We start from the raw sequence: 42,409 nt of genomic DNA on the forward strand, positions 1-42,409 counted from the left end.
GAGCGACGCTCATCGCCGCCCGATGCGCGATCGCCGCGCGGAGCCGGACGGCCTTCGAACGACTTGCGCGGTCCACGTTCACCGAATCCCGGACGCGAATCCTCACCACGCGGTTTGAAAGCACGACGCTCAGCGCCGCCCGAATCGCGCTCGCCGCGTCCGGGCGCGCGGCCTTCCGCGCTCTTTCTCGGACCGGAGCCCGGACGCGAATCGTCGCCACGCGGTTTGAACGAGCGCGACTCACGCGGCGCATCGCTGCGCTTGTCGGCGGCGGGCTGGCTCGCGCGCTTCGGACGCGCATCATCCGGCGCCGGAGCGCGAACAGGCTTGCGCCCGGTGGAGGTGCCGGAGCGAACCGGCGATCGCGTCGCCGACGTGGGACGCGGATGTTTGGCTGTCAGTTTGACGCGCATAAAGTCTCAGGCTGCGATCGCGCGCAGCAGTTCGGTTTCCACCTGGATCTGGGTGCGGTTGTTCGACAGGCTTTTGCCATCGAGCAGGAACACGTCCTCGACGCGTTCGCCGAGCGTGTTGATCCGCGCCGCCTGCACGCCGATCCGGTGTTGCGCGAGCACGCGCGCGATCGAATAAAGAAGGCCCTGCCGGTCGTTGGCCGACACGGACAGGATGTAGTACTGGCCGCGGTCATCGGGACGCAGGTCCACGCGCGGCGTGATCGGAAACGTCCGCACGAGCCGCGATACGCGGCCCTTCGACGGCTCCGGCAGAATGCGCTCGTCCGCGAGCAGTCCGGCCAGTTGCTGCTCGACGAGATTGGCGATGTCGCGATAACTTCCGTCGTGATCCGGATGCGCGACGAGAAAGTTGTCGAGCGCGTAGCCGTGGCGCGTCGTCGTCACGCGCGCATCGAGCACGGAGAGGCCGTTCTTGTCGAAATACGCGCAGATGCCGGCGAAGAGATCCGGCCGGTCCTTCACGTAGACGAGCACCTGCAACGCCGCGCCGATGGGCGAGGGCCGCGCGCGCACGATCGGCTCCTCGCTCTCGACGTGCCGGTACAGCACACGCGTCTGCCACGCGATATCGGCCGGATCGTGACGCAGGAAATAGCCGACGTCGAGCTGATCCCACAGGCGCTTTTGCGCATGCTCCGGCACGGTTTCCAGCCGCAGGAGCGCGAGCGCCGCTTCCTGCCGCGACTTGAGCTCCGAGTGCGCGTCGGGTTGCGCGCCGCCGAGCACGGCCTGCGTCGCGCGGAAGAGGTCTTCGAGAAGCTTGCCTTTCCAGTTGTTCCAGACCTTCGGGCTCGTGCCGCGGATATCGGCCACCGTCAGAAGGTAGAGCGCCGCGAGCCGCCGCTCCGTCTTCACCACCGACGCGAACTGCTTGATGACTTCGGGATCGCTCGTGTCCTGCTTCTGCGCGACCTGGCTCATCGTCAGATGCTGCTGCACGAGCCAGACGATCAGTTCCGTGTCTTCCTGCCCGATCTCATGCTCGCGGCAGAAGCGCCGGGCGTCGGCCATGCCGAGCGTCGAATGATCGCCGCCGCGGCCCTTCGCGATATCGTGAAACAGCGCCGCCACGTAGAGCACCCACGGACGCTCGAAGTTGCCCATCAACTGGCTGCAGAACGGATACTCGTGCGCGTGCTCCGCGATCGCGAAGCGCCGCAGATTGCGCAACACCATCAGGATGTGCTGATCGACGGTGTAGACGTGATAGAGATCGTGCTGCATCTGCCCGACGATGCGCCGGAAATTCAGCAGGTAACGCCCGAGCACGCTCGTCTGGTTCATGAGGCGCAGCGCGTGCGTGATGCCTTCGGGCTGCTTCAGGATCTCCATGAAAAGATGTCGGTTCTGCGGATCGCGCCGCCAGTCGCGGTCCATCAGGTCGCGCGCGTTGTAAATCGCCCGCAGCGTGCGCGCCGAGAGGCCCTTCACGCCGCGCGTCTGCTCGTAGAGCAGGAAGGCTTCGAGGATCGCATGCGGCTCGCGCTCGAAGACATCGTCGCGGGCGATTTCCAGCATGCCCTGCTTCTCGACGAAACGCCCGGAAATGACGCGCGTGATGCCGCTCGTCGATGGAAAAAGCTGCGCCTCGACGTTCTGGATCAGGATGGTCGCGAGCTGCGTGACCGCCTTCGCCGCCCAGTAATAGCGGCGCATCAGCTGCTCGCTCGCGCGCTTGGCGGTGGTCGCCTCGAAGCCGAAGCTCTCCGCGAGCGGCGTCTGCAGATCGAAGACGAGAATGTCCTGGCGGCGCTTCGCGATCACGTGCAGTCGCGCGCGCAGCGCCTTCAGGAAGCCCTCGTTGCGGCGCAGCTCGCGCGCCTCGCGCTCCGTGATGAGACCGCGCGTATCGAGTTCGCGCCAACTGCTGCCGAAGCCCGCCCCGCGTGCGATCCACAGGATGAGCTGCAGATCGCGCAGCCCGCCGGGGCTTTCCTTGATGTTCGGCTCGAGGCTGTACGGCGTGTCCTGAAACTTCGCATGACGCTGGCGCATCTCCAGGACTTTGGCCTGAAAGAAGGCGCGCGGATCGAGCGTCTCGCGATAGCGCGTGGAAAAGCGCTGGAACAGCTGCGTGTCGCCGCAGATGCGCCGCGCTTCCAGCAGCGACGTCTGCACGGTGATGTCGTTGCCCGCCTCGGCGATGCATTGCTCGACCGAGCGCACACTGCTGCCGATATCGAGCCCGAGATCCCACGCCATGCCGATGAAGCGCTCGACGCGGCCGTTGAGCTCGGCATCTTCCGTCTGCGGCGAGACATCGGGCAGCAGCACGAGAATGTCGACGTCGGAATAGGGCGCGAGCTCGCCGCGCCCGTAGCCGCCGACCGCGACGAGCGCGGCGTCGTCGGGCATGTCGCAGGCGGACCAGGCGCCTTTGAGGGCATCGTCGGTGGCGCGCGCGAGGGCGTGCATCAACGGCTCGACGTTCGATGCCGCCTGAAAGCGTTCGATGAGCGCCGCCTTCGCCGCCTTGTAGGCGGCGCGCAACGTTTCACAGGGCGTGGCGACGGCGGCGGTGACGCTCATGGATGGAGAGGGGCGAGGGACGACACAAGGATGCGCCCGCGTGCGGACACGCCGGGCGCCGGAAAACGCGCAATCAGGCGGTGGCCGCGATCAGCTGCGACGGCGCCTGCGTGCCCGCCGAGACGGTCAGCACTTCGTAGCCGGTCGGCGTGACGAGCACCGTGTGTTCCCATTGTGCGGACAGGCTCCGGTCGCGCGTCTTGACGGTCCACTGGTCGGGCATCGTGCGGATTTCGCGGCGGCCGGCGTTGATCATCGGCTCGACGGTGAAGATCATGCCCGCCTGCAGCTCGATGCCCGTGGCCGGGCGGCCGTAGTGCAGCACTTGCGGCTCTTCGTGGAACACCTGACCGATGCCGTGGCCGCAATATTCGCGCACCACGCTGTAGCCTTGCGCCTCGGCATGCTTCTGGATGGCGGCGCCGATATCGCCGAGATGCGCGCCGGGGCGCACCTGATCGATGCCGAGCCACATGCAGTCGAAGGTGGTCTGCACGAGGCGCTTCGCCAGAATCGACCCTTCACCGACGATGAACATCCGGCTCGTATCGCCGAAATAGCCATTCTTGATGACGGTGATGTCGATATTGAGCGCATCGCCGTTCTTGAGCACCTTCTCGCCGGGGATGCCGTGACAGATCACGTCGTTCACCGAGATGCACGTGGCCTTCGGATACGGCGGATAACCGGGCGGCTGATAATTCAGCGGTGCGGGAACGGTGCCCTGTTCCTTCACCATGTATTCGTGACAGAGGCGGTCGAGCTCTTCGGTCGTCACACCGGGCGCGATATGCGGCGTGATGAAATCGAGCACTTCGCTGGCGAGCCGGCAGGCGACGCGCATCTGCGCGATATCGTGTTCGTTTTTCAGCGTAATGGACATGACTTGGCTCGGAAATGCGGGTATGCGGCCGTGAGCCGCGAAAGCGGCATTATCGCACCATAAGAAATGCGCCGCACCCGGATAGTTAGGGACGGGCAGGGCGGCGGCAAGCGAGCGCACGGTGAGACGCGGGAATTTCAGTTCGGTCGTGCGGCTTGAGCCGACCTATCCTCACATGCTATACTCGCAGGCTAAGTCGCAATCCATATTGCCGTCATGATTTTGCAAGACAATCACGACGCAGGCGCAAATCAACGAATGCGCGGATCGCGGCTTGGAAATTGTTTGTTCAAGTCGATACGCAAGCCGGCGCACCCAGGGTGTTCCACGTCAGCAAAAGGCGCGGGATGCGGCAGCCGGCTTAAGACCCAACCCTCGCGGAGAATTTCATGGCAGTCACGATGCGTCAAATGCTGGAAGCCGGTGTCCACTTCGGTCACCAAACGCGCTTCTGGAACCCCAAGATGGCCCCGTACATCTTCGGTCATCGCAACAAGATTCACATCATCAACCTCGAAAAGACGCTGCCGCTCTACAACGACGCGCTGAAGTACGTGCGCCAGTTGGCAGCGAACCGCGGCACGATTCTTTTCGTCGGCACGAAGCGCCAGTCGCGCGACACCATCGCGCAGGAAGCAGCGCGCGCCGGTATGCCTTTCGTCAACGCCCGCTGGCTCGGCGGCATGATGACCAACTTCAAGACGTTGAAGGTTTCGATCAAGCGCCTGAAGGACATGGAAGCGGCGCTGGAATCGGGTGAAACCGAGCGCATGAGCAAGAAGGAAGCGCTTCTGTTCGAACGTGAAATGGTCAAGCTGCAAAAGTCGATCGGCGGCGTGAAGGACATGGGCGGCATTCCTGACGCGATGTTCGTCATCGACGTCGGCTATCACAAGATTGCTGTGACGGAAGCCAAGAAGCTCGGTATTCCGGTCATCGCCGTGGTCGATACGAACCACTCGCCGGAAGGCATCGACTACGTGATCCCGGGTAACGACGACGCCTCGAAGGCCGTGTCGCTGTACGCCCAGGGCGTCGCCGACGCGATCCTCGAAGGTCGCGCGAACGCGGTGAACGACGTGGTCCAGGCCGTGCGCAACGGCGAAGGCGACGAGTTCGTCGAGGTCAACGCAGAGGCGTAATCGAGCCCTGTGGCCGACAAAAAAGGGGGCTTTGCGAAAGGCCCCTTTTTTTTAGTCAGCGCGATGGAAGTGCATATTTCTCTGCCGTGGGCGTGATTCAAGAGAGCCGGCGGCACGTATCAAACAGACTCAAGGAGCGAATGATGGCGGCAATTACCGCAAGCATGGTGGCAGAACTGCGCGCGAAGACCGACGCGCCGATGATGGAATGCAAGAAGGCGCTGACGGAAGCCGACGGCGACATGGCGCGCGCCGAAGAGCTGCTGCGCGTGAAGCTCGGCAACAAGGCGAGCAAGGCGGCATCGCGCGTGACGGCTGAAGGCATCGTCACGGCGCACGTCGAAGGCGGCGTGGGCGCGCTCGTCGAACTGAACTGCGAAACCGACTTCGTCGCGAAGAACGACGACTTCCTGGCCTTTGGCAAGACGATTGCTGAACTGGTCGCCAAGCAGAACCCGGCTGACGTGGCCGCGCTGTCGGCGCTGCCGCTGGAAAGCTCGACGGTCGATGCAGTGCGTCTCGCGCTCGTCGGCAAGATCGGTGAAAACCTGTCGATCCGCCGTTTCGTGCGTTTCGAATCCGCAAACAAGGTCGCGTCGTACCTGCACGGCACGCGCATCGGCGTGCTGGTCGAGTTCACGGGCGCGGACGAGCAAGTCGGCAAGGACGTGGCGATGCACGTCGCTGCGATGAAGCCGGTCTCGCTGTCGTCGGACGAAGTGCCGGCCGACCTGATCGCCAAGGAGCGCAGCATCGCCGAGCAGAAGGCGGCTGAATCGGGCAAGCCGGCCGAGATCGTCGCGAAGATGGTCGACGGCTCGATCCAGAAGTACCTGAAGGAAGTGTCGCTGCTGAACCAGCCGTTCGTGAAGAACGACAAGCAGACGATCGAACAGTATCTGAAGGCAGCCAGCGCGTCGGTGCAGAAGTTCGCGCTGTTCGTGGTCGGCGAGGGCATCGAGAAGCGTCAGGACGACTTCGCGGCGGAAGTGGCGGCGCAAGTCGCAGCCGCCAAGCAGTCTTAAAGCGCGCTTTTAAGGCTCGCTTCAGACGCGTGTGTTGAGATGGCGCGACCGCGCGTCGAGCCTGCGGTACCTGCGGCGGGAACGTTCCGCCGCAAGAATTCAGCGATCCGGTTCGCATCAGCAGCGGGCGCGGCAGACTAGGGGTAAACCCTGATCTTCCGCGCCCGCCGCCCGATCCGGCCCGCTTGCGGTAAGTAATGTTTCACCCCTACAGTTCTACGTTGTTGCAACCCTCCTCGGCGCGATCGGAACCTCATATGCCCACAACCTACAAACGCGTACTCCTCAAACTCTCCGGCGAAGCCCTGATGGGCGACGATGCTTTCGGCATCAATCGCGCAACGATCGAAAGGATGGTGGCGGATGTCGCGGAGGTCGTGAGGATGGGGACGCAGCTGGCCGTCGTGATCGGCGGCGGCAACATCTTCCGCGGCGTGGCCGGGGGCGCGGCCGGGATGGATCGCGCAACGGCTGACTATATGGGCATGCTCGCCACGATGATGAACGCGCTGGCGCTCCAGGACGCGATGCGCCACGCGGGCATCGAAGCGCGCGTGCAATCGGCGCTGCGCATGGATCAGGTGGTCGAGCCGTACATCCGTCCGCGCGCCATTCGTCAGCTGGAAGAGGGCAAGGTCGTGATCTTCGCCGCTGGCACGGGCAACCCGTTCTTCACGACGGACACGGCGGCCGCGCTGCGCGGCTCGGAAGTCGGCGCCGAAGTAGTGTTGAAGGCGACGAAAGTCGATGGCGTATACTCCGCCGACCCGAAGAAGGATCCGCACGCGACGCGCTACAGCACGATCAGCTTCGACGAGGCGATCGGCAAGAATCTGCAAGTGATGGACGCCACGGCGTTCGCGCTGTGCCGCGACCAGAAGCTGCCGATTCGCGTGTTCTCCATCACGAAGCCGGGCGCATTGAAGCGCATCGTGCAGGGCGACGACGAAGGGACGCTCGTCCACGTGTAAACTCTCGCAATATCAGGCGCCGCGCCGCACGGCAGGAAGTGCGCGCGGAATGCGCCGTTATTGCCAGTAAAACCAGGTTTGGAGGTTCAAATGAGTGTGGCTGACATTAAGAAGGGCGTCGACCAGAAGATGCAGCGGTCGATCGAAGCGTTCAAGGCCGATCTCGCGAAGATTCGCACGGGGCGTGCGCACACCGGCCTGCTCGACCATATCCAGGTCGACTATTACGGCTCGAACGTGCCCATTTCGCAAGTGGCGAACATGACGCTCGTCGACGCGCGCACGATCGGCGTGCAGCCGTGGGAAAAGAAGATGGTCGCCGTGATCGAGAAGGCGATCCGCGAATCGGATCTCGGCCTGAATCCGGCGACGCAAGGCGACCTGATTCGCGTGCCGATGCCCGCGCTCACCGAAGAGCGCCGCCGCGAGCTCACGAAGGTCGTGAAGAGCGAAGGCGAGACCGCGAAGGTCGCCGTGCGCAATCTGCGCCGCGACGCGAACGATACGTTGAAGAAGCTCGTGAAGGACAAGGAAATCTCCGAAGACGACGAGCGCCGCGCAAGCGACGAAGTCCAGAAGCTCACGGACAAGTTCGTGGCCGAGATCGACAAGCTCGTTCAAACCAAAGAATCGGAAATCATGACGGTGTGAGACCGTAGCAACGGTTTCGCCGGCCTCGGGCCTTTATATACGAGGCTGGCTTTCACTCCTTCAGATTCCAAGATTCAGCGGCCATGACCTATACCAGCTCTACCGTTACCGTGCCCGATGTCGCAGCTGTCCCGCGTCACGTCGCGATCATCATGGACGGCAATGGCCGATGGGCGACTGAGCGGCGCCTGCCGCGCGTCGCCGGTCATACACGCGGCGTCGATGCGGTCCGCGCGACCGTCGAAAGCTGCGCGCGTCGCGGTGTCGAATTCGTCACGCTCTTCGCCTTCAGTTCCGAAAACTGGCGCCGTCCGACCGACGAAGTGTCCTTCCTGATGCGCCTCTTCGTGACCGCGCTCGAGCGCGAGATCGGCAAGCTGCACGCGAACGGCATACGCCTGCGCGTCGTCGGCGACATCTCCATGTTCGACGATAAAATCCGCGCGCTCATTCAGCGCGCCGAAACAAAGACGGCCCGCAATACCCGCCTCACGCTGACCATCGCCGCCAATTACGGCGGACGCTGGGACATCATGCAGGCGACGAAAAAGCTGATCGCGCAATCGCTCGAGACGGGCACGCCCGCCCGCGTGGACGACGAATCGTTCGCCGAGCATCTCGCGATGGCCTACGCGCCGGAGCCGGATCTTTTCATCCGCACGGGCGGCGAGCAACGCATCAGCAACTTCCTGCTGTGGCAGCTCGCGTACACCGAGTTCTATTTCACCGACACCTACTGGCCCGACTTCGACGCCGACGCGCTCGACCGCGCGATCGCGTCCTATGGTGACCGTGAGCGCCGTTTCGGGCGCACGAGCGCGCAGCTCGCTTCCCAATCGCAGAAGGTCGACACCCTTTCATGCTAAGAACCCGTGTCATCACGGCAATCGTCCTGCTCGCTGTTCTCGTGCCGATCACGCTGTTCGCGCCGATCGGCGCGTTCGGGGCGCTGATCGGGTTCGTCGTCGTGTTCGCGGCGTGGGAGTGGGGCCGTCTGCTCAAGCTGAACGGGGCGGGGCCGGTGGCTTACGCGCTCGTCGCGGGGCTCGCGCTCATTCTCAGCACGTTTTTAGGCATCAAATCGACGCCGCTATACCAGATGGCCGCGATCTTCTGGGTGCTCGCCGGTCCCTACGCCTTGCTGCGCAAGCCCACGCTGGCTGCCCACGCATGGCGCGCGTTCCTGCTGTTCGCGGGAATCGTCGTGTTTCTTGCGTGCTGGCACGCGGTCGTCGACGCGCGCACGCGTGGCGTGGCGTTCGTGCTATCGCTTCTGCTAGTAGTCTGGCTGGCTGATATAGGCGCATACTTCGCCGGAAAAGCGCTCGGCCGCCACAAACTCGCCCCGTCGATCAGCCCGGGCAAGACCTGGGAAGGCGCCATCGGCGGGTGGCTCGCCGTCATCGTCATCGGCGCGATCGCAGCCGCTACCGGCTTTTATGCGCCTACCGTGTTCACGGCTTTCGTCGGGCATCTCGGCTGGGATCGTTCCTTCGTCGCGCTTTCCGTGCTGGTCGCGTTCAGCGTGGTCGGCGACCTCTTCGAGTCATTGCTGAAGCGCCAGGCGGGCGTCAAGGATTCGAGCGGTCTCTTGCCGGGTCACGGCGGCGTCCTCGACCGCATCGACGCACTGTTGCCTGTATTGCCGATTGCATTGCTCATGCTTGGCTAATCGGCTAGAGAAGAATTTATGCAAAAACGTCTCACACTGCTCGGCTCCACGGGCTCGATCGGCGACAGTACGCTCGACGTCGTGGCGCGGCACCCGGACCGCTTCTCGGTCTATGCGCTCAGCGCCCATCGCAACGGCGACAAGCTCGTCGCCCAATGCCTGAAGTTCCAGCCCGAAGTCGCGGTCGTCGGCGACGCCGATACGGCTGCGCGCGTCGCGGCTGCGTTGCGCGCGCAAGGTTGCAAGACCGAAGTGACGCACGGCCCGGACGCGCTGGTCGAAGTGGCCCGTGCCGCGCAGTGCGATACGGTGGTGGCCGCCATCGTCGGCGCGGCGGGCCTCGCGCCGACGCTTGCCGCCGCGCGCGCCGGCAAGCGCATCCTGCTCGCGAACAAGGAAGCCCTCGTGATGTCCGGGCAGATCTTCATGGACGCGGTGCGCGACAACGGCGCGATCCTGCTGCCGGTCGACAGCGAGCACAACGCCGTATTCCAGTGCCTGCCGCCCTGCGCGGACAAGGAAGCGAAGCTGCACGGCGGCGTGTCGAAGATCATCCTGACGGCATCCGGCGGCCCGTTCCGCACGCGCGAGCCCGCGACGCTCGTCAACGTGACGCCCGAAGAAGCGGTGAAGCACCCGAACTGGGCGATGGGCCGCAAGATCTCCGTCGATTCCGCGACGATGATGAACAAGGGCCTCGAAGTCATCGAGGCGCACTGGCTCTTCGATCTGCCCGGCTCGCGCATCGAGGTGCTGATCCATCCGCAGAGTGTGATCCATTCGATGGTCGCCTACGCCGACGGCTCGGTGCTCGCGCAGCTCGGCAATCCCGATATGCGCACGCCGATCGCCCACGCACTGGCGTATCCTGATCGTGTCGATTCGGGTGTCGCGCCGCTCGATCTCGCACAGATCGCCTCGCTCACGTTCGAAAAGCCCGATTTCGCGCGCTTCCCGTGCCTCGCGCTGGCCATCCAGGCGCTCGAAGCGGGCGGCATCGCGAGCGCCGCGCTGAATGCGGCGAACGAAATCGCGGTGGAAGCGTTCCTCGAGCGCCGCATCGGCTTCATGGCGATCGGTGGTGTGGTCGAGCGCGTGCTGTCCGCGTTGCCGAACACGAGCGCCGCCTCGCTCGACGACGTCCTCGCCGCCGACGCGAACGCGCGCCGTCTCGCCTCCCGTTTCGTCGCAGAGCTCACCGCGAGCGCGCCAGGCGCCGAACCCATCGCCCATTGAGGCCGTCATGAACTTTCTGACCGAAATCGTCGCCTTCGTCGTTGCGATAGGCGTGCTCGTCGTCGTCCACGAATTCGGTCACTACAGCGTCGCGCGTCTGTGCGGCGTGAAAGTGCTGCGTTTCTCGGTCGGCTTCGGCAAGCCGCTCGTGCAGTGGGTCAGCAAGAAGACCGGCGTCGAGTGGACCATCGCCGCGCTGCCGCTCGGCGGGTACGTGAAGATGCTCGACGAGCGCGAGGTCGACCCGGACAGCGGCCCCAAGATTCCGCCCGAAGATTTGCCGCGCGCGTTCAACCGGCAGAGCGTCGGCAAGCGCATCGCGATCGTCGCGGCGGGGCCCATCGCGAACTTCCTGCTCGCGATCGCGCTCTTCTCCGCGGTGTTCGCGGGCGGCGTGACCGAACCCGCGGCGATCGTGTCGCAGCCTGCGCCCGACACCGCGGCCGCGCGCGCGGGCTTCGAGGGCGGCGAAGCCATTTTGTCGATGCGCGACGCGCAAGGCGGCGAAACCGAGCCGATCCGCTCCTGGTCCGACTTGCGCTGGAAGCTGCTCGACGCATCGTTCGATCACCGCCGCATCGTGCTGACGGCGAAGACGCACGAAGGCACCTTCGATTTCCCGGTGAGCGTCGCCGGCATCACCGACGCGGACGCCGATCAGGACTTCATGGACAAGCTCGGCTTCGCGCCGGGCGGCGGCACGCTGACGGTCGCGGGCGTCGAGGCGGGCAGCGCCGCGCAGAAGAGCGGGCTGAAGGCGGGCGATACGCTGCGCGCGATCGACGGCCGTTCGGTCGACAACGCGACAAGCTTCATCGACTACGTGAAGGCGCACGGCGGCAAGCCGGTGACGCTCGTGATCGAGCGCGGCGCGGGCAACGGCGCCACGCGCGAGTCCGTGCAGATCGTGCCGGACCTGAAGCGCGATGCGTCGACGGGCAAGGAAGTCGGCCGTATCGGCGCCGCGCTCGCGAATCAGCTGCCGACCGTGGACGTGCGTTACGGGCCGCTCGAAAGCCTGCGACTCGGCGTGAACCGCACGTGGGACATCAGCGTCTATTCGCTGCGCATGTTCGGGCGGATGATCGTCGGCGAGGCGTCGCTCAAGAATCTCTCCGGGCCGGTCACGATTGCCGACTACGCGGGGAAGAGCGCAAGGCTCGGTTTGGCGGCCTTCGTGTCGTTTCTCGCGCTCGTCAGCATCAGCCTCGGTGTGTTGAACTTGTTACCGATTCCGGTATTGGACGGTGGGCATCTGTTATATTATTTGGTTGAGGCTGTTACCGGCAAGGCCGTATCCGATCGCTGGCAGCTGGTTCTGCAAAGGGCGGGCCTGGTCTGCATCGTCGCGCTGTCGATGATCGCCCTGTTCAACGACCTCGCTCGTCTGATTCGTTTTTGATCCACTTTCACAATTTCTGGCGGCGTCTTTCGAGCGACCGCCGGAACGAATGCAGCTTTAAATACTGGGGAAGCACGTTGTTCAAACCTCATCGCTTTGTTCCTAAGACGGCTGTGGCCGCGGCATTGGCCGCAACGGGTATGGCAGCGCACGCCACCACGCCGTTCGTCGTGCAGGATATTCGGATCGACGGTCTCCAACGCATCGAACCGGGCTCCGTGTTCGCTTATCTGCCGATCAAGCAAGGCGACACGTTCACCGACGACAAGGCCTCCGAAGCGATTCGCGCGCTCTACGCGACGGGCTTCTTCAACGACGTTCAGATTGCCACCGAAGGCAACGTGGTGATCGTCCAGGTGCAGGAGCGCCCGGCCATCTCCGCCATCGATTTCGCCGGCCTGCACGAGTTCGACAAGGAAAACCTTACGAAGGCGCTGCGCTCGGTCGGTCTGTCGCAAGGCCGCTCGTACGACAAGGCGCTCGTCGACAAGGCGGAGCAGGAGCTCAAGCGCCAGTACCTCACGCGCGGCTACTACGCGGCGGAGGTGACCACCACCGTGACGCCGGTCGACCGCAACCGCGTCGCCATTCTGTTCTCGGTGGCCGAAGGTCCGAGCGCTAAGATCCGCCAGATCAACTTCGTCGGCAACAAGGCCGTGAGTTCGGGCACGCTGCTCGGCGAAATGCAGCTGTCCACGCCGAACTGGTTCTCGTGGTACACGAAGAGCGACCTCTACGCGAAGGAAAAGCTGACGGGCGACCTCGAGAACGTGCGCTCGTACTACCTGAACCGCGGCTACCTCGAGTTCAGCATCGATTCCACGCAGGTGTCGATCTCGCCGGACAAGAAGGACATGTATCTGACGATCGCCGTGCACGAAGGCGAGCCGTACAAGATCAGCAGCGTCAAGCTGTCGGGCAATCTGCTCGACCGCGAGGCCGAGCTCAACAAGCTCATCAAGATCAAACCGGGCGAGCGTTTCTCGGCCGAGAAGCTGCAGTCCACGACCAAGGCGATCGTCGACAAGCTCGGCGAGTACGGCTATGCGTTCGCGCAGGTCAACGCGCAGCCGGAAATCGATCAGGCGAACCACACCGTGGCGCTCACGCTGCAGGTCGATCCGAGCCGCCGCGTGTATGTGCGGCGCGTGAACATCGTCGGCAATACGCGCACGCGCGACGAAGTGGTGCGCCGTGAAATGCGTCAGCTGGAGAGCTCGTGGTTCGATTCGAGCCGCCTCGGGCTGTCGAAGGACCGCATCAACCGTCTCGGCTACTTTACCGACGTCGACGTCACCACGACGCCTGTCGAAGGCACGAACGACCAGGTCGATGTCGACGTCAAGGTCGCGGAAAAGCCGACCGGCGCCATCACGCTGGGCGCGGGCTTCTCGTCGACGGACAAGGTGGTGCTGTCCGCGGGTGTATCGCAGGACAACGTGTTCGGCTCGGGCACGAGTCTCGCGGTCAACATCAACACCGCGAAGACCTACCGCACGCTGACCGTGACGCAGGTCGATCCGTACTTCACGATCGACGGCATCAAGCGCATCACCGACGCGTACTACCGCACGTATCAGCCGCTGTACTACTCGACCGATTCGAGCTTCAAGATCATCACGATGGGTGCGGACACCAAGTTCGGCATCCCGTTCTCGGAGCAGGACACGGTGTTCTTCGGCGTGGGCGCCGAGCAGAACACCATGGACACGGACAGCAACACGCCGCAGTCCTACATCAACTACGTGAACGAGTTCGGCCGCGTGGTGAACAACTATCCGCTGACGGTGGGCTGGTCGCGCGACAATCGAGACAGCGCGCTGGTGCCGAGCCGCGGCTACTACATCCAGTCGAACGCGGAATACGGCACGCCGATCGGCAACACGACATACGCGAAGTTCGACGCGCAGTTCCAGTATTACTACTCGTTCGCGCGCGGCTTCGTGCTCGGCTTCAACCTGCAGGGCGGCTACGGCAAGGGCCTGCAAGGTCAGACGTACCCGATCTTCAAGAACTACTACGCGGGTGGTATCGGTTCGGTGCGCGGCTACTCGCCGAGCTCGCTGGGTCCGCGTGACGCGAAGACGGGCGATCCGATCGGTGGCTCGCGCATGGCGGTCGGCAATATCGAGCTGACGTTCCCGCTGCCGGGCACGGGCTACGACCGCACGCTGCGCGTCTTCACCTTCCTCGATGCCGGTAACGTCTGGGGCGACCCGAACCAGGGCGGCACGAGCGGCGGCGCGAACGGCTTGCGCTACGGCTACGGTGTGGGTCTCGCGTGGATCTCGCCGATCGGCCCGCTCAAGCTGAGCCTTGGCTTCCCGCTGCAGAAGCACGATGGCGACCAGTACCAGAAGTTCCAGTTCCAGATCGGTACGGCGTTCTAAGCGGCCCGCCGATGAACGCGAACTTCATTCATTCAGACGTAACGTGAGGAACACTTTGGGAACCGGTAAGCATTCGAAACATATGGCGCTGGCGCTTGCGTTGTCGATGGTTCTCGGCCTGGGCACGGCGATGTCCGCCCGTGCTCAGGAGGCGCGCATCGCGGCGGTCAATTCCGACCGCATCCTGCGCGAATCGTCCGCGGCGAAGGCCGCGCAATCGAAGCTCGAGCAGGAATTCTCCAAGCGCGACAAGGCGTTGCAGGACATGGCGCAGCGCCTGAAGGCCATGTCGGACAACATCGACAAGAACGGTTCCTCGATGTCGCCGACCGACCGCGCGGCCCGCCAGCGCGATCTCTCGCAGCTCGACGCGGACTTCCAGCGCAAGCAGCGCGAGTTCCGCGAAGACCTGAACCAGCGCCGCAACGAAGAGCTCGCGGCGGTGCTGGACCGGGCCAACAAGGTCATCAAGCAGATCGCGGAGCAGCAGCACTATGACCTCATCGTGCAGGAAGCGGTGTACGTGAGCCCGCGCATCGACATCACGGACCAGGTGCTGAAGGCGCTGGCCGCGGGTGCGACCGGCACCGGCTCGAGCTCGAACTGACGAGGACTGAAACGAGATGGCATCAGGCATGGCGATCACGCTCGACGAACTGGTAAAGCGCTTCGGCGGCGAGGTGGTCGGCGATGGCGCGCACGCAGTCGGGAGTCTTGCGCCCCTCGACAAGGCAGGCCCCGCGCAGCTCGCGTTTCTCGCGAATCAGAAATATTTGCCGCAGGTGGAAACGACGCGCGCGGGCGCGGTGCTGATTTCCCCCGCCGATCTCGAGAAGCTGACGAATCGCGCGGGCAGTAATTTCATCGTCACGCCGAATCCCTACGCTTATTTCGCGCGTGTCGCGCAGGCGTTCATCGATCTCGCCACGCCCAAGGCCACGCCGGGCGTGCATCCCACCGCTTATATCGATCCTGCAGCGAAGGTCGCGGCGAGCGCCGTGATCGGGCCGCACGTGACGGTGGAGGCGGGCGCGGTCATCGGCGAGCGCGTGAAGCTCGATGCGGGCGTGGTCGTCGGGCGCGGCGTGAAGCTCGGCGATGACGTGCATCTGTATCCCAACGTCACCATCTATCACGGCTGCAAGCTCGGCGCGCGGGTGATCGTGCACGCGGGCTCGGTGATCGGCGCGGACGGCTTCGGCTTCGCGCCGGACTTCGTGGGCGAGGGCGATGCGCGCACCGGAAGCTGGGTGAAGATTCCGCAGGTCGGCGCGGTCGATATCGCCGACGACGTGGAAATCGGGGCGAACACCACGATCGACCGCGGCGCGATGGCCGACACCGTCATCGAGGAATGCGTGAAAATCGACAATCTCGTGCAGATCGGCCATAACTGCCGCATCGGCGCGTACACGGTGATCGCCGGCTGCGCGGGCGTCGCGGGCAGCACGAGTATCGGCAAGCATTGCATGATCGGCGGTGCGGTCGGCATCGCGGGCCACGTGACGCTCGCGGATTACGTGATCGTCACGGCGCAGTCGGGCGTTTCGAAGTCGCTGCTGAAGCCCGGCATGTACACGAGCGCGTTTCCGGCCGTGCCGCACGCTGACTGGAACAAAAGCGCGGCGATCATGCGCAATCTCGACAAGATGCGCGAGCGTATCAAGGCGCTGGAAACGGCGCTTGCCGATGCGGGCAAGCGCGACGATCAGAGCGGCGGCGCATGAGTGCCGCGCCTCGTCGGACGAAGAACAGAACCACAAGCAAGAGCGGGCCGCGTCGCACCGCCTGAGCGACCCAGCAATCCCGGGCGGGCGTCCGGTATGGCCCGCCATCCTATATCCGCGCCCGACGCGCGCGTGAGCAGAACGACCATGAGCACAGAAAAAATCAATCTCGACATCCACAAGATCCTCACGCTGCTGCCGCATCGCTATCCGATCCTGCTCGTGGATCGCGTGCTCGAACTCGAGCCGCACAAGAGCATCAAAGCGTTGAAGAACGTGTCGATCAACGAGCCGTATTTCCAGGGCCACTTCCCGACGCGGCCGGTCATGCCGGGCGTGCTGATTCTCGAAGCGCTCGCGCAGACCGCGGCGCTCCTGACCTTCGCGGAAGAGCCGCACGATCCGACCAACACGCTCTACTACTTCGTCGGCATCGACGGCGCGCGCTTCAAGCGCGTGGTGGAGCCGGGCGATCAACTGATTCTCAACGTCAACTTCGAGCGGTACATGCGGGGCATCTGGAAGTTCAAGGCGCGCGCCGAAGTCGACGGCGTGACCGCCGCCGAAGCCGAGCTCATGTGTACCGTGAAGAACGCGGACGCCTAAGCGCACTTGCGTGCATCCGCGTTCACCGCAACAAGCAGCACGAACAGTACAGGCGAAAAACGCATGAGCAAGATTCACCCCACCGCGATCATCGAGCCGGGCGCTCAACTCGACGAGTCCGTCGAGATCGGACCTTACGCGATCGTCGGTTCGCACGTCGTGATCGGCGCGGGCACGACCGTCGGTTCGCACAGCGTGATCGAAGGCCACACGACGATCGGCCGCGACAACCGCATCGGCCATTACGCGTCGGTCGGCGGCCGTCCGCAGGACATGAAGTACAAGGGCGAGCCGACGCGCCTCGAAATCGGCGACCGCAACACCATCCGCGAATTCACGACGCTGCATACCGGCACGTCGCAGGATCAGGGCCTCACGTCCATCGGCAGCGACTGCTGGATCATGGCGTACGTGCACGTCGGTCATGATTGCCGTCTCGGCGACAACGTCATCATGTCGAGCAACGCGCAACTGGCGGGGCACGTGATCGTCGGCGATCACGCGATCATCGGCGGGATGTCGGGCGTGCATCAGTTCGTGCGCATCGGCGCGCATTCGATGCTCGGCGGCGCCTCGGCGCTCGTGCAGGACGTGCCGCCGTTCGTCATCGCGGCGGGCAACAAGGCGGAGCCGCACGGCATCAACGTCGAAGGCCTGCGCCGGCGCGGCTTCACGCCCGAGGCCATCTCGGCCCTGCGCTCGGCGTATCGCATCGTCTACAAGAGCGGTCTGTCGCTCGAAGAGGCGAAGGCGCAGCTCAAGGAACTGAGCACGGCAGGCGGCGAGGGCGACGAGCCCGTCAAGGCATTCTCGGACTTCATCGCGGCGTCGCAGCGCGGCATCATCCGCTAGCACGCTGCCCGATGACCCTGATCACCAACCCGCCACGCATCGCGATGGTCGCGGGCGAGCCTTCCGGCGACCTGCTCGCGGCCTCGATGCTCAAGGGCCTCAGGCAGACGCTGCCGGAAGGCACGCGTTATAGCGGTATCGGCGGCCCGCGCATGATCGCCGAAGGCTTCGAAGCGCACTGGCCGATGGACAAGCTGACCGTGCGCGGCTATGTCGAAGCGCTGAAGCACATCCCCGAGATTCTCGGCATCCGCAACGAGATCAAGCGGCAACTGCTGGCGGAGCCACCCTCGGTGTTCATCGGCGTGGACGCGCCCGATTTCAATTTCGGCCTCGAACAGCCGCTGCGCGAAGCGGGCATTCCGACGGTGCATTTCGTGTGTCCGTCGATCTGGGCGTGGCGCGGCGGCCGCATCAAGAAGATCGTGAAAGCGGTCGATCACATGCTGTGCGTGTTTCCGTTCGAGATCGCGCTGCTGGAAAAGTCGGGCGTGGCGGCGAGCTACGTCGGCCATCCGCTCGCGGACGAGATTCCGCTCGAGCCCGACGTGACGGGCGCGCGCCGCGAGTTGGGCATCGCGGAGGGCGGCCCGGTAATCGCCGTGCTGCCGGGCAGCCGCCGCTCGGAAATCTCGCTGATCGGCCCGACCTTCTTCGACGCGATGGAGCTCATGCAGCTTCGTGAGCCGGGCGTGCGCTTTTTGATGCCGGCCGCGAATCCCGCGCTGCGCGAGTTGCTGCAGCCGCTCGTGGACGCGCATCCGCATCTGTCGCTGACGATCACCGACGGCCGCGCGCAAACCGCGATGACCGCCGCCGACGCGATTCTCGTGAAGAGCGGCACCGTGACGCTCGAAGCGGCGCTCCTCAAGAAGCCGATGGTCATCTCGTACAAGGTGCCCTGGCTGACGGGTCAGATCATGAAGCGGCAGGGTTACCTGCCGTATGTGGGCTTGCCGAATATTCTGGCGGGCCGTTTCGTCGTACCGGAAATCCTCCAGCATTTCGCGACGCCCGAGGCGCTCGCCGACGCGACGCTGAAACAGTTGAACGACGACGCCAACCGCCGTACTCTGACGGAAATCTTCACCGAAATGCACATCGCGCTGCGGCAGAACACGTCGCAAAAGGCGGCGGAAGCCGTCGCGCGGGTGCTCGACACGCGGAGGCCGCGATAATGGCGGCAAAACGATCGGCTCAGGCAGGACTCGATTTCAGCTCACCGCTCGACATCATCTGCGGCGTCGATGAAGCCGGGCGCGGGCCTTTGGCCGGTCCGGTCGTCGCGGCGGCCGTGATTTTCGATCCCGCCAGGCCGCGCATCAACGGCCTCGACGATTCCAAGGCGCTGACCGCCAAAAAGCGCGAAGAGCTCTACGAGAAGATCGTCGATCGCGCGCTCGCCTATTGCATCGCGTCGGCGAGCGTCGAGGAAATCGACACCATCAACATCCTGCACGCGAGCATGCTGGCGATGAAGCGCGCGGTCGAAGGACTTTCTGTCGCGCCCACGCTCGTGAAAGTCGATGGCAACCGCTGCCCGGTGCTCTCGATCCGCGCGGAAGCGGTGATCGGCGGCGATGCGCTCATCAAGCAGATCTCGGCGGCGTCGATTCTCGCGAAGGTCACGCGCGACCGCATGCTCGTGGAACTGCACGAAATCTATCCGATGTACGGCTTCGACGCGCACTCGGGTTACGGCACGCCTCAGCATTTGAAGGCGCTGCGCGTGCATGGCCCTTGCGAGCATCATCGGCGTTCGTTCGCGCCGGTGCGCGAGGCGCATGCGCTCGTCTTCGGCTCGGTGTTGCCCGAAATCGCGCCCGAGGTGCTTCAAACGACTTCGGCACTCGAAGACGATCCCGACGCGCTCGCCTTCTGAGCCTGTTGAGCCCGCTGAGGCGCAATCAATTCAACGTGAAATCCATCACTTCGCGGGACAACCCGCTCTATAAGCGCATCAAGGCGCTTGCCGGCTCGACCGCCCAGCAGCGTCGCAGCGGCCACGCGCTGCTCGAAGGCCTGCATCTCGCGTCGGCTTATCTCGATGCGGCGGGCCAGCCCGAAACCTGCGTCGTCACCGAAGGCGCGCTCACGCATGAAGAAGCGCGCGATATCGTCGCGCGCATCGAGGAGAAGCGCGTCGTCGTGCTGCCCGATACGCTTTTCGGCCAGCTTTCCAGCGTCGTGCATGGCGTGGGCATGCTGTTGCTCGTCGAAAAGATCGATGCCGCACTGCCCGCGCGCGTCGCCGAAACCTGCGTGATTCTCGACGGCATTCAGGACGCGGGCAACGTCGGCTCGATTCTGCGCAGCGCGGCGGCGGCCGGCATCTCGCGCGTGTTCTGCGCGCCGGGAACGGCGTACGCGTGGTCGTCGAAGGTGCTGCGCTCGGGCATGGGTGCGCATTTCCTGCTGGATATCTTCGAGGACGTCGAGCCCGCCGATCTGATCGCGCGGCTGGACGCGCCCGTGACGATCACGGATTCGCACGGCGCGGTCGCGCTCTACGATTGCGATCTGTCGGGCGCGCTGGCGTGGGTGTTCGGCAACGAGGGCGCGGGCGTGTCGCAGATCTGGCGCGATGCCGTGACGCATCGCGTGACGATCCCGCAGCCGGGCGGCATGGAATCGCTCAACGTGGCGGCCGCGGCGGCGATCTGTCTTTTCGAGCAGTGCCGCCAGCAGCGCTGATCCAGGCCATCAGTAGTAGGAAGGCCGCTCCGGCTTGATTTCCTGCAGGATCGTCGTGGCGATTTCCTCGATCGACTTGTGCGTCGAGGAAAGCCACTTGATGCCTTCGCGCTTCATCATCATTTCGGCTTCGTTGATCTCGTAGCGGCAGTTTTCGAGCGCCGCGTACTTGCTGCCGGGACGGCGCTCGTTGCGGATCTCGGCGAGCCGCTGCGGATCGATCGACAAACCGAACATCTTCGTCCGATGCTCGAGCAGGGGCGTAGGCAGCTTGCCGCGCTCGAAGTCTTCGGGAATCAGCGGATAGTTCGCCGCCTTCACGCCGTACTGCATCGCGAGATAGAGGCTCGTCGGCGTCTTGCCGCTGCGCGATACGCCCACGAGGATCACATCGGCGTCGGCGAGATTGCGGTTCGACTGGCCGTCATCGTGCGCGAGCGAAAAGTTGATCGCCTCGATGCGGTTCTTGTATTCCTCGGTGTCGGCGTTCTGATGCACGCGGCCCATCGCGTGCGTCGACTTCATTTCCAGTTCGTGCTCGAGCGGCTCGATGAAGGTCTGGAACATGTCGAGCACGAGCGCGTTGCAGCCCTTGACGACCTCGTTCGACGCACTGTCGACGAGCGTGGTGAAGACGATCGGCCGGCGGCCATCGAGTGTGACGGTTTCGTTGATCTTCTCGACCGTCGCATAGGCCTTGTCGATCGAATCGACGAAGGGCACACGCACGAGCCGGAATTTTTGATCGAACTGGGCCATGATCGAATGCGCGAAGGTTTCGGCAGTGATCCCAGTACCGTCGGAGACGATGAATACGGAAGGCGGCATCGCGAAAAAACCAAATGGGGAACGAGTTGGGGCGGGCGCGCTCAAATCCCGACACGCGGATGACGCCGAAGGCAGCGTCCGGCGCGGCGGACCAGAGCGCCTGTGTTACATTGGTCGCCTGCGTGGTTGCTGGCGTTCCAGACGGCGTCAAAGACCTCGATTTTGCCGTGGAATTACTGACTCTGCCGAAACAAAACTGAGAATCGGCACGGTAGAATAGCGGCAACCTGTTCGATAAGCAATTGCGGACAAATTGATTCGGATTTTCGTCAAATCGCGATCGTTTCGTCGGTTTTGGCAGCAAAAACCCACGTTTTCGAGCAGATTCCCGACGTTCCCGCTTCTTTTTGCAACGCGCTCCGGTTCCGGAGGCGTGCTCCCCGAAGGTTTATCAAACAGGTTGTGCGAGATGCGCCGGTGCTTCCAATGAGCGCCGCCGCATATGAGCCCACTCGTGCGATCGTGAATTCCATCCACCTTAGGGGCTTGTATGACTAACGCAGTCAATGTTGCGAACGATGTCGCAAAGGATCAGGCGTATGTAGTTCCATTCGAGCAGTTGCGAATGACCGACGTGGAAATCGTCGGTGGCAAGAACGCGTCGCTCGGCGAAATGATCAGCCAGCTTTCCGAAGCCGGCGTTCGTGTGCCGACGGGCTTTGCCACGACTGCGCTCGCCTTTCGCGACTTCCTGCAGCACAACGACCTGACCGACCGCATCGCCAAACGTCTCGAGACGCTCGACGTCGACGACGTGAAGGCGCTCGCCGAAGCCGGCAAGGAAATCCGCCAGTGGATCGTCGATGCGCCGATGCAGCCGCGCCTCGAAGACGAAATCCGCCGCGGCTTCGACATTCTCCAGAACAGCTCGCCCGAAGAGCTTTCGTTCGCCGTGCGCTCGTCCGCGACCGCCGAGGACTTGCCCGACGCATCCTTCGCGGGCCAGCAGGAAAGCTATCTGAACGTGGTCGGCATCGAGGACGTGCTCGATCGCATGAAGCACGTGTTCGCGTCGCTCTATAACGACCGCGCCATTTCGTATCGCGTCCACAAGGGCTTCACGCATGCTGAAGTCGCGTTGTCGGCGGGCGTGCAGCGCATGGTCCGCTCGGACGTCGGCGCGGCGGGCGTGATGTTCACCATCGACACCGAATCGGGCTTCAAGGAAACCGTGTTCATCACGTCGAGCTACGGCCTGGGCGAAACGGTCGTGCAGGGCGCGGTGAATCCGGACGAGTTCCACGTCTTCAAGACCACGCTCGAGCAGGGCAAGTATCCGATCATCCGCCGCTCGATCGGCTCCAAGCTCATCAAGATGGAATTCACGAAACCGGGCGAGCCGGGCCGCGTGAAGACCGTCGACGTGGCGCACGAGCAGCGCAACCGCTTCTCGATCACCGACGAAGACGTGATCGAGCTCGCGAAGTACGCGGTGATCATCGAGAAGCACTATCAGCGTCCGATGGACATCGAGTGGGGCAAGGACGGCCGCGACGGCAAGATCTTCATCCTCCAGGCGCGCCCGGAAACGGTGAAGAGCCAGGCGTCCGGCAAGGCCGAGATGCGCTTCAAGCTGAAGGGCCAGTCGAACGTTCTGGCCACGGGCCGCGCGATCGGCCAGAAGATCGGCGCGGGCCCCGTGCGCGTGATTCACGATCCGTCGGAGATGGAACGCGTGCAGCCGGGCGACGTGCTCGTCGCCGACATGACCGACCCGAACTGGGAACCGGTGATGAAGCGTGCATCGGCGATCGTGACGAATCGCGGCGGCCGTACCTGCCACGCGGCGATCATCGCGCGTGAGCTGGGCGTGCCGGCGGTCGTCGGCTGCGGCGACGCGACGGATATCCTGAAGGACGGAGCGCTCGTCACGGTATCGTGCGCGGAAGGCGACGAAGGCAAGATCTACGACGGCCTGCTCGAAACCGAAGTGACGGAAGTGCAGCGCGGCGAACTGCCGAAGATTCCGGTCAAGATCATGATGAACGTCGGCAATCCGCAACTCGCGTTCGACTTCGCGCAGTTGCCGAACGCAGGCGTGGGTCTGGCTCGACTCGAGTTCATCATCAACAACAACATCGGCGTACATCCGAAGGCGATTCTGGAGTACCCGAACATCGATGCGGACCTGAAGAAGGCGGTCGAGAGCGTCGCGCGCGGTCATGCATCGCCGCGTGCGTTCTATGTCGACAAGCTGACGGAAGGCATCGCCACGATCGCGGCGGCGTTCTATCCGAAGCCCGTCATCGTGCGTCTGTCGGACTTCAAGTCGAACGAGTACAAGAAGCTGATCGGCGGTTCGCGCTACGAGCCGGACGAAGAGAACCCGATGCTCGGCTTCCGCGGCGCGTCGCGTTACATCGCGGAAGACTTCGCCGAGGCGTTCCACATGGAATGCATCGCGCTGAAGAAGGTGCGCGAGGAAATGGGTCTGGACAACGTGCAGATCATGGTGCCGTTCGTGCGTACGCTGAAGCAGGCGGATCGCGTGGTCGAACTGCTCAAGAAGTTCGGTCTCGAGCGCGGCAAGAACGACCTGAAGCTCGTGATGATGTGCGAGGTGCCGTCCAATGCGATTCTCGCCGAACAGTTCCTGGAGCGCTTCGACGGCTTCTCGATCGGTTCGAACGACTTGACGCAGCTGACGCTCGGCCTCGACCGCGATTCCGGCATGGAGCTGCTCGCGGCGGATTTCGACGAGCGCGACGAAGCGGTGCAGTTCATGCTCAAGCGCGCGATCGAAACGTGTCTGAGGCTGAACAAGTATGTCGGCATTTGCGGTCAGGGTCCGTCGGATCATCCGGACCTCGCCGAGTGGCTGGCGAAGCAGGGCATCGAGTCGATGTCGCTGAATCCGGACACGATCATCGACACGTGGCAGCAACTGGCGAAGACCTTGTCAAAATAAGTTGATGACGCACCTTTCCACTTGCTTTCGGATTGGTGCAGCGTGCTATAAAAACACCCCGGACTGTTCCGGGGTGTTTTCGTTTGGAGACCGGCGATGGAAACGAGCGGACTGATCTGGTGGATCGCGGCGGGCGCGCTGATCGTCGCGGAGCTGTTCACCGGAACGTTCTATTTGCTGATGATCGCGCTCGGAATGATCGCGGGCGGCATCGCGTATTGGGCCGGCGCGTTGCCGCATGTGCAGATAGGCGCGGCGGCTGTCATCGCGCTGATCGCGGTGGCGGTGCTGCGGCGCTCGCGCTTTGGCAACTGGAAGCGGCGCAGCGACGCTTCGCGCGATGCGGCGGTCAATCTCGACATCGGCGCGACGCTCGAAGTGGATCAATGGCGCGATGGCCACGCGCGCGCGATGTATCGCGGCGCCCAGTGGGACGTCGAACTCGCGCCGGGAGAAACAGAAGGCGCGCGCTTCTATCGCATCACGGCGCTCGACGGCAACCGGCTGATCGTCGCGGCCAAACGCTAGTTCCATAAGGAGAAAAACAATGTACTTCGCGCTTATCGTGCTCGTCATCGCGATCGTGATCGTGATGAACACGGTCAAGATCGTTCCGCAACAACACGCCTGGGTGCTGGAGCGGCTCGGCCGCTATCACGCGACGCTCACGCCGGGGCTCAACATCGTGCTGCCGTTCGTCGATCGCATCGCCTACAAGCATGTGCTGAAGGAGATTCCGCTCGAAGTGCCGAGCCAGGTGTGCATCACGCGCGACAACACGCAGCTTCAGGTCGACGGCGTGCTGTACTTCCAGGTCACCGACGCGATGAAGGCCTCGTACGGATCGAGCAACTTCGTGTTCGCGATCACGCAGTTGTCGCAGACCACACTGCGCTCCGTCATCGGCAAGCTGGAACTCGACAAGACGTTCGAGGAGCGCGATTTCATCAATCAGAGCATCGTGAACGCGCTCGATGAAGCCGCGTCGAACTGGGGCGTGAAAGTGCTGCGCTACGAGATCAAGGATCTGACGCCGCCGAAGGAAATCCTTCACGCGATGCAGGCGCAGATCACCGCGGAGCGCGAGAAGCGCGCGTTGATCGCGGCATCGGAAGGGCGCAAGCAGGAGCAGATCAATCTGGCGTCGGGCGCGCGCGAGGCGGCGATCCAGAAGTCGGAAGGCGAACGCCAGGCGGCGATCAATCAGGCGCAGGGCGCGGCATCGGCGATCCTCGCGGTGGCCGAGGCGAATGCGCAGGCCATTCAGAAAGTCGGCACGGCGATTCAAACGGCAGGCGGCATGGAAGCGGTGAACCTGAAGATCGCGGAGCAGTATGTCGGCGCGTTCGGCAATATCGCGAAGACGGGCAACACGTTGATCGTGCCGGGCAACCTGTCGGACATGAGTTCGATGATCGCATCGGCGTTGACCATCGTGAGGGGCGAGGGCGGCGGCGTCATCAAGAAAGGCTGACGCGGGAGAGCAATCGGGGCGCTGAAAGGCGCCCCGATTCGTTTAGCGTGCAGCCGTGCGCATCAAGCGGGCGCGTTCGCGATCCCAGTCGCGCTTCTTTTCGGTCTCGCGTTTGTCGTGCAGCTTCTTGCCCTTCGCCAGGCCGATCTCGCATTTCACGCGGCCTTCCTTGTAATGGAAGTTTAGCGGCACGAGCGTATGGCCGCGCTGTTCGACCTTGCCGATGAGCTTGTCGATCTGATCGCGATGCAAAAGCAGCTTGCGCGTGCGCACCGGATCCAGATTCGCGAATTTCGACGCCTCGGGCAAAGGACTGATATGCGTGCCGATCAAAAAGAGTTCGCCCTGCTTGATGACGACGTAGCCTTCCTTGATCTGCCCACGGCCCGCGCGCAGCGCCTTGACTTCCCAGCCCTCGAGCACGAGACCGGCCTCGTAGCGCTCTTCGATGAAGTAATCGAAGAAGGCTTTTCTGTTGTCGATGATGCTCATGAATGGAAAGTGCTCAACTCGTTTAAAATCCTGATTTTAGCAGCGCGCGGGCGGGCATTCGAACTGCCGCCATGTTCTCATGCGCGTTGCCGCCCAATTAAGCCACCGCTGCGCCCTATATGGCAGACGTCCAGAAAACCGTATTGATCCGCCATTCAGCGGAAGAAATGTTCGACCTCGTCACCGATGTCGCCGATTACCCCAATTTCCTGCCCTGGTGCGGCGGCGTCGAAATCGGCCGCCAGGACGAGAACGGCATGGAGGCAAAGATCGACATCAGCTTCAAGGGCATCAAGCAGCATTTCGCGACGCGCAACGTGCAGAAGCGTCCGACCAATATCGATATGGAGTTCCTGAGCGGCCCTTTCAAGAAGTTCACCGGCTACTGGCGCTTCACGCCGTTGCGCGCGGATGCTTGCAAGATCGAGTTCGCGCTGCACTACGAGTTCTCCAACGTGATCCTTGAAAAGCTCATCGGGCCGGTGTTCAGCCATATCGCGAACACGTTCGTCGATTCCTTCGTGAAGCGCGCGGATCAGCGCTACGGGAAGGCATGATGCAGATCGACGTTTGCTACGGCCTGCCCGATGGCGCGAGCTTTCTCGCGCACGTCGATCTGCGCGAGGGCGCGACCGTGCGCGATGCGATCGAGGCGAGCGGCGTGCTGCGCGCGCATCAGGATATCGATCTGACCGCGCAGAAGGTCGGCGTCTTCGGCAAGCTGAAGCCGCTCGACGCGGCGCTCGCCGATTTCGATCGCGTCGAGATTTACCGGCCGCTGAAAGTGGATCCGAAGGCCGCGCGCCAGCGTCGCGTCGACAAGGCGCGCAAGGCGGGGTCCATCGAAGGGCGCAAGTGGCAGTCGAAGGATTCGCGCTGAGCCGCTTCAGTGCGCGGGCGCTTCCTTCGGGGTTGTCGGCGCGGGCCCGATCGTATGCTGTCTGACCGACCAGATCACGCCGACGAGCAGCAGCACGATCGCGAGCACTTCGGGCGTGCGCGGCCAGCGGCCATCGTAGACGAAGGCGTAGAGCAGGGCGAAGAGCGTTTCGAACACGATCATCTGGCCCGACAGCGTCAGCGGCAGGCGCTTCGCCGCCGCGTTCCACAGCATGTTGCCGAGCCACGAGCCGCCCGTCGCGAGCGCAAACGACACGATCCAGAACAGATGCCAGCGCGCGGCCGGCACGCTCGCCTGCACGGTGCCAGCGGGCAGCATCCAGACGATCGCGCCGAGCAGCGCCCCCAGCAAGCCCGTCACGATGCCCCATAGCACGGACCACTCGTTGCCGTCGAAATGACGGTTCGCCTGCAGATAGCGCGCGTTGACGACCGCGTACCAGGTCCACGACGCGAGCGCGCCGAGCGCGCAGGCGAGGCCGGTCAGGCGCGTGAGCACGCTCGTCCCGTGCTCGCTCGCCGATGAGGGCGCGAGGACGTCGCTGAACACGTCGAGATTGATGCACGCGATGCCCGCCAGCACGAGCAGCAAAGGCCCGACGAGCCGGCGGAGGTCGACCGCGCCGTGATCGCGGCGTCCGGCGAGCGTGACGGTCACGGGCAGAATCCCGACGATGAGCGACGCAGGCGCGACACCCACGAGTTGCACCGCGCTCGCGAGCAGCATGTAGTAGAGCAGGTTGCCGACGAGCGCCAGCTTCACCAGCGCGATGAAGTCGGCGCGCGTGAGCTTGGCCATGAGTCTGCGCGCGAACGGCAGCGCGACCGCGAGCGATACGGCGCCGTACATCAGATAGCGCCCGATGGAAAGCGTGAGCGGCGAGAAATCCGGCAAAAGCCGAGGCGCGAGAAAGATGAATCCCCAGATTGCGCCCGCCGACATTCCATACACCACACCGCGTTGCATTTCCCGACTCCCTGCCGTTATTTCGATTGACGGCGCGAAGCGTATCACGCGGCCCCGGGCGGCCGTCTTGTCGAAAACTGCACAGCGCAAAAGGGCCGCAATGAAGCCCGCGCGCGGCCCGAAATTTGCCTCCGCGTTAGCTAAGCTGCTGTTCGGGCAGTGAAAATGCAGGGAACTATCGGTATAATCTGCTTTTGCGCCCATAGGATTTGCCATGCGTCTGATCCAGAAAGCACTCACGTTCGATGACGTGCTCCTCGTGCCCGCCTTCTCCAGCGTTCTCCCGCGCGATACCAGCCTGAAATCACAGCTGACTCGCAACATTTCCCTGAACATGCCCCTCGTGTCCGCCGCCATGGACACGGTTACCGAAGGCCGGCTCGCCATCGCGATGGCGCAAATGGGCGGCATCGGCATCGTCCACAAGAATCTCACCGCCAAGGAGCAGGCCCGCGAAGTTGCGAAGGTAAAGCGCTTCGAGTCGGGCGTCGTGCGCGATCCGATCACGGTTCCGCCGCAAATGCGCGTGCGCGAAGTCATCGCGCTGACGCAGCAGCACGGCATTTCCGGCTTCCCGGTGGTCGAAGGCGCGCAACTGATCGGCATCGTCACCAACCGCGACCTGCGTTTCGAAGAGCGTCTCGATGAGCCGGTGCGCAACATCATGACGCCGCGCGAACGTCTCGTAACGGTCAAGGAAGGCACGTCGCTCGCCGAGGCGAAAGCGCTGATGCACAGCCATCGCCTGGAGCGCGTGCTGGTCGTCAACGACGCGTTCGAGTTGCGCGGCCTGATGACGGTGAAGGACATCACCAAGCAGACCGAAAACCCGGACGCCTGCAAGGACGAAGACGGCAAGCTGCGTGTGGGCGCGGCCGTCGGCGTCGGTGCGGACAATGAAGAGCGCGTCGAGCTGCTGGCGCAGGCGGGCGTCGACGTGATCGTCGTCGATACCGCGCACGGCCACAGCCAGGGCGTGCTCGAGCGCGTGCGCTGGGTCAAGCAGAACTATCCGCACGTGCAGGTCATCGGCGGCAATATCGCGACGGCGGCGGCGGCCAAGTCGCTCGTCGAGTACGGCGCGGATGCGGTGAAGGTCGGCATCGGTCCGGGCTCGATCTGCACGACGCGTATCGTCGCGGGCGTGGGCGTGCCGCAGATCACGGCCATCGCCAACGTGTCCGAAGCGCTGCGCGGTACGGGCGTGCCGGTCATCGCGGACGGCGGCGTGCGCTTCTCGGGCGATGTCTCGAAGGCGCTGGCGGCGGGCGCGAACGTCGTCATGATGGGCAGCATGCTCGCGGGCACCGAAGAGTCGCCGGGCGACGTGTTCCTGTATCAGGGCCGCCAGTACAAGTCGTATCGCGGCATGGGCTCGGTCGGCGCGATGAAGGACGGCGCGGCGGACCGCTACTTCCAGGACAACTCGGCGAACATCGACAAGCTCGTGCCGGAAGGCATCGAAGGCCGCGTCGCCTACAAGGGCTCGGTCAACGCGATCCTGTTCCAGATCGTCGGCGGCGTGCGCGCGAGCATGGGCTATTGCGGCTGCCGCACCATCGACGAGATGCACGAGAAGGCAGAATTCGTGCAGATCACGGCGGCCGGCATGCGCGAGTCGCACGTGCATGACGTGCAGATCACGAAGGAAGCGCCGAACTATCACGTCGACTAACGTCGATTAACGTCGACTCACCACGTGGATCGATCATGAAACCGTTGCTGCGGGTCGTACTGGTCGTCAATGCCCTGATCTTCGTCGCGTTCGGCCTGCTGTTTCTCCTGACGCCGTGGGCGGGCTTGTACGGCGCGCTGCAACTGGATTCGATCCGCGTCCAGCCCGCGTTCGGCGGGCAGTTGCTCGGTCTCGCGCTCCTCGGTCTGGCGTGGCTCGCGTTTCATGCGGCAGTCGATGGCGCCTTGACGGCCCGCGCCGCACGCGTCTCGGGTCATGTCGAATGGCTCTCGGGCGTCGTGGTGCTGGTGTGGCTGCTCGGGCTGCATTCGCCCCAGGTCGACGGCTTCGGGCAGATCAGCGCGGCGGTGGTCGGCATCGTGCTGCTGGTGCTGGGTCTGGGCAGCGTGAGGCTGTCGTCGGCGGTGCGCCGGCAGGAGCGCGCGGCGCAGGCCGGCGCGGCATCGGCGCGACGTGCGGAGAAGAAGGCGGCGGAGAAGCGCGAGGACGTTCGCGCGGCCGCCACGGTCTCTCCGGCGCGCGTCGAGCCTGTCGATACCACGGTGCGGCCTTCCGCCCGTGCACCAGGGGCGACTGCCATCGACCCGGTTTCGGGCCGCGCGATCGATTCGTCGGGGCGTCCGCTCGATGCTGCGTCGCCGGTTGCGTCCGCCGCCGTGCGCGCGCATCCGGACGGCGCCGTCGATCCCGTCACGGGCGGCACGCTCGACCCGCAGACGGGACGCGCGGTCGATCCGGTCACGGGCCGGCGCATCGAGCCCGTCATCAGCGGCGAGATCGATCCGGTGACGGGCAGGAGAGTGGATCGGCTCGCGCCCGATGCGGGCCGCGCACCACGTTGAGGGCGCGCAGCGCATGCCGCAAGCCACGCAATCCCGGCAGCAAGAACACGCAAGACAACCACGGTCGGCCTTCGCGCCGGCCGTCGATTTATATGCAGGCGGGCCGCGTGACATCGCGGCCGGCATCACAAGACACTATTCGTTCACTTAGCCTTTGGCCGCAGCCATGCACGACAAAATCCTGATTCTCGATTTCGGCTCCCAAGTCACCCAGCTGATCGCCCGTCGCATCCGCGAGTCGCACGTTTATTCGGAGATCCATCCGTACGACGTCGATGAGACCTTCATCCGCGAATTCGCGCCGAAGGGCATCATCCTGTCGGGCGGGCCGAGCTCGGTCACCGAGGCGAAGTCGCCGCGCGCGCCGCAGATCGTGTTCGATCTCGGCGTGCCGGTGCTCGGCATCTGCTACGGCATGCAGACCATGGCCGATCAGCTCGGCGGCAAGGTCGAACTCGGCAACGTGCGTGAATTCGGCTATGCGGAAGTTCAGGCGCTGAACCACACGGGCTTTCTCGAAGGCATCGAGGATTTCAAGAGCGGCCAGGACGAGTCGATGCTCAAGGTGTGGATGAGCCACGGCGACAAGGTGGTCGACCTGCCGGCGGGTTTCAGGCTGATGGCGTCGACGCCTTCGTGCCCGATCGCCGCGATGGCCGACGACGACCGCCGCTTCTATGGCTTGCAATGGCATCCGGAAGTCACGCACACGGTGCAGGGCAAAGCGATGCTCGACCGCTTCGTGCTGGAGCTGTGCGGCGCGAACGCCGACTGGGAAATGGGCCATTACATCGACGAGGCGGTGGAGAAGATCCGCGCGCAGGTCGGCAGCGAGCACGTCATTCTCGGTCTGTCGGGCGGCGTGGATTCGTCGGTGGCGGCGGCGCTGCTGCATCGCGCGATCGGCGATCAGCTGACCTGCGTGTTCGTCGATCACGGCCTCTTGCGTCAGAACGAGGCGGAGCAGGTGATGTCCACATTCGCGGACCATCTGGGCGTGAAGGTGATTCACGTCGATGCGAGCGAGGAATTCCTGCAGAAGCTTGCAGGCGTGACCGATCCCGAGGCGAAGCGCAAGATCATCGGCGCGGAGTTCGTCGAGGTGTTCCACAAGGAATCGGACAAGCTCACCGATGCGAAGTGGCTCGCTCAGGGCACGATCTATCCGGACGTGATCGAATCGGCGGGCAAGGGCAAGAAGGGCGCGCACACGATCAAGAGCCACCACAACGTGGGCGGTTTGCCCGAGACGCTGAACCTGAAGCTGCTCGAGCCGCTGCGCGAGCTTTTCAAGGACGAAGTGCGCGAACTCGGCGTGAAGCTCGGTTTGCCGCACGCGATGGTGTATCGCCATCCGTTCCCTGGGCCGGGCCTCGGCGTGCGGATTCTCGGCGAAGTGAAGCGCGAGTTCGCGGATCTCTTGCGCCGTGCGGACGCGATTTTCATCGAGACGCTGCGCAACACGATCGATAAGGAAACGGGCAAGTCGTGGTACGACCTGACGAGCCAGGCGTTCGCGGTGTTCCTGCCGGTGAAGAGCGTCGGCGTGATGGGCGATGGGCGCACGTATGAGTACGTCGTCGCGCTTCGTGCGGTGCAGACGCTCGACTTCATGACCGCGCATTGGGCGCATCTGCCGCATGAGCTGCTCGGGCACGTGAGCAACCGCATCATCAATGAAGTGCGCGGGATCAATCGGGTGGTGTATGACATCTCCGGGAAGCCGCCAGCGACGATCGAGTGGGAGTGAGGCGCCTCACTTCGCGTTGACGGCGAGTCGGGCGCATGAGTGACGCCGCGCCCGATCGCGAGCGGAGCGAGCGCATCACCGACTCCCTCTTCTTCGCGCTTTATCCCGACGACCGCGCTGCCGCTCGCATCGCCGAACTGGCGTCGCGCTTGCGCATCGAGCACAAGCTGAAGGCGAGGGCGATTCCATCGGATCGCCTTCACGTCACCTTGCATTACCTCGGCGCCTTCGCGGGCGTTCCCGCCGATGTGCTCGCGCGGGCGCGCGCCGCGGCATCGCAGATCGCATTGCCGCCGGTCTCAGTGACTCTCGACCGCATCGAAAGCTTCTCGGGCCGTCGCGCGAAGCGTCCGCTGGTTCTTTCGGGCGACGTCAACGAGCCACTCGACGCACTCGAACAAACCCTCGGCGCCGCGCTCGATAGCGCCGGCGTTTCAACGAAACGCCATCCCCGCTTCACGCCTCACGTGACCTTGCTCTACGACGAGCATCGCGTCCGGAGCCAGCCCGTCGTACCCATCGCATGGACCGCGCACGAATTCGCGCTGGTCCGCAGCTTCCTCGGCAAATCGCAACACGAAGTGCTCGCGCGCTGGCCGCTCGCATCGTGAATTCAGAAAAGCCAACGGCGGAAAGGGTTTCGAAGATTTTTGTAACGCGTTAAGGTTCGTTTATCGAAATCAGAGCCGCGCGCGTTCCCATGACTCGATCCCGCCTGCTGCACATCACGCCCGAAACCCACGACGTCCAGATCGATCTCGTCTACGCGACCGATCGCAACTTCACCGGCAAGCCAATCTACAAAGCCCAGCACTGCCTTTTGCTGGAGCCCGCCGAAGCCGCGTTACGAAAAGCCGTCGACATCGCGCGCAGCATCGGCATGACGCTCAAAATCTTCGACGCCTACCGCCCGCCGCAAGCGCAAAAAGTGCTGTGGGACTTTCTGCCCGATCCCAACTTCATCGCCGAACTGGGGCGCGGTTCGAACCATAGCCGCGGCACGGCAGTCGATCTCACGCTCGTCGATCGCGAAGGCAACGAGCTCGACATGGGCACCGGTTTCGACGCGATGGTCGTCGAATCCGAGCATTTTCACGCCGGCCTGCCGGAGCAGGTGCAGCGCAATCGCACGCTGTTGCTCGGCGTCATGCACGGCGCGGGCTTCACGCACATCAAAAGCGAGTGGTGGCATTACGAATTGCCGGGCTCGCGCGAACTTGCCTTGATCGACAACGAAGAAAGCGGCCCGCTGCGGCTCATGTAATCCGATATCCACAGGACGACATCACATGAAAAAGGCATTGGCAGCGGTCATGCTTGCATCGGCGCTGACGGCATTCGCAGGCTTGCCGGGCGCGCAGGCGGCCACGCCGAAGGACATGTTCGTCATGGCGACCCTGCTCGATGAATTCACGTCGCTCGATCCCGGCGAGATCTACGAGCTCGTACCGGAGGAATACGTCGCGAATACCTATGACCGTCTGGTGCGCGTCGACCTGAAAGATCCCTCGAAATTCAATGGCGATGTGGCCGAGTCCTGGACCGTGAGTCAGGACGGCCTCACGGTCACGTTCAAGATCCGCCCGGGTCTCAAGTTCCACTCGGGCAATCCGCTCACGGCCGACGACGTCGCCTGGTCGATCCAGCGCACCGCGCTGCTCGACAAGGGCGCCGCGGCGGTGCTCGCGGGCATCGGGCTCACGAAGGCCAACGCGACGCAGAACGTGAAGAAAATCGACGACGCCACCGTTTCCGTCACGACCGATCGTCGCTACGCGCCCACGTTCGTGCTGAACGTGCTCGGCGCGTGGCCGGCGTCGGTGGTGGATCGCAAGCTGGTCGAATCGCATGCGAAGGGGAATGACTACGGCAACGAGTGGCTCAAGACCAACGAAGCCGGCTCGGGCGCCTACAAGCTCGTCAAGTGGACCGCGAACGACAGCATCGTGCTGCAGCGCTTCGAAGGCTATCGCATTCCGCTCGCGATGAAGCGCGTCGTGCTGCGTCACGTGACCGAAGCGGCGAGCCAGCGCCTGATGATCCAGAACGGCGATATCGACGTCGCGCGCGATCTCTCTCCCGACGACCTCGACACGCTCTCGAAGAACGGCGTCATCAAGGCGACGGCCATCCCGCAGGCGACGCTCATGTATCTCGGCCTCAACAACAAGAACCCGAATCTCGCGAAGCCGGAAGTCTGGGAAGCGATGAAGTGGCTGATCGACTATCAGGGCATTCGGAAGAACGTGATCCGCACGACCTACAAGGTCCATGAAACCTTCCTGCCCGAAGGCTTTCTCGGCGCGCTGAACGAAAACCCGTATCACCAGGATGTCGCGAAGGCGAAGGCGCTGCTTGCGAAGGCCGGACTGGCGAACGGCTTCACCGTGAAGATGGACGTGCGCAACGATTACCCGTACAGCGAAATCGCGCAGGCGGTGCAGGCGAATCTCGCGCTCGCCAACATCAAGGTGCAGCTCATGCCGAGCGACAACAAGCAGACGCTCGGCCGCTATCGTGCGCGGGCGCACGACATTTACATCGGCGAATGGTCGGCGGACTACATCGATCCGCATAGCAACGCGCAGGGCTTCGTGTGGAATCCCGATAACTCGGATGCATCGAGCTACAAGATGCTCGCGTGGCGCAACGCATGGGACATTCCGCAACTGACGAAGGAAACCGACGCCGCGCTCGCCGAAAGCGATACGAAAAAGCGCGCGCAGCTGTACGAGAAGATGCAGCGCGAAGTGCTCGCGAAATCGCCGTTCGTCATCATGTTCCAGAAGGTGTCGCAGGTGGCGGCGCGTCCGGGCGTGACCGGCCTCGAAGTCGGGCCGATCAACGATCTCGTGTCGTACCGCAACATCAAGAAGCAGTGAGCACGGTTCCGCTCATCGACCGCATGCGGGCCGCGAGTGCGCGGCGCGGCGGCGTGCGCATCGCGCTGGCATTGCTACGCTGGATCGCGATGCTCGCCATCACGTTCACGGGTCTGCTCGCGATCACGTTTTTCATCGGCCGAAAGATTCCGATCGATCCGGTGCTCGCGATTCTCGGCGACCGCGCATCCGCGACCGCTTATGCGGCCGCGCGATTGCGGCTCGGGCTCGACAAGCCGCTCATCGATCAATTCCTGATCTACGCGCGCGACGTGCTGCACGGCAATCTCGGCATGTCGTTGCTGACGGCGAATCCCGTCATCGACGATATCAGACGCGTCTTTCCGGCGACGCTCGAACTCGCGACGCTCTCCACCGTTATCGGCGTGGCGATCGGCGTGCCGCTCGGCGTCGCGGCGGCGGTGAAGCACAACCGCATCGTCGATCACATCGCGCGGGTGATCGGCCTCGCGGGCAGTTCGGTGCCCGTGTTCTGGCTCGCGCTGATGGGCCTGTTGCTCTTCTACGCGCGGCTGCACTGGGTGTCCGGGCCAGGGCGCATCGATCCGCTTTACGACGGCATGGTCGATACGCGCACGGGCAGCCTGCTGATCGATTCGCTGATTGCGGGCGAATGGGACGTCTTCAGGAACGCGTTCTCGCATATCGCGCTGCCGGCGAGTGTGCTCGCGTTTTATTCGATCGCGTATCTGTCGCGCATGACGCGCTCGTTCATGCTGGAGCAACTGAGCCAGGAATACGTGACGACAGCGCGCGCCAAGGGGCTGCCCGAGCGGCGCGTGATCTGGCGTCATGCGTTCGGCAATATCGCGGTGCCGCTTCTCACGGTGATCGCGCTCGCGTACAGCTATCTGCTCGAAGGTTCGGTGCTGACGGAGATCGTGTTCGCGTGGCCGGGCATCGGCTCGTATCTGACGGGCGCGTTGCTCAACGCCGACATGAACGCCGTGCTCGGCAGCACGCTCGTGATCGGCGCGACGTTCATCGCGCTGAACCTCTTGACCGATGCGCTCTATCGCGTGTTCGATCCGCGGTCGCGCTGACATGGAGGACTTTGCGCAGATGAACCCTCCGCGAACGGGCTTGCGCGCCTGGCTTCTGACGGATACCCCCGCGTCGCCGTGTCAGGCCGCGCTCGGGCGCGCGTATCGGCGCTGGCGGCGGTTCGCGTCGAATCCGTTGAGCATGTTCGGGCTGGCCATTCTCGTCTTGCTCGTCGTGGTCGCGGCGGTCGGGCCGATGCTCGTTACGCAGGATCCCTTGCAGCAGGTGCTCGCCGAGCGCCTCACGCCGCCGAACGCGGCGCACTGGTTCGGCACCGATCAGCTCGGCCGCGATATCCTTTCGCGGCTCGTGCACGGCTCGCGTCTCACGCTCGCGATCGCGATGCTCGTCGTCGTGCTCGTCGTGCCGGTCGGCCTTCTGATCGGCACGGTGGCGGGTTATTGCGGCGGCATCGTCGATACGGTGCTGATGCGTCTCACCGATGTCGCGCTCGCGTTCCCGAAGATCGTGCTCGCGCTCGCGTTCGCCGCCGCGCTCGGGCCGGGCGTGCTCAATGCGGTGATCGCACTGTCGATCACCGCGTGGCCGCCGTATGCGCGTCTCGCGCGCGCGGAATCGCTGCGGCTCGCGCAGGCCGATTACATTCACGCGGCGCGTCTGCAAGGCGCGTCGTCGTTGCGTATTCTGCTGCGCTATATCGTGCCGCTGTGCTCGTCGTCGGTGATCGTGCGCGCAACGCTCGACATGGCGGGCATCATTCTCGCCGTCGCGGGGCTCGGCTTCCTCGGGCTGGGCGCGCAGCCGCCGAGCCCGGAATGGGGCTACATGGTCGCGGCGGGCCGCAACGTGCTGCTCGACGCGTGGTGGGTCGCGACGATTCCCGGCCTCGCCATCCTCGCGGTGAGCCTCGCTTTCAACCTGCTCGGCGACGGTCTGCGCGACGTCTTCGACCCGCGTCATGGAGGCTGACATGTCGTCGACGCCGCTCGCGGAAATCGAACGTCTGGAAGTTTCGTTCGCCGGCCACGACGGCGTGCTCATGCCCGCCGTGCGCGGCGTCTCGCTGACGGTGCGGCGAGGCGAGCGGCTCGGCATCGTCGGAGAATCGGGCTCGGGCAAGTCGCTGACGGGGCGCGCGCTGCTCGGGCTCTTGCCGCCCGAGGCGCAATGGTCGGCGAAGGCGCTGCGTTTCGAGGGGCAAGACCTGCTCGCGATGCGCCCGAAAGAGCGTCGGCGCTTGTGCGGCACGCGCATGAGCATGATCCTGCAGGACCCCAAGTACTCGCTCAATCCGGTGATGACGGTCGCGCAGCAGATGCGTGAAACCTTCGTGCGGCAGGGCGTGAAAGAGAGCAGGCGCGCGCTTCGTGAACGCATCGTCGCGGCGCTGGAAGCGGTGCATATCCGCGAGCCGCAGCGCGTCGCGGATGCGTATCCGCACGAGTTGTCCGGCGGCATGGGCCAGCGCGTGATGATCGCGATGATGGTCTCGGCCGGCCCGCGCCTCCTGATCGCCGACGAACCCACGAGCGCGCTCGACGTCCTCGTGTCGATGCAGGTGCTGTCCGTGCTCGACGAGATGATCGAGCGTCACGACACCGGGCTCGTGTTCATCAGTCACGACCTGCCGCTCGTGATGTCGTTCTGCGATCGCGTCGCGGTCATGTACGGCGGCCGTGTCGTCGAAACGTGTGCGGCGCGCGATCTCGCGCACGCGACGCATCCGTACACGCGCGGGCTGCTGGAAGCGAATCCGCCGCTCGACAATCCACCCGACGAGTTGCCGACGCTGCGCCGCGACCCGGCCTGGCTCGATGAAAGGACATCGTGATGATCGACATCGAGCGCGCGCGCATCCGCTTCAGGACGAAGACCGGCCACGTCGATGCCGTTCGCGATGTTTCCCTGCGCGTGGAAGAGGGCGAAGTGTTCGGGCTTGTCGGAGAATCGGGCAGCGGCAAGTCGACCATTCTGCGCGCGCTCGCCGGACTGACACCGCTAGCGGGCGGAAGCATACGCGTCGGCACGCGCGCCGCACGGCGCGACGTGCAGATGGTGTTTCAGGACCCGTACGGCGCGCTGCATCCGCGCTTCACCGTCGACAAGACCTTGCGCGAGCCGCTCGCGATCAACGGCATCGGCGACGAGGACGCGCGCATTCTCGATGCGCTCGCGGAAGTCGGCCTCGGCCCGGCGTTTCGCTTTCGCTATCCGCATCAGTTGTCGGGCGGACAGCGCCAGCGCGTGTCGATCGCGCGGGCGTTGATCGTCGAGCCGCGCGTGCTGCTGCTCGACGAGCCGACGTCCGCGCTCGATGTCTCCGTGCAGGCGGAAATCCTCAACCTGCTGCGCCGCCTGCACCGCGAACGCAAGCTCACGATGATCCTCGTGAGCCATAACCTCGCGGTGATCGGTTTTCTCTGTCAGCGCGTCGCGGTGATGCGCGATGGCGAAATCGTCGAGCAACTTGGCGTGGATGCGGTGCGTTCGCGCGATGTCGCGCACGAATACACGCGGCGCCTGTTGCTCGCGACCGAAGGCTACACGCGCGAAAGCGGAGCGCGTCTCGACAGCGGGCAGGGTGGATAGACATCGTACAAGCACAAATGTTGTGGTGCGGTCAACGAATGTTGCGCAAACGACGCATAAGCACGCAGATAAGTCCGGTATACGGCCTTGCGCTCCAAACGCGCGTGCCCCGGACGGAAACCGCACCGTAGCCGCTGATAGAATAGGCTTTTGGAGTGTCGAGACGTGCCGAACAACGCATCAGCGTGTTTTTCCGGCTGCCTTCCGACTTCGAGCTAACCAACGGAAATCGTGACAGACCGCGCCCGTTCGCGGGTGAAAGCCGGTCGTAATCCCCGATGAAATTGCTAGATGCTTTGGTCGAACAGCGGATCAATGAAGCCGCTGCGCGTGGCGAGTTCAACAACCTGCCGGGCGCGGGCGCTCCGCTCCACTTCGACGACGACGTCCTCGTGCCCGAGGAAGTGCGTGTCGCCAATCGAATCCTCAAGAATGCGGGCTTCGTTCCGCCTGCCGTCGAACAGCTCCGCGCACTGCGCGGCCTTCAGGAAGAGTTCGACCGCGTGACCGACCCCGCCGCACGTTGTCAGTTGCAAGCCAGGATGCTCGCGCTCGACATGGCGCTCGAATCGTTGCGCGGCGGCGGTTGCGTGCCGCACGAGTACCGTCGGCGTATCGCGGAGCGGCTCTCGGAGCGCGCGCTGTCCCGCGTCGCGCTCGAAACCAAGTGATCGCGACGCCGCCCGGCGCTGCGCCAGACACGCTTCCCATCGCGGATTCTCCGAGCGAGCGCGATCGCCGCTTCATGGCGCTCGCGCAGCGTGCCGCCGACGAAGCCCGTCGCGCGGGCGAGGTGCCCGTGGGCGCGGTGATCGTGCTCGGCGATGAAGTCATCGCCACGGGTTTCAATCATCCGATTCGCGGGCATGATCCGTCCGCGCATGCAGAAATGGCCGCGCTGCGCGCCGCCGCGCAAAAGCTCGAAAACTACCGTCTGCCAGGCTGCGAACTCTACGTCACGCTGGAGCCGTGCCTGATGTGCGCGGGCGCGATCATGCACGCGCGGATAGCGCGCGTCGTGTTCGGCGCCGCCGATCCAAAGACGGGCGCGTGCGGCAGTGTCGTCGACATGTTCGCGAACGGGCAGCTCAATCATCACACGGCCGTGACAGGCGGCGTGCTCGCCGACGAATGCGCACACGCGCTCAAGAATTTCTTCGCGGAGCGCCGCAGACTCGCGCGGGAAGAGCGTGACGCACGCCGGGCGCGCGAAGCCGGCTTCTCCGATCCCACAACGAATTCAACGACAACATCGTGAAATCACGCACCATCGACCTCGTTGCGCCTTCTGGTTATCCGCACGATCCGGCGGCTGTGGACCGCGGCATCGGGCGGCTGCGCAGGGAAGGGCATCGCCTGGAGAACGTCGATGCGACGCGGCGGCGCTTCCAGCGCTTTGGCGGCACCGACGCCGAGCGCGCGGCGGACCTCAATCGCCTCGCCGATCCTTCGCGCCGGTTGCCTGACATCGTACTGGCGGTGCGCGGCGGCTATGGCGCGTCGCGCATCCTGCACGGGCTCGACTACGACGGTCTGCGCAGGCTCGCCGATCATCCGGTCGCGCTCGTCGGCCACAGCGATTTCACGGCGATCCAGTGCGCGCTCTTCGCGCAAGCCGGCGTGAAGAGCTTCGGCGGCCCGATGTTCGCGGGCGATTTCGGCGCCGAGCAGGTGAGCTCGTTCACGATGCAGCACTTCTGGAACGCGATCTCGCATTCGAGCTTCACGATCACGAGCAAGACGCCGCAGAGCCAGCCCGTCGATGTCACGGGCATGCTGTGGGGCGGCAATCTGGCGATTCTGGCGTCGCTCGTCGGCACGCCGTATCTGCCGCCGGTCGAGGGCGGGATTTTGTACATCGAGGATGTGAACGAGCATCCGTTTCGCATCGAGCGGATGATTTATCAGCTGCATCAGTCGGGCGTGCTTGGCCGCCAGGAGGCGATCGTGATGGGCGAATTTTCCGGCGGCCGGCTCTCGGACTACGACAACGGCTACTCCCTCGACGCGATGATCGAGCAGGTTCGTTCGGTGATCGGCATTCCGGTGGTGACGGGATTGCAGTTCGGTCACATCGAGAATCTGCTGACGCTGCCGTTCGGTGCAACGGCGCACCTCGTCGCCACGGAGCGGGGGTTCACGTTGAAGCTGTCCGATTATCCTCATCTCGCTTGATGATGGCTCGAGAGGCGCTCCCGGCGGGCGCCTAATTTTTGACTTTTTCGCGCAACTAACGGTCTTTGTTTCTCTCGTCCACTAAATGTCGACACGCCGCTGCTAGGCTTGAAATTGTCGACAAAAAAGTGCTGGCAATGCTGACAAAAACTTGTGAAATTGGCTGTGAGCCTTATCAGGACTGGGGATTCATGTCAGCGGCGCGATGGAAACCCGCCTGAGCGACGCCAGTCACCAAAATGAATTGTTGACAATCTTTATGTCGATCCTAAGATGCTTAACATGCAAGCGAGCACATCATGTCCGACACCAACCGTAGTGCTGCATCGAACGCTTCAGCGGCTGCTCCGAACGGGGTGAATGCCGAGTCGATCGCCGAGAACATCCGCGCCGCGATCCTCGAGCATCGTCTCGCGCCGGGCGCCAAGCTGACCGAAGCGCAACTGTGCGAGGTGTTCGCCGTGAAGCGTGGCACGGTCCGCCAGGCGCTCGCGCAACTGGCGAACGAACGGCTCGTCGATCTGGAGCCGAATCGCGGCGCGTTCGTCGCGAGTCCGTCGCTGCAGGAAGTGCATGAAGTGTTCGAAATGCGCCGCATCATCGAGCTGGCCGTGGTGGAGCGGATCGCGCAGGGTCACGGCACGCGTAGGCTCAAGTCGATCGGCGCGACGATCGGCAAGGAGCGCCGCGCATTCGAAAGCCACGATTTTTCCTCGTGGATCCGGCTCTCCGGCGAGTTCCATACCGAACTCGCAGCGCTCACCGGCAATACCGTGCTGTGCGAATGCCTGTCGGGACTCGTCGCGCGTTCGACGCTGATCTCGGCGCTGTACGAATCGCTCGGCAAGAGCTCGTGCTCGTTCGAGGATCACGAACAGATCCTCGCCGCGCTGGATGCCGGCGAAGCGGTCCAGGCCGCCGATCTGATGGCGCAGCATCTTCGCGATGTCGAACTGAAAATGCTGGAGCGCCCGGCGCGTGGCGCGGTCGATCTGAAGGAAGTTTTCGCGAGACCCACGGAGCGCGAGAAGGCGCTCGATACGTAAGGCATCGGAACGGCAGATCGAGGAATCTGCCATTCATGGAACAAAGTACGACTAAATAAAATTGGAGACCGTGCCCCACGCATTGCGCCGGGCGCGCGGAGAGTTGCACGCACAAAAAATCCGCAGCGTGCATCGCATCGAACAGGACGCTCGCGTGAGCGTGAAATGAAAACCGCGACAGGGCGGGCGTGCAGGGCAGATGCCTCGCGCGCTCTTGGTTCCAGGCCCTCGAGCGAAAACGCAAATCCAAAGAATACCGCGCTGATTCGAGACATCGGCGAAGGTATCCGATTGAAGCTTGTCACTCGAGCATTTGCAGTTTTTTCATTACGCAAGCAGCCAATGAAGGAGACGTCATGGCCCAGTTCAGTGCATCCGGCAGCTCAGCTCTGCCGCAATACGAAGAGCAGACATCGCACGATCCGAATCTGCCCGCCGGTTACAGCGACCGGCTCTACAACGAGGACCTCGCCCCGCTCAAGAACCAGACTTGGGGCGCATATACTGACTGGTGCATCAAATAGTGCTCTTTTTTCTCAGGCAGCGTAACGGACGTGTCTTTCCTTAAAGAGATTGCG

At 63.9% G+C, this 42,409-nt stretch carries 42 protein-coding genes and 1 pseudogene; 37 read left to right on the forward strand and 6 right to left on the reverse strand.

Annotated elements, in window-relative coordinates:
- The 3 genes and pseudogenes from AWB78_RS33060 to map form a co-directional block, all read right to left on the reverse strand.
- A pseudogene (locus AWB78_RS33060) lies at nucleotides 1–413 on the reverse strand (pseudouridine synthase); the annotation flags it as partial.
- Between the two features lie 6 nt (nucleotides 414–419).
- Entirely contained in the window at nucleotides 420–3,005 is a 2,586-nt protein-coding gene (locus tag AWB78_RS33065) for a [protein-PII] uridylyltransferase (RefSeq protein ID WP_062610835.1), read from the reverse strand.
- A gap of 73 nt (nucleotides 3,006–3,078) precedes the next feature.
- Nucleotides 3,079–3,888, reverse strand: coding sequence for a type I methionyl aminopeptidase (map, locus tag AWB78_RS33070; protein WP_062610836.1), 810 nt, complete (start codon nucleotides 3,886–3,888; stop codon nucleotides 3,079–3,081).
- A 389-nt stretch (nucleotides 3,889–4,277) separates the two neighbouring features.
- On the opposite strand from map, the gene rpsB reads away from it, so the two are divergent.
- The 16 genes from rpsB to AWB78_RS33150 all read left to right on the forward strand — a co-directional run bounded on the left by rpsB (nucleotide 4,278) and on the right by AWB78_RS33150 (nucleotide 20,256).
- Nucleotides 4,278–5,030: a 30S ribosomal protein S2 gene (rpsB, locus tag AWB78_RS33075; protein ID WP_062610837.1), complete on the forward strand. Its 753-nt coding sequence runs from the start codon at nucleotides 4,278–4,280 to the stop codon at nucleotides 5,028–5,030.
- Between the two features lie 143 nt (nucleotides 5,031–5,173).
- Nucleotides 5,174–6,055 (forward strand): translation elongation factor Ts, encoded by an 882-nt coding sequence (gene tsf, locus AWB78_RS33080; RefSeq protein WP_062610838.1) that lies wholly within the window; start codon nucleotides 5,174–5,176, stop codon nucleotides 6,053–6,055.
- Between the two features lie 257 nt (nucleotides 6,056–6,312).
- On the forward strand, nucleotides 6,313–7,026 hold the full coding sequence (gene pyrH, locus AWB78_RS33085) for a UMP kinase (RefSeq protein ID WP_062610839.1): 714 nt from the start codon (nucleotides 6,313–6,315) through the stop codon (nucleotides 7,024–7,026).
- Nucleotides 7,027–7,116: 90 nt separating this feature from the next.
- Nucleotides 7,117–7,677: a ribosome recycling factor gene (gene frr / locus AWB78_RS33090; protein WP_062610840.1), complete on the forward strand. Its 561-nt coding sequence runs from the start codon at nucleotides 7,117–7,119 to the stop codon at nucleotides 7,675–7,677.
- An 83-nt stretch (nucleotides 7,678–7,760) separates the two neighbouring features.
- On the forward strand, nucleotides 7,761–8,543 hold the full coding sequence (gene uppS / locus AWB78_RS33095; RefSeq protein ID WP_062610841.1) for a polyprenyl diphosphate synthase: 783 nt from the start codon (nucleotides 7,761–7,763) through the stop codon (nucleotides 8,541–8,543).
- Nucleotides 8,537–9,349 (forward strand): phosphatidate cytidylyltransferase, encoded by an 813-nt coding sequence (locus AWB78_RS33100; RefSeq protein WP_062610842.1) that lies wholly within the window; start codon nucleotides 8,537–8,539, stop codon nucleotides 9,347–9,349. The genes uppS and AWB78_RS33100 overlap by 7 nt, the downstream gene beginning before the upstream one ends.
- Before the next feature lie 18 nt (nucleotides 9,350–9,367).
- Nucleotides 9,368–10,585, forward strand: a complete 1,218-nt coding sequence (locus tag AWB78_RS33105) for a 1-deoxy-D-xylulose-5-phosphate reductoisomerase (protein WP_062610843.1) — start codon at nucleotides 9,368–9,370, stop codon at nucleotides 10,583–10,585.
- A gap of 7 nt (nucleotides 10,586–10,592) precedes the next feature.
- Complete coding sequence (rseP, locus tag AWB78_RS33110; RefSeq protein ID WP_062610844.1) at nucleotides 10,593–11,987, forward strand: RIP metalloprotease RseP; 1,395 nt, start codon at nucleotides 10,593–10,595, stop codon at nucleotides 11,985–11,987.
- A gap of 77 nt (nucleotides 11,988–12,064) precedes the next feature.
- Nucleotides 12,065–14,377, forward strand: a complete 2,313-nt coding sequence (bamA, locus tag AWB78_RS33115; protein WP_062610845.1) for an outer membrane protein assembly factor BamA — start codon at nucleotides 12,065–12,067, stop codon at nucleotides 14,375–14,377.
- A gap of 82 nt (nucleotides 14,378–14,459) precedes the next feature.
- A complete protein-coding gene (locus tag AWB78_RS33120) occupies nucleotides 14,460–14,984 on the forward strand; it encodes an OmpH/Skp family outer membrane protein (RefSeq protein ID WP_062610846.1) in 525 nt (174 codons plus the stop codon).
- Between the two features lie 28 nt (nucleotides 14,985–15,012).
- The gene (lpxD, locus tag AWB78_RS33125; protein ID WP_062610847.1) at nucleotides 15,013–16,104 is read left to right on the forward strand and encodes a UDP-3-O-(3-hydroxymyristoyl)glucosamine N-acyltransferase; all 1,092 of its coding nucleotides are present in this window, start codon (nucleotides 15,013–15,015) and stop codon (nucleotides 16,102–16,104) included.
- Nucleotides 16,105–16,251: 147 nt separating this feature from the next.
- A complete protein-coding gene (gene fabZ / locus AWB78_RS33130; protein ID WP_062610848.1) occupies nucleotides 16,252–16,710 on the forward strand; it encodes a 3-hydroxyacyl-ACP dehydratase FabZ in 459 nt (152 codons plus the stop codon).
- A gap of 63 nt (nucleotides 16,711–16,773) precedes the next feature.
- On the forward strand, nucleotides 16,774–17,562 hold the full coding sequence (lpxA, locus tag AWB78_RS33135) for an acyl-ACP--UDP-N-acetylglucosamine O-acyltransferase (RefSeq protein WP_062610849.1): 789 nt from the start codon (nucleotides 16,774–16,776) through the stop codon (nucleotides 17,560–17,562).
- 11 nt (nucleotides 17,563–17,573) lie between these two features.
- Nucleotides 17,574–18,740, forward strand: a complete 1,167-nt coding sequence (lpxB, locus tag AWB78_RS33140; RefSeq protein ID WP_062610850.1) for a lipid-A-disaccharide synthase — start codon at nucleotides 17,574–17,576, stop codon at nucleotides 18,738–18,740.
- Nucleotides 18,740–19,444 carry a ribonuclease HII gene (gene rnhB, locus AWB78_RS33145; protein WP_062610851.1) on the forward strand — a complete coding sequence of 235 codons (705 nt, stop codon included), beginning with the start codon at nucleotides 18,740–18,742 and terminating at the stop codon, nucleotides 19,442–19,444. Before lpxB ends, rnhB begins: the two co-directional genes overlap by 1 nt.
- Before the next feature lie 35 nt (nucleotides 19,445–19,479).
- On the forward strand, nucleotides 19,480–20,256 hold the full coding sequence (locus AWB78_RS33150) for a TrmH family RNA methyltransferase (protein WP_062610874.1): 777 nt from the start codon (nucleotides 19,480–19,482) through the stop codon (nucleotides 20,254–20,256).
- A 9-nt stretch (nucleotides 20,257–20,265) separates the two neighbouring features.
- Here the strand turns inward: AWB78_RS33150 and ppsR are convergent, their stop codons facing one another.
- The gene (gene ppsR, locus AWB78_RS33155; protein WP_062610852.1) at nucleotides 20,266–21,084 is read right to left on the reverse strand and encodes a posphoenolpyruvate synthetase regulatory kinase/phosphorylase PpsR; all 819 of its coding nucleotides are present in this window, start codon (nucleotides 21,082–21,084) and stop codon (nucleotides 20,266–20,268) included.
- A gap of 59 nt (nucleotides 21,085–21,143) precedes the next feature.
- Here ppsR and AWB78_RS33160 point away from each other — a divergent pair, with 59 nt between their 5' ends.
- From AWB78_RS33160 to AWB78_RS33175, 4 genes are all read left to right on the forward strand, one after another.
- On the forward strand, nucleotides 21,144–21,284 hold the full coding sequence (locus tag AWB78_RS33160; RefSeq protein WP_157697694.1) for a hypothetical protein: 141 nt from the start codon (nucleotides 21,144–21,146) through the stop codon (nucleotides 21,282–21,284).
- A gap of 290 nt (nucleotides 21,285–21,574) precedes the next feature.
- Nucleotides 21,575–23,992, forward strand: a complete 2,418-nt coding sequence (gene ppsA, locus AWB78_RS33165) for a phosphoenolpyruvate synthase (RefSeq protein ID WP_062610854.1) — start codon at nucleotides 21,575–21,577, stop codon at nucleotides 23,990–23,992.
- Between the two features lie 96 nt (nucleotides 23,993–24,088).
- On the forward strand, nucleotides 24,089–24,520 hold the full coding sequence (locus tag AWB78_RS33170) for an NfeD family protein (protein ID WP_062610855.1): 432 nt from the start codon (nucleotides 24,089–24,091) through the stop codon (nucleotides 24,518–24,520).
- A gap of 19 nt (nucleotides 24,521–24,539) precedes the next feature.
- Entirely contained in the window at nucleotides 24,540–25,466 is a 927-nt protein-coding gene (locus AWB78_RS33175; protein WP_062610856.1) for an SPFH domain-containing protein, read from the forward strand.
- Between the two features lie 42 nt (nucleotides 25,467–25,508).
- On the opposite strand, the gene smpB is transcribed toward AWB78_RS33175, so the two are convergent.
- Nucleotides 25,509–25,958 carry an SsrA-binding protein SmpB gene (gene smpB, locus AWB78_RS33180; RefSeq protein ID WP_062610857.1) on the reverse strand — a complete coding sequence of 150 codons (450 nt, stop codon included), beginning with the start codon at nucleotides 25,956–25,958 and terminating at the stop codon, nucleotides 25,509–25,511.
- 119 nt (nucleotides 25,959–26,077) lie between these two features.
- Between smpB and AWB78_RS33185 the strand changes: the two genes are divergently transcribed.
- Nucleotides 26,078–26,515, forward strand: a complete 438-nt coding sequence (locus AWB78_RS33185) for a type II toxin-antitoxin system RatA family toxin (RefSeq protein ID WP_062610858.1) — start codon at nucleotides 26,078–26,080, stop codon at nucleotides 26,513–26,515.
- The gene (locus AWB78_RS33190) at nucleotides 26,512–26,838 is read left to right on the forward strand and encodes an RnfH family protein (RefSeq protein ID WP_062610859.1); all 327 of its coding nucleotides are present in this window, start codon (nucleotides 26,512–26,514) and stop codon (nucleotides 26,836–26,838) included. Before AWB78_RS33185 ends, AWB78_RS33190 begins: the two co-directional genes overlap by 4 nt.
- A gap of 6 nt (nucleotides 26,839–26,844) precedes the next feature.
- Here AWB78_RS33190 and AWB78_RS33195 read toward each other — a convergent pair whose 3' ends face one another.
- Nucleotides 26,845–27,825 (reverse strand): DMT family transporter, encoded by a 981-nt coding sequence (locus AWB78_RS33195; protein WP_062610860.1) that lies wholly within the window; start codon nucleotides 27,823–27,825, stop codon nucleotides 26,845–26,847.
- 214 nt (nucleotides 27,826–28,039) lie between these two features.
- Here AWB78_RS33195 and guaB point away from each other — a divergent pair, with 214 nt between their 5' ends.
- From guaB to AWB78_RS46920, 15 genes are all read left to right on the forward strand, one after another.
- Nucleotides 28,040–29,500: an IMP dehydrogenase gene (gene guaB / locus AWB78_RS33200; protein ID WP_062610861.1), complete on the forward strand. Its 1,461-nt coding sequence runs from the start codon at nucleotides 28,040–28,042 to the stop codon at nucleotides 29,498–29,500.
- 35 nt (nucleotides 29,501–29,535) lie between these two features.
- Complete coding sequence (locus AWB78_RS33205; RefSeq protein WP_062610862.1) at nucleotides 29,536–30,363, forward strand: hypothetical protein; 828 nt, start codon at nucleotides 29,536–29,538, stop codon at nucleotides 30,361–30,363.
- 166 nt (nucleotides 30,364–30,529) lie between these two features.
- Nucleotides 30,530–32,113 (forward strand): glutamine-hydrolyzing GMP synthase, encoded by a 1,584-nt coding sequence (gene guaA / locus AWB78_RS33210; RefSeq protein WP_062610863.1) that lies wholly within the window; start codon nucleotides 30,530–30,532, stop codon nucleotides 32,111–32,113.
- A 35-nt stretch (nucleotides 32,114–32,148) separates the two neighbouring features.
- Entirely contained in the window at nucleotides 32,149–32,724 is a 576-nt protein-coding gene (thpR, locus tag AWB78_RS33215) for an RNA 2',3'-cyclic phosphodiesterase (RefSeq protein WP_062610864.1), read from the forward strand.
- Between the two features lie 89 nt (nucleotides 32,725–32,813).
- Complete coding sequence (gene ddpX, locus AWB78_RS33220; protein ID WP_062610865.1) at nucleotides 32,814–33,377, forward strand: D-alanyl-D-alanine dipeptidase; 564 nt, start codon at nucleotides 32,814–32,816, stop codon at nucleotides 33,375–33,377.
- 49 nt (nucleotides 33,378–33,426) lie between these two features.
- Entirely contained in the window at nucleotides 33,427–34,995 is a 1,569-nt protein-coding gene (locus AWB78_RS33225) for an ABC transporter substrate-binding protein (protein WP_232477976.1), read from the forward strand.
- A gap of 23 nt (nucleotides 34,996–35,018) precedes the next feature.
- Entirely contained in the window at nucleotides 35,019–36,059 is a 1,041-nt protein-coding gene (locus AWB78_RS33230) for an ABC transporter permease (protein ID WP_096031884.1), read from the forward strand.
- Nucleotides 36,060–36,078: 19 nt separating this feature from the next.
- The gene (gene nikC, locus AWB78_RS33235) at nucleotides 36,079–36,990 is read left to right on the forward strand and encodes a nickel transporter permease (RefSeq protein WP_062610875.1); all 912 of its coding nucleotides are present in this window, start codon (nucleotides 36,079–36,081) and stop codon (nucleotides 36,988–36,990) included.
- A gap of 1 nt (nucleotide 36,991) precedes the next feature.
- The gene (locus AWB78_RS33240; protein WP_374729505.1) at nucleotides 36,992–37,852 is read left to right on the forward strand and encodes an ABC transporter ATP-binding protein; all 861 of its coding nucleotides are present in this window, start codon (nucleotides 36,992–36,994) and stop codon (nucleotides 37,850–37,852) included.
- On the forward strand, nucleotides 37,852–38,610 hold the full coding sequence (locus AWB78_RS33245; protein ID WP_062610869.1) for an ABC transporter ATP-binding protein: 759 nt from the start codon (nucleotides 37,852–37,854) through the stop codon (nucleotides 38,608–38,610). The genes AWB78_RS33240 and AWB78_RS33245 overlap by 1 nt, the downstream gene beginning before the upstream one ends.
- 278 nt (nucleotides 38,611–38,888) lie before the next feature.
- Nucleotides 38,889–39,281 (forward strand): DnaJ family domain-containing protein, encoded by a 393-nt coding sequence (locus AWB78_RS33250; RefSeq protein WP_062610870.1) that lies wholly within the window; start codon nucleotides 38,889–38,891, stop codon nucleotides 39,279–39,281.
- Nucleotides 39,278–39,868: a tRNA adenosine(34) deaminase TadA gene (tadA, locus tag AWB78_RS33255; protein WP_062610871.1), complete on the forward strand. Its 591-nt coding sequence runs from the start codon at nucleotides 39,278–39,280 to the stop codon at nucleotides 39,866–39,868. Before AWB78_RS33250 ends, tadA begins: the two co-directional genes overlap by 4 nt.
- A complete protein-coding gene (gene ldcA / locus AWB78_RS33260; protein ID WP_198399405.1) occupies nucleotides 39,862–40,785 on the forward strand; it encodes a muramoyltetrapeptide carboxypeptidase in 924 nt (307 codons plus the stop codon). The genes tadA and ldcA overlap by 7 nt, the downstream gene beginning before the upstream one ends.
- Nucleotides 40,786–41,084: 299 nt before the next feature.
- Nucleotides 41,085–41,831: a GntR family transcriptional regulator gene (locus AWB78_RS33265; protein ID WP_062610873.1), complete on the forward strand. Its 747-nt coding sequence runs from the start codon at nucleotides 41,085–41,087 to the stop codon at nucleotides 41,829–41,831.
- Nucleotides 41,832–42,187: 356 nt separating this feature from the next.
- Nucleotides 42,188–42,355 (forward strand): hypothetical protein, encoded by a 168-nt coding sequence (locus tag AWB78_RS46920; protein ID WP_157697695.1) that lies wholly within the window; start codon nucleotides 42,188–42,190, stop codon nucleotides 42,353–42,355.
- Nucleotides 42,356–42,409: the final 54 nt, after the last annotated feature.

The sequence above is a fragment of the Caballeronia calidae genome (assembly GCF_900044055.2).
Lineage (GTDB): Bacteria > Pseudomonadota > Gammaproteobacteria > Burkholderiales > Burkholderiaceae > Caballeronia > Caballeronia calidae.

Excerpts from the sequence above, each read along its gene's own strand:
- pyrH (WP_062610839.1), top strand. The coding sequence starts at position 6,313 with ATGCCCACAACCTACAAACGCGTACTCCTCAAACTCTCCGGCGAAGCC.
- AWB78_RS33195 (WP_062610860.1), bottom strand. The coding sequence starts at position 27,825 with ATGCAACGCGGTGTGGTGTATGGAATGTCGGCGGGCGCAATCTGGGGA.
- thpR (WP_062610864.1), top strand. The coding sequence starts at position 32,149 with ATGAGTGACGCCGCGCCCGATCGCGAGCGGAGCGAGCGCATCACCGAC.
- AWB78_RS33185 (WP_062610858.1), top strand. The coding sequence starts at position 26,078 with ATGGCAGACGTCCAGAAAACCGTATTGATCCGCCATTCAGCGGAAGAA.
- nikC (WP_062610875.1), top strand. The coding sequence starts at position 36,079 with ATGAACCCTCCGCGAACGGGCTTGCGCGCCTGGCTTCTGACGGATACC.
- AWB78_RS33100 (WP_062610842.1), top strand. The coding sequence starts at position 8,537 with ATGCTAAGAACCCGTGTCATCACGGCAATCGTCCTGCTCGCTGTTCTC.
- rseP (WP_062610844.1), top strand. The coding sequence starts at position 10,593 with ATGAACTTTCTGACCGAAATCGTCGCCTTCGTCGTTGCGATAGGCGTG.
- AWB78_RS33170 (WP_062610855.1), top strand. The coding sequence starts at position 24,089 with ATGGAAACGAGCGGACTGATCTGGTGGATCGCGGCGGGCGCGCTGATC.
- ppsA (WP_062610854.1), top strand. The coding sequence starts at position 21,575 with ATGACTAACGCAGTCAATGTTGCGAACGATGTCGCAAAGGATCAGGCG.
- AWB78_RS33240 (WP_374729505.1), top strand. The coding sequence starts at position 36,992 with ATGTCGTCGACGCCGCTCGCGGAAATCGAACGTCTGGAAGTTTCGTTC.
- AWB78_RS33250 (WP_062610870.1), top strand. The coding sequence starts at position 38,889 with ATGAAATTGCTAGATGCTTTGGTCGAACAGCGGATCAATGAAGCCGCT.
- lpxB (WP_062610850.1), top strand. The coding sequence starts at position 17,574 with ATGACCCTGATCACCAACCCGCCACGCATCGCGATGGTCGCGGGCGAG.
- frr (WP_062610840.1), top strand. The coding sequence starts at position 7,117 with ATGAGTGTGGCTGACATTAAGAAGGGCGTCGACCAGAAGATGCAGCGG.
- lpxD (WP_062610847.1), top strand. The coding sequence starts at position 15,013 with ATGGCGATCACGCTCGACGAACTGGTAAAGCGCTTCGGCGGCGAGGTG.
- AWB78_RS33205 (WP_062610862.1), top strand. The coding sequence starts at position 29,536 with ATGAAACCGTTGCTGCGGGTCGTACTGGTCGTCAATGCCCTGATCTTC.
- guaA (WP_062610863.1), top strand. The coding sequence starts at position 30,530 with ATGCACGACAAAATCCTGATTCTCGATTTCGGCTCCCAAGTCACCCAG.
- guaB (WP_062610861.1), top strand. The coding sequence starts at position 28,040 with ATGCGTCTGATCCAGAAAGCACTCACGTTCGATGACGTGCTCCTCGTG.
- AWB78_RS33175 (WP_062610856.1), top strand. The coding sequence starts at position 24,540 with ATGTACTTCGCGCTTATCGTGCTCGTCATCGCGATCGTGATCGTGATG.
- AWB78_RS33065 (WP_062610835.1), bottom strand. The coding sequence starts at position 3,005 with ATGAGCGTCACCGCCGCCGTCGCCACGCCCTGTGAAACGTTGCGCGCC.
- AWB78_RS33160 (WP_157697694.1), top strand. The coding sequence starts at position 21,144 with ATGACGCCGAAGGCAGCGTCCGGCGCGGCGGACCAGAGCGCCTGTGTT.
- AWB78_RS33120 (WP_062610846.1), top strand. The coding sequence starts at position 14,460 with ATGGCGCTGGCGCTTGCGTTGTCGATGGTTCTCGGCCTGGGCACGGCG.
- AWB78_RS33105 (WP_062610843.1), top strand. The coding sequence starts at position 9,368 with ATGCAAAAACGTCTCACACTGCTCGGCTCCACGGGCTCGATCGGCGAC.
- smpB (WP_062610857.1), bottom strand. The coding sequence starts at position 25,958 with ATGAGCATCATCGACAACAGAAAAGCCTTCTTCGATTACTTCATCGAA.
- uppS (WP_062610841.1), top strand. The coding sequence starts at position 7,761 with ATGACCTATACCAGCTCTACCGTTACCGTGCCCGATGTCGCAGCTGTC.
- ddpX (WP_062610865.1), top strand. The coding sequence starts at position 32,814 with ATGACTCGATCCCGCCTGCTGCACATCACGCCCGAAACCCACGACGTC.
- AWB78_RS33245 (WP_062610869.1), top strand. The coding sequence starts at position 37,852 with ATGATCGACATCGAGCGCGCGCGCATCCGCTTCAGGACGAAGACCGGC.
- fabZ (WP_062610848.1), top strand. The coding sequence starts at position 16,252 with ATGAGCACAGAAAAAATCAATCTCGACATCCACAAGATCCTCACGCTG.
- AWB78_RS33265 (WP_062610873.1), top strand. The coding sequence starts at position 41,085 with ATGTCCGACACCAACCGTAGTGCTGCATCGAACGCTTCAGCGGCTGCT.
- map (WP_062610836.1), bottom strand. The coding sequence starts at position 3,888 with ATGTCCATTACGCTGAAAAACGAACACGATATCGCGCAGATGCGCGTC.
- rnhB (WP_062610851.1), top strand. The coding sequence starts at position 18,740 with ATGGCGGCAAAACGATCGGCTCAGGCAGGACTCGATTTCAGCTCACCG.
- lpxA (WP_062610849.1), top strand. The coding sequence starts at position 16,774 with ATGAGCAAGATTCACCCCACCGCGATCATCGAGCCGGGCGCTCAACTC.
- tsf (WP_062610838.1), top strand. The coding sequence starts at position 5,174 with ATGGCGGCAATTACCGCAAGCATGGTGGCAGAACTGCGCGCGAAGACC.
- AWB78_RS46920 (WP_157697695.1), top strand. The coding sequence starts at position 42,188 with ATGGCCCAGTTCAGTGCATCCGGCAGCTCAGCTCTGCCGCAATACGAA.
- ppsR (WP_062610852.1), bottom strand. The coding sequence starts at position 21,084 with ATGCCGCCTTCCGTATTCATCGTCTCCGACGGTACTGGGATCACTGCC.
- AWB78_RS33190 (WP_062610859.1), top strand. The coding sequence starts at position 26,512 with ATGATGCAGATCGACGTTTGCTACGGCCTGCCCGATGGCGCGAGCTTT.
- AWB78_RS33230 (WP_096031884.1), top strand. The coding sequence starts at position 35,019 with ATGCGGGCCGCGAGTGCGCGGCGCGGCGGCGTGCGCATCGCGCTGGCA.
- AWB78_RS33225 (WP_232477976.1), top strand. The coding sequence starts at position 33,427 with ATGCTTGCATCGGCGCTGACGGCATTCGCAGGCTTGCCGGGCGCGCAG.
- rpsB (WP_062610837.1), top strand. The coding sequence starts at position 4,278 with ATGGCAGTCACGATGCGTCAAATGCTGGAAGCCGGTGTCCACTTCGGT.